Here is a 56,461-nt window from a genome sequence, read left to right as displayed (position 1 = left end):
GCTCCTCGTGAGCCGCGCGACCCCTTGCCCGATTGTTCAACAATCCCTATTCTGCGGGTACTTGACGGCCGCCCGGAGGCACCGCCGTCCGTGGCCAACCCCTGCGAGGCACCCATGCGAGCGCCTTCCCGCCCGTACGCACCGCACGCCGCCACCGCCCCCGCCGACGCCCGCGCGGCCTTCCGCGCCGGGCTGGCGGAACCCACCGCGGGCTGGTCCGAGGGCCGCACCCAGGCCAATCTGATCGCCGTGCCCGAGGACTGGGCGTACGACGTCCTGCTCTTCACCCAGCGCAACCCGCGGCCCTGCCCGGTCCTCGACGTCACCGACCCGGGTGTCACCACGACCCCGCTGGCGCCCGGTGCCGACCTGCGCACCGACCTGCCCCGGTACCGGGTGTGGCGGGACGGACGCCTCGTCGCCGAGCCCACCGACGCCACGGACGTCTGGCGGGACGACCTGGTCGCCTTCCTCATCGGATGCAGCTTCACCTTCGAGGGGGCGCTGCTCGACGCCGGGGTGCCGCTGCGCCACATCGAGCAGGGCCGCAACGTGTCGATGTACGTCACCGACCGCCCGTGCCGGTCCGCCGGGCGGCTGCACGGGCCGCTCGTGGTCTCCATGCGGCCCGTACCCGCGGAACTTGTCGGCACCGCGCGGCGGCTGACCGCCCGGATGCCCGCCGTCCACGGCGCGCCGGTGCACTGCGGCGACCCCGCCGCGCTGGGCATCGGCGACCTGGACGCGCCGGACTTCGGGGACCCGGTGCGCGCGCACCCCGGCGACGTGCCGGTCTTCTGGGCGTGCGGGGTCACCCCGCAGGCCGCCCTGATGGCCTCGGACCCGCCGTTCGCCATCACCCACGCGCCGGGCCACATGTTCGTCACGGACGCCCTCGACAGCGCGTACCGGCTGCCCTGACCCGCCGCCCAAGGAGCGGAACGCGCCCGCCTCTTGGCCGCCCCGCCCCCGTTGTCTAGCGTCGACGCCATGCAGACGATCACTTTGGGCGGAGTGGAGATCACCCGCGTAGTCGAGTGGCACGGGCTGTTCTCCCCCGCCACCGCCATGTTCCCTTCGAGCACCCCCGAGATGTGGCAGGAGAACGAGTCCTGGCTGGCGCCGGACTTCTGGAATCCGCGGCTGGACGAGCTGTACGTCAACGTGCAGACGTGGGTACTGCGCAGCGGGGGCCGGACGGTCCTGGTCGACACCGGGCTCGGCAACGACAAGGACCGGCCGCACATGCCCGGCTGGTCGCACCTGCGGACCGGTTTCCTCGACCGGCTCGCGGCGGCCGGTGTCCGCCCGGAGGACGTCGACGTCGTCGTCAACACCCATCTGCACTCCGACCACGTCGGCTGGAACACCCGGCTCGTGGAGGGTGAGTGGGTGCCGACCTTCCCCCGCGCCACCTATCTCATCGCCAGAACCGACTTCGACTACTGGAACCCGGCCAACGGCCATGTACAGAAGGGGATGCTGGGCGACACCACCGTCGCCGAGGTGGGCGGTGACATGTTCGAGGACAGCGTGGCACCGGTGCACCGGGCGGGCCGGGCACTGCTCTGGGAGGACAGGTACCGCATCGACGAGAACCTGAGCCTGGAGCCCGCTCCCGGGCACACTCCGGGTTCGGCGGTGCTGCGGCTGGAGTCGGGCACGGACCGGGCGCTGTTCATCGGCGATCTGGTGCACAGTCCGCTGCAGTTCGCACGGCCCGGCTGCGACACATGTCTGAGCGAGGACCAGGCACAGGCCACGCGGTCCCGGCAGCGCATCCTGGAGCAGGCCGCCGAGACCCGCGCGCTGGTGTTCCCGGGGCACCTGCCGGGCCACGGCGCGGCCGAAGTGCGCAGGGAGGGCGGCGGGTTCGCCGTCGGGCGCTGGGCGGCCTTCGGTTCTTCGGGGCCGGAGGCCGGATGACAGACGGCCGGCCGGTGGACCGCTCGTCCACCGGCCGGCCGTCGCGCCGTTCCGTTATTTCTTGTCTACTTCTTGTCCCTGATCTCGAAGGGCAGTTCCCGGGAGAGGAAGGGCAGGTCGCCGTTGCCCACCGTGAGCCCCGCGTCCGCGTGCTTGACGTCGCGGGGGGCGGACGGGGCGACGGCCACCCGGAGGCGGTAGACGGCGGTGGCGCCGGGCGCGAGCGGCTTGTTGTCGACGGGGCGGAACGTGGCGCTCATGCCGGGGTCGCAGCCCCCGGCGACGAGCGTGACGCGCTCCCAGCCGTGGCCGGGCCGGTACTGCTGGAGGACCAGGTCCTTGGGGGTGAGGGCATGGCCGCCGCCCTGGCCGTAGGCGAAGTAGGAGGCGTTGAGGGCGGGGTAGGGCCGGTCGGTGGTGTTCTTCACGGCGAGGGTGACCTCGCTCGCGGGGCCGCCGGGGGTGAGGGTGGTGTGCCGCTGCCAGCCGCTGACCGAGACGTCGGGCCGGGTGGCGGAGGCGGTACGGGCGGGGGCCCGGTAGGTGTGGCCCTTGCCGTCGTCGACGGACGCGGTGACGGTGAAGGTGCCGGGCTTGTCGAGGTCCTGGAGGCGCAGGGCGACGGTGTGCGGCTGCCGGTCGCTCGCGGCCGCGGTGACGGGGAAGGTGAAGACGCCGTGCCGCGGCGCGTCCGACGTGCTCGGGCGGGTGTCGAGGTCGACCCAGCGGTGCGCCTCCGGGACGTAGCGCTGGACGTTCAGGGAATCGGTGCCGAAGCCACGGCTGTCGACGTCGAGGCGCACCGTGCCCTTGGTGACGGGTGTGCGGAGGGTGACGCCGGAGCGGGTCCACAGGCCGATGGGGGCCTGGCCGGGCAGGCTGTAGGAGATCTTCTCCTTGGCGGAACCGACCGCGGCCCGCTCGGCGGGGGCGGTGTCCGCGGCGGCCATGGCGGCCTGGGCGGCCGTCGCCTTGGCGTCGCCGCAGCTGTCCGCCGCCGTGGTGCTCCCGGCCGGTATGGTCGTGGCCTGCCCCGCGGACCCTGCGACGAGGGCCAGCCCGGCCGTCAGCGCCATCGCGGAACCCACGGCGGCGCTCCTCGCGCCCAGCCACCGCCGCCGCGCGACTCTCTGTGTCATTTACCGCCCCCTGCGTCCGGGTTTGTACGCACACTCGTACGTCTCTGGTGTCAGAGATTGTCTCCTGTAGCCGATGGTTCCCTCTACCACTGGAAATAGCGCGAATTCCTGGGGACGTGCGGCGTGTTGCCCCCTGAGGGGGAACCGGGGAGCCGGAGGGTGCGCGGCGCCCGCCCCGGCGCGCTGTCGGGCGCGCCGGGGCGGGCGGTGTTCCCGGTGTCCGCGGGGCGGGGCGGGCTCAGCCGCCCTGTGCCTGCAACTGGAGCAGGGCGGCCACCAGTTCGTCCACCTCCTCGGCGGTGTTGTAGAGGGCGAGGGAGGCCCGCGCCGCGCTCTCCAGGCCGTAGTGGCGCAGGGAGGGCTGGGCGCAGTGGTGACCCGCGCGGATGGCGATGCCCGCCTGGTCGAGCCGGCGGGCGATGTCCATCGGGTCGTGGCCCGCGAGGGTGAAGGTCATCACGGCGATCTTGTCGGGCGTGGTACCGAGGATCTCCAGCCCGGGGACCGTGGCGAGGGCCTGCTCGGCGTAGTGGAGCAGCGCGGTCTCGTACGCGGCGACCGCGTTCCGGTCGAAGGAGGTCAGCCAGTCGATGGCGGGCTTGAGGGCGACGACCCCGGAGATGTGCCCGGTGCCCGCCTCGAAGCGGTGCGGCACGGGCGCGTAGGTGACGTGGTCGAAGTCGACCTTGTCGATCATGTTGCCGCCGCCCTGCCACGGGGGCATGGCGGCCAGGACCTCCGGCTTGCCGTAGAGCACGCCGACGCCGGTGGGCCCGTAGAGCTTGTGGGCGGAGAAGGCGTAGAAGTCGGCGTCGAGCTCCTGGACGTCCACCGGGAAGTGGGCGACCGCCTGGGCCCCGTCCACCAGCACCTTGGCGCCGTAGCGGTGGGCGAGCGCCGTCATCTCGCGCACCGGCGGCACGGTGCCCAGCACGTTCGACGCGTGGCTGATCGCGACGAGCTGGGTGCGGCAGGAGAGGAGGTCGGCGTAGGCGTTCTGGTCGATGCTGCCGTCGGGCAGCAGCGGGATGGGGACCACGCGGGCGCGCCGCTCCTTGGCGACCATCTGCCAGGGGACGATGTTCGAGTGGTGCTCCAGGGTGGAGACCAGGATCTCGTCGCCGGGGCCGAGGTTGGCGCGCCCCCAGGTCTGGGCGACGAGGTTGATGGCCTCGGTGGTGCCCCGGGTGAGGACGATCGTGTCCGGGGAGGGGGCGCCCAGGAAGTCCGCGGCCGCGGCCCGGCCTCCCTCGTAGAGGTCGGTGGCCTCGCGTGCCAGGGTGTGGGCGCCGCGGTGGATGTTGGAGTTGGCGGTGGTGTAGTACGAGGCCAGGGTCTCGATGACCTGGCGAGGGGTCTGGGTGGTGGCGCCGTTGTCCAGCCAGACCACGGGGCGGCCGTTGACGGGCCGTTGCAGGATGGGGATGTCCTGGCGGGCCGCCTCGGGCGTGAACTGCCCGCCGCGGGTGGCCGCTCCGGCCAGGGGGACCCCGTTGCCCGTGAAGGCCGCCGGTAACTGCGGGACCGCGTTCGGGAGGGCTCCGGTGGCGCCCGGTAAGGCGCCGGGCAGTTGCGGGGCCATGCCCGTACTGGGGAGCGCGCCCGTGGGCGGGTGCGGGGCGGGGGCCCGCCCGCCCCACGGCACGTCAGGAGTAGTCATGGTACTTCGACACCTCGACGTTCTGGAGCACGGCGACGGCGTCCTCGACCAGCACGGCGGCGCTGAAGTACGCCGTCATGAGGTACGAGGTGATGCCCTTCTGGTCCATGCCCATGTTGCGCATGGCCAGGCCGGGTTCCACCTCGTCCTGCACCTTGCCGGGACGCAGGCCCACCACGCCCTGCTCGGCCTCGCCGACGCGCATCAGCAGGATCTCGGTGGTCTCGGCGCCGGCCGGGCCGGTCATCCGCACCTTGTCGGACGGGAGCAACGGGATCCCGCGCCAGGTCAGCAGCGGGCTGCCGAATCGCGTGTCCATCACCGGGGGCACACCCCGGCGCGTACATTCCCGGCCGAAGGCGGCGATGGCCTTGGGGTGGGCGAGGAAGAAGCCGGGCTGCTTCCAGACCTTGGCGAGCAGCTCGTCCAGGTCGTCGGGGGTGGGCGCGCCGGTGCGGGTCTGGACGCGCTGGCCGGGGGCCACGTTGTGGAAGAGCCCGAACTCCGGGTCGTTGAGCATGGCCCGCTCCTGGCGCTCGCGGAGCGCCTGGACGGTGAGGTTGGCCTGGGCGCGGGTCTGGTCGATGGGCTCGTTGTAGAGGTCCGCGACGCGGGAGTGGACGCGCAGCACGGTCTGGGCGAGGCTCATGTGGTACTCGCGGGGCGTGTCCTCGTAGTCGACGTACGTGCCGGGGAGTTCGGGTTCGCCGAGGTGGCCGGAGGCGAGGTCGACCGGGACCTCGGCGCCCGCCGGCTTCCGGTCCCCGGCGGTGTAGGCGTCGAGTGCCGTGCGCAGCGCCTCGTCACGGCCCGCGGCCTCGGCGAGGCGGGCGCGGTCGAGGCAGAGGGCCACGCCGGGGGTGACGGCTTGGACCCGGTGGGGCAGCTGTCCGCCGGAGGAGAAGGCGTCGAGGTCGAAGAACTGGCCGTCGCCCACGACCTCCGCCAGGGCGTCCTGGCCGTAGCGGCCGGTCACCCGCTTCTCGGCGCGACCCTGGACGAGCACCCACAGCCTGTCGGCGGTGTCGCCCTCCTGGGCGAGCGTGTCGCCCGCCGCGAAGGCGATCTCGGTGAAGGCGGCGGCGAGTTCGCGGAGGAGCCCTTCGTCGGCCTCCCGCAGGTACGGGATCTCCCGCAGGTCCTCGGGGACGATGTGGTGGGTGCCGTTGTCGGTGTAGCTGCTGATGCGGTCGTCGCCGAGGATGAAGGTCCGGCGGCGGTTGACGCGGTAGACGCCGGATTCGATGTCGACCCACGGCAGGGCGCGCAGCAGATAGCGCGGGGTGATGCCGCGCATCTGCGGGGTGGTCTTGGTGGTCGTCGCCAACTGCCGTGCTGCATCGGTACTGAGGCTGAGCCGGTCGTTCATGGGGACCTCCTCGGAGACGGGCGTGGCTCCGGCCCGCGGCCGGGCCACACACGGACGAGGATGATCATCTTCTTGCTAACGCCCGTTCACAAGACGCCATGTTCCTGCAACAGTCCTGAAATAATCGGCCGGTTCGGTGGGCGCCTTCGTGCGGGAGCGGGCTATTTGTCCTCGCCGGATGCCTGACCAGGTCCGGGTGCGCGCCGTCGCTCCCCCGGACGGGCCCCGGCCGCGCAGCCGACGGCCGGGGCGGGGCCACACATTCGACCGAGAATCACCAACCACGCACCCACCAGCAGGAGATGGACGCGCTGCGGGACGCCGTGCCAGCCCGGTCGGCCGAAAAGCGGCCCCACCGTCGCGAGCGCCGACGCCAGCGCGGCGGCCAGCAGCCAGGGCCCCCACCGGCGTGCCAGCGGCCACCGGCCGGGATCCGTCCGGGAGGCCACGACGCACAGTGCCATGGACGCGAACAGGGCCGCGTGGGCGAGCCCGCTGGTGCCCGTGTGCCAGGGATTGACGGCCTCGCAGGCCCGGTTGACGGACGGCGCGCAGCGCATCGGCACGAGCACGTCGGCCACGGACGCGGCGGCGAAGGCCACCAGCGCCCAGCGCCCGCCGGTGACCCACCGGTCCGCGCGCGGCCCGCGCGGCAGCGCTCCCGCCGCCATCAGCAGGGCCGTGAGGATCTCGATCCCGCCGAAGAGCGTGTGGAGGCGCTGGTCGGCGGCGTAGAGCTCGCTGACGTAGGAGTGCCGGGGGTCCAGCCCGGTGGGCAGGAGGAACTCCAGGACCCAGGCGTTGTAGAGGACCGCCGCCGCGAACAGCGGCCACCCGGGTGCCGGGGCTCCCCGTACGGCGGCGGCCGCCGCGGGCGGTCGGGGCACGGGGCTCAGGTCGCCCGCGCCGGGGCGTCGCGGACGGGTCGCGCGGCTCCCGGAGCCGCGGCGGTCATGAGCGCGCTCCCGGCCCGTACGCCGGTCCGGGCGGCTGCGGCTGCTGCGGCGCGGAGGTGTGGGGTGCCGTGGACGGCGAAGGGGCCGTGGACGAGGGCGACTTCGGCGGGGGAGGGCTGCTGGGGGGCTCGCTCGACGACGGCGGTCCGGACGGTGTGCCGGCGCTGGGGCGCGAGGTGGGGCTGTCGTTGTCGCCCCTGCTGCCCACCGGCCGCTGGAACCACCGGCCGGTCTGCGGGTCGTAGACGACCATGACGTCCATGGGCCCGCGGGCCGGCACGACGACGATCACGTCCCCGGGGCGGTAGGCGTGCCACGCCTTCCCCTTGGCCTCGGGGGTGCCCTTGACGGCGACGGGCGGCGAGAGCGGGTTGCCGCAGGCGCAGCGCACGCGGGGCATGCCCCGGTTGTCGACGAGCACGGCCGTGCCGGCCTGGAGCACGGACTGGAAGGCGGTGGCGGAGCCGCTCCGGTAGCCGTGGTTGGTCACCCGGGTGTCGGCGCGCAGTTGCAGGGGGGTGAGCCCGCGCAGGTAGTCGGGGATGTAGCCCGGTTCGATGGAGGCGGCGGAGGCGAAGGCGCGGGCCTTCGTCTGGTCCTCGGTCAGGTAGCCGATCTGGCGCTCGACGTCGCAGCTGGCCACGTCCTGGGTGCCACCGTAGAGGCCGGGCGCGGAGCCCTCGACGCTCCGGGTCCCGGAGGACCCCGTGCCGGCGGGGGCGGAGGGCGAGGCGGTCGCCTGCGCGGCGGGCTCCTTCGCCGTCGACTGGGTGAACGGGTCGGTGCCGTCGGCGGAGGCCGCCTGGAGGAAGACCTCGCCGGAGCCGCCGTTGTCCGAGCGGAGGAAGAAGACGGCGAGCGCGGCGGCCGCGACCAGCACGCCCGCGAGGAGCGCGACCTTCGGCACGGACCGCCACCAGGGTGACCGGTCTCCCCCGCCGGGCCCCTCCTCCGGGGTGCCGTGTCCGCCGGCCGGCGGGGCGGGCGGCACGGGCGGCACCGCCGGCCCGGACGGTCCTCCGGGCGTGGCCGGGGCTCCCGAAGGCCAGTCGGGCCGGGTCGGTTCCGGGGCCCCGGACGCCCCGGAACCGGAGCCCTGCCCGGACCCCTGCCCGGAGGGGCCCTGCCCGGACCCCTGCCCGGACAAGGGGCCGGAGGGCGGGCCGGAGGGACGGTTGCCTGACGGTGGTTCGGACGACACGGGTCCTTCTCCTACGCTGTGGGCTCTTCCTGACTGCCCTGATTTCTTGCGGTTCTCGCCGCGGTTCATTCTGTGTCGCAAACCCGCGCGCCCCGCAAACGGAAGCGGCACCCGGAGGCCCGCCCGACGGGTGGCGCGGCGGCTCCGGACGTACGTTGACCTTCCGGGGCCGCCCTGGCCCCTCCCCCGCCGATGACGTTTCCGGAGGCAGCGTGAGCCAGCCACCGAGGGCCGCCGCGCGGCACCCCGTACGCGCCTGGCCGGCCGCCTTGGCGGCCGTGGCCGCCGGGGTGTCGGCCATGTTCGCCGTCGCCGCGCTGGGGCTGTGGGCCGCCGGGGCCACCGGGCTGCCCGGCGGCGCCTTCCCCGCGGTGGTCGCCGCCACCGTGGTCACGGCCGTCGGCGGTTCGGTGGAGTTGTCGGGCGGCGCCGGCTTCTTCGGCCGTACGGGCGCGCACCTGGATGTCGTACCGCTGTCCGTGACGCTGGCGGGCGCCCTGGCGACGGCCGTGGTCTTCCTGCTGCCGCTGCGCCACCGGGCGGTGGCGAGCGGCGGCGAACTGCTCGGCAGGGTCGCCCGTACGGCCGTACTGTGGCTGCTCGCCCTAGCGCTGATCGCCCTCGCCGCCCGGCACACGTTCCGCATCGACCTGGGGGATTCGCTCCTCGGCGACATCGGCGCGGCCCTGGGCGCGACGCCGACCGTCGGTTTCCGGGCGGCCATGGGGCCCACGCTCGGTCTCGGCCTGCTGTGGCTGCTGGTGCTGCTCGCCGTGGCCGTCGCGGTGTCCCGCAAGACCCCGTTGCCGTCGCGGCTGCTGCGCTTCCAGGACGCGGTCCGGCCCGCCGCGTTCGCGATGCTGGTGGTGCTGCTGGCGTACGTGGCGGTCGGCGTCATCGTCGGCGTGGTGGTCCTGTGCACGCGCGGCCACCCCGCGGAGACGCTCGCCGTACTGCTGTTGGGACTGCCCGACCTCGCGTGGCTCGCGTTCGGTGTCGGGTTGGGCGGCACCTGGGACGGGCGGGTCCCCGACGCCATCGGGCTGCCGGCGCCCGAAGCGCTGGCCGCGGTGCTGCGGGTGAAGCACGGCACGGCCGCCGTGAACGTCTCCTCGCTCGCCGAACAGGACGGGCGCGCCTGGCTGTTGGTGGCCCTGGCGGCGGTCGCGCTGCTCGCCGCGGGCTTCGTCGCGGCCGTGCGCTCCCCGGCCGGAACCCGACCCTGGCGGCACGCCGTGCGGCTCGCGGTGGCCCTGGCGGTCACCCTGCTCGTCGTGGGACTGCTCACCCGGATCTCGGCGCGGTTCGGACTGTCGCTGCTCGGCGTAGGCGACCTGGCCGCGTTCGGAGGCGAGGTCACCCTGCGCCCCCGGCTGTGGCTCCTGCTGGGACTGGGCCTGCTGTGGGGACTCGTCGCGGGCTTCATCGGCGGCCTGCTGGCGCGGCGGGTACACCGCAAGGGCGAGCAAGGGGAGGGAACCGGCCTCCCCCGGGACGGAATCCGGGACCGAATCCGGGGAAGGTAGCCGGGGGAGATATCCGGGGGATTCCGAGGACCCCGGACGACGGGGGTCAGGGCCCCATGACCGTGAGTGCGCGCAGTCTCCCCCGGGGCGGGCACGGAGTGCCGACGGTGGGGCCGACCAGCCAGAGCAGCCAGTCGGCGAGGCTCGCCAGGCGGCGTACCGAGGCGGCGGCATCCAGGAGGGCGGGGTCGGTGCGGGCGAGGTCCGCCAGCGCGTGGGCCGTCACATGCGCGACGACGTCGCAGAACGCGCTCCGGCGCTCGTCCCGCATGCCCAGGAGCCCCAGGACGAGGCTCCGTTGGCGGGCGTCGTGCCGCCAGAGGCCGAGGGCCGCCCGGCGCAGCAGCAGGGACGTGGGGTCGTGTCCGGTCAGTGTGCGGTGGAGTGCGGCGCCGAGGCGCTCGGCGGACCAGGAGCGGGCGGTCCGTTCGGCGGCGTAGGCGGAGAGGTCCGGGCTCCGGCGGGCCAGGCATTCGCCGTCCAGGAGCGCGAGAGTCATGCCCAGCGCGGCCAGCGGGTGTCCGTGCCCGACCGCGTCGCCGACGAGGGCGCAGCGTCCCCGTCCGTAGAAGGAGCGCCTGCGGAAACGGGCGGCCGCCCACTGCACCTTGCCGCCCGACAGCGCCTCGGAGAAGGCCGGGCGCAGGCCGCTGGGGAGCGCGGCCGCGTAGCCGTGCCGCAGGTAGCCGCGGATCTCGGAGGGGCCGGGGCAGGGGAAGGGCACGTCGAGGACGAGACGGACGGCGTCCGGCGCCACCCGGTAGGCGAGGGCCGGGCCCGGGCCGCCGAGGAAGACGTGGCCGTAACCGCCGCATGGCAGCCGGGCACCGGGGAGCAGCAGTCCGGCGATGCGGGACAGCGGCGCGGGCGGCGGTTCGTCGGGGCGGAGCAGGCGGCGCACCGTGGAGGCACGGCCGTCCGCCCCGACGATCAGCCCGGCGCGTATCTCCTCGCGGGTCGTGCGGGCTTGTCCGGCCGTGGTGACGGCGGTGACCCGGTCGCCTTGGCGAAAGGCGACGCCGGGGGTGTCACGGACGGTGCGCAGGAGCAGTGCGGCGAGAACGTGGTGGTACACGCTCAGGGCGATGCCGTCGGGGTAGGGGCAGTTCAGTGGGGGGTTGCCGTCGTCGGTGTGCAGCCGGAAGCCGTGGTTCGCAGTGAAGTCCCGGCCGGCCGGGTCGATCCCCATCCGGCGCAGCGCCGTCACCCCGGCCGGGTGGAGCCACTCCCCGGCCAGTCGCCGGGTGGAGGACGGGCCCGGCTCGACGACCAGGACGGTGGCGCCCTGGCGGGCGAAGGCCAGCGCCGTCATGCAGCCCGCCGGGCCGGCCCCTGCAACCAGTACGTCCACGCTCCGCACGAAATCCCCCCAGGCGCCCCCTCGACCCACTTCTGCTCACGCTTCGAGGTCGCTAAACTACTTTGTGTGATCGTGTGTTCATGATGCCTGGGGAGGGCTCATGGATGGGGGCGGGGTGGTTCTGGTCACGGGCGCCACCGGGCATCTGGGGGCCAATCTGGTACGTGCGCTGCTGGCCGAGGGGCGGAAGGTGCGTGTGCTGCTCAAGGGAGCGTCCGGCCCGGCGCTCGACGGCCTCGACGTGCACCGTGTGCCGGGCGACCTGAGGGATCCGGAGGCCGTGGGGCGCGCTGTCGCCGGCTGTGGGGAGGTCTACCACTGCGCCGCCCGGGTCTCGACGGCGAACGGCGGCGAGCGCGGAATCTACGAGGTGAACGTGGTGGGCACCCACCACCTGCTGGCCTCCGCCCGGCGGGCGGATGTCCGGCGGGTCGTGGTCACCGGGTCGTTGAGCGCGACCGGTTGGCGGCGCGGCGTCCCGAGCACCGAGGAGGATCTCTTCTACCCCTTCGGGCAGCACACTCCGTACACCGTCAGCAAGATGCTGGTGGAGCACGAGTGCGCCAAGGCCGCGGCACAGGGGCTCGATGTCGTCGTCGCGACGTCCACCGCGATCATCGGGCCGCACGACTACCGGCCGTCCCGGATGGGCCGGCTGCTGCTGGATTTCGCGAACGGGCGGCTGCTGGCCTACGTCCCGGGCGGTTTCGAGTTCGTCTCCGTCACGGATCTCGTCGCGGGGCATCTGCTGGCGATGCGCCACGGGGTCGCCGGCCGGAAATATCTGCTGTCCACCCGCTACCACACGGTGGACGAGATGCTCGATCTCTACGGCGCGGTCTGCCGGCGTCCCCGACCGCGGCTGCGGGTGCCGTCGCCGGTGATGGCGGGTGTCGCCAGGGTCGCCGCGCCCGTGGTGTCCCTGCTGGCCCCGTGGCACGAACCCAGGCTGACCCCGGCGGCGGTGGGCTTCCTCCGTTCCCGGCGGCGGGCGGACTGCGCCAGGGCCATCGGGGAGCTGGGCTACCGGCCGACGAGTGTGGCCCGGGCGGTGGAGGAGGCGTACGCCTGCTTCGCCCGGCGCGGGCTGATCGGCGGCCACCGGGGCGCGGCGCCGCCACGGCGCCGGGGCGCGGCGCCCCCGGGGGATGCGGCGGGGCCGTCATGACCGGCCCGCCCGGCTTCGGGGAGGCGCGCGGCAGGCGCCAGAAGGTCCTGGCGGCGGGTATGGATCCCGACCACTGGTATCCCGTCGAGTACGACGGGGCGCTGCGCCCCGGGAAGACCCTGGCCACTTCCTTCTGGGACCGGCGGATCGTGGTCTGGCGCGGCCGGGACGGCTCGCTGCACGCGCTGGAGGACCGCTGTGCGCACCGGCAGCTGCGACTGTCCGCGGGCGTGGTCGACGGCTGCCATCTCACCTGCGAGTACCACGGCTGGACCTACGGCGGGGACGGCCGCGTGGTGCATTACGCCCACGATCTCTTCGGGCGCGCCGAGCCCGAAGTGAGGGTGCGCACCTACCCGGTGACGACCCGTCACGGCCTGATCTGGGTCTTCCCGGGCGACCCCGCCCGCGCGGCCGAGCGGCACGTCCCCGGCATCCCCGAGCTGACCGGCCCCCGGCCCTGGCCCCGGATGGACATCTCCTTCGTCTGGCGCGCCCACCATTCCCTGATCATCGACAACACGAGCGACTTCACCCACGCCTATCTGCACCGCAGGTACCGGCCGTTCTGGGACGCCAAGCTGACCCACCACGGCGTGACGGAGGACGGGGAAAGCGTCGAGATCTCCTACGACGCCTTCATCGGCGGCGGCCGCTTCGTCCGGCACTTCGTCAACCGCAGGCGGGCCGACACCACGTCCATCGACATCACCTACCGCTACCCTTACCAGTTCTCGGACACCGGCGGTTACATCAGGCACTGGCTCTTCCTGCTCCCCATGGACCGCCGGACCACACGGGCCTTCTTCCTCTTCTACTTCAAGGCCGACGGCATCCAGGTCCCCGGCACCGGCCTGACCGTTCCGTACCGGCTGACGGCGCCCCTGATGCGTGCGGTCAGCGCGTTCACCGCACGCCCGACGCTGTCGCAGGACGGCGCGGCGGTGGAGGGCGAACAGCTGGGGTACGAGCGGCACTTCGCCGCCCCCACGGTGGAACTCAACCCGGCCGTCAGGCTCTGCCAGGACCTCACCATCCGCAAATGGGGGGAACACCTTGCCCGTGACGCACACGCCCGACGGTCCCCCGGCGCGCGGCTCCGGCCCGAGCCCGGCCCAGGCGCACCGCAGGGCCCTTGACCGGCTGCTGTCGCTCCAGCACCCGTCGGGCTGCTGGGAAGGGGAGATGGTGTGGAACACCATGATCCTCTCCCAGTACGTCATCGTGTGCCGCATCGTCGGGCGGCCCCTGCCGGAGCCGACCCGCGCGGCGATGACGCGGCACTACCGCGTCACGGTCACCCCGGAGGGCGGTTGGAGGCTGCACCCGGAGTCGGACGGTCCCTCCCCGTACTGCACGGTCCTCGCCCATATCGCGCTCCGGCTGCTCGGCAGCCCGGCGGACGGACCGCTGTGCGCCGACTCGGCGGCCTGGCTCCGCTCGCGGCCGGGGGGAGCGCGGGCGGTGCCCACCTGGGGCAAGATCTGGCTGGCCGTCGCGGGGCTCCACGACTACCGGGCCGTCAACCCGCTGCCCCCGGAGCTCTTTCTGCTGCCGCGCCGGTTGCCCTTCCACCCCGACCGGCTCTACTGCCACACCCGTGCGATCTACCAGGCCATGGCCTACCTCTACGGAATCCGCTTCTCCGGAGACCTCGGCCAGCCACTCACCGCGGAGTTGCGACGGGATCTGCTGGACCGGGGACGGCCCCGGGAGCAGTCGGCCTTCCGCTCGGAACGCCGACTGCTCGGCGCGGACGCCGTGGTCCCCCCGGGCCGCGCGCTGCGGGCCGCGTTCGACATGCTGGCGCTGTACGAGCGCCGTCCCCTGCGCCGGACGCGTGCCCGCGCGCTGACCCGCTGTCTGGCCCGCGTGGTCCATGAGCAGGAGACGACGCACGACCTCGGCCTGTCCCCGGTCAGCTCCCTGCTGAACGTCCTGGTGCTGTACGCCTCGGGGGCGGACCCGGCGGCAGTGGACCGGGCTCTGACGGCCGCCGATCACTGGCGCTGGGCGGACCCTGAGCGTGGCATCCGCTACGCCGGCGCCCGGACGCAGACCTGGGACACCGCGTTCTCCGTCGAGGCCCTGCTGGCCCACCGGCCCGCCGACCGGGACGGCCCCGCCACAGGCCCCGCCCTCCGCCAGGCGTGCGGGTATCTGCGCGACGCCCAGGTCACCGAGGACGTCCCGCGTCCCGAGGTCACCGCCCGCGCCCCGGCCGTCGGCGGCTGGTGCGTCTCGGACAGTGGTCACCGCTGGCCCGTCAGCGACTGCACGGCCGAGGCGGTGGCCGCGCTCCTGCACGCCCGCCGGTTCCTCCCGGACGTGCCCGTGTGCGACGCCGGACGGTTGCGGCAGGCGGTCGCGTTCCTGCTGCACCGGCAGAACCGGGACGGCGGGTTCGGGTCGTACGAGCCGCGCCGGGGCAGCCGTCTGCTGGAGGCGGCCAACCCGTCCGAGATGTTCTCCGCCTGCATGGTGGAGGGCTCCTACACCGAATGCACCGGCTCCGCCCTGGTCGCCCTCGCCGTGCTCGGGCGGCCGGAAGACCGGGCGCGCTCCGAGGCGGTGGAGCGGGCCGTCCGGCGCGGTGCCCGCTTCCTGCTCCGGACACAGTGCCAGGACGGCTCCTGGCGTGCCGCGTGGGGAGTCAACCGCATCTACGGAACGCTCTTCGCCGTCCGGGGGCTGCGCGCCGCCGGGATGTCTCCCGCCCATCCCCGGCTGGCTCGGGCCGCGTGCTGGCTGGAGTCGGTGCAACGGGCCGACGGCGGCTGGGGCGAGCACCACCGCGGATGCACCGAGGACCGTTATGTCGAACACCCCGACAGCCAGCCCGTGATGACCGCCTGGGCGCTGCTCGCGCTGCTGGAGATCACCGGTCCCGCGTCGGCGTCCGTGCGCGATGGCGTCCGCTGGCTGTGCGAGCGGCAGGCGGAGGACGGTTCCTGGCAGCAGGCGGCGGCGACCGGCGTCTTCTTCGGCACGGCCATGCTCGACTACCGCCACTACGCCGACTGCTTCCCCCTCTGGGCCCTCGGCGCCCACCTCACCGCTCTCGACCGGGCCGGCTGACAGCCTCACGGCTTCCGTGCGGCTCCCTCACCCCGCGCGGCCCCGCCGTGCCAGCGCCTCGACCACGTCCGTGGTCTGCTGCCCCGTCGGCGCGGGCAGCGGGAACACCCGGCCCCGGGAAGCCTGCGACCGCAGTGCTCCGGCCAGCTCCCCGGGGGTGCGGGGCCAGGGAACGAGCCCGGCACGGGCGAGAGTTGCGGCATTGCGCCTGCCGTGCCCTGCCAGCACCTGGTAGCTGACCGCCGGCAACCCGGCGACCAGCGCCTCGGTCAGCGACAGACCCCCGGCGTTGTGGACCAGGACGTCGGCCGCGGCCATCAACTGCGGCATGTCGTCGCGCCAGCCGAGCGCCACGACGCCCCGCAGGGCCGTGGCCTTCCGCCGCAGGCGGTCGTTGCGGCCGCACAGGAGGACCGCCGTGGTGCCGGGCACCTCCCGCACCGCCGTGACGCTCGTCATCACCTCGCCGGCCCCCAGCTCCCCCGCCACCAGCAGCGCCATCAGCCGGCCGGCCGGCACCCCCAGCTCCGCGCGCAACGCCCGGCGGGCGGCCTCGTCCACCGGCCTCCGGAACGCGGCGGCCACCAGCGGCCCGCCGACCGACATCGTCACCCCGTAACGCTCCGCGGCCTCCACCACCGTCGCCTGAATAACCGTCAGATATACGTCGAGGCCCGGATGCACCCACAGCCGGTTCGGCGCCGGATCGGTCAGACAGCACACCACGGGCATGCCGAGTCCACCGTCCTGCCGGAGCATGCCCAGGGCCTGTGACGCGAGGGGGAAGGTCGAGACCGCGACATCGAAGCCCCCGGCCGCCCAGCGCGCCACCTCGCGGCGAGCCCTGCCGCACACCCGGAGCGTCAGCCTGCGGAGGGTCGAATCGTGTTCCTCGCAGCGGGCCAGCCACTCGAAGACCCGGGGGGTGTACCGGGCGGTGAACGCGTGCCCGCCCCTCAGCGGAGCCCGGTACGGGCGAGGCAACGCGTCGAGAAAGTCCCGGCGGACGGCATCCACGCCGCGTTCCCGCAACCGACGGACGAGTTCTCCCGTGACACCGTCGTGCCCCGCGCCCATGCTGCCCGAGACCACCAGCACGCGCGGCGGCCTGTCCCGGCCGGCCGTCCCCGTCGGCATCAGGCCGAGCCGTGCTCTGCGAGCAGGGCGACCTCGCGGGCGAAGGCGTCCGCGAGCCGACGGGCGTCACCCGGCGAACGGTGGGTCGTCACGGCGACGAGGGAGGTGTCGGCGTAACTGCTGAGGATGAAGGAGCAGCATCCGACGGGCGGCACCACGGGAGACACCATGATCCGGACCAGCGGCTGCCCGCCGAGAGTCCATCGGGTGCGCCCCCAGGGCAGGCTCGTACAGCTCACGGCCGTATGCGCGGGCCTTGTGGCGCGGGCGAGAACGGCGTCCATCGCGCGTGGCCCCAGGAGTGACACCAGCCGGGCCGACTGCCAGGGCAGGTCCAGGGCACGGCGGCCGAAGGCGTCCACGAGACCGCGGCACGCCAGGAGACGGCCCGTCGGCGTATCGCAGTGGACGGGGAGGGGCAGACGGAACGTGCTCGCCAGATTGCCGAGTTCGTCGGTGTTGTCGACGGTGCGGAGGCTCACCGGGACCCAGGTGAAGACCCGGCCACGGCTTCGGGCACGTGCTCGGGGCCACCCGGCCGGGTCACCGAAGCAGGAGCGCAGGGCGCCGGCCGTTGCCGCCAGCACGGTTTCGGTGGTGGTCGCGGTATGGCCGGGCAGGGCCCTGCGCGCCGCCCGGAACGCGTCGACGTCGACAGGTGCCCAAGTGCAGGCAGGCCGGACACTCTGGCCGGAAGGCAACGGGACGGCCAGACCGGCCCCCAGGAAGCTGTCCAGAACGCGACGAGGATCACTGCGATCGGGAGGCCGACGAGGCTTCGGGACCGAGCCCCCGGAACCGTCCAGGAGCAGACGCGTCAATGTCATCGCCGACTGGCCGTCGGCCACGACATGATGCATGCGCAGCAGGAGCCCGTATCCCCCCTCCTCCGGGCACGCCATGACGCGCAGTTGCCACAGTGGCCGGTCCGGTGGCAGCGGACGCACCAGGAAACCGGACGCCCACGCCTCGAGCGTGGTTCCGGCCGGGTCCTGGACGACATGGTGTTCCGCCACGAAGGCAGGCTGTTCCGTCCAACGGTGCCGGCCGCCGCCGGGCGTCCCGGGCGGCGGCGTCAGCACCCGCCTGAGGCGCGGCAGTTGGCCCCACCTCGCCGACACGTGGCGCCGGAGGTCGCCCACGGCGGGCGGGCTGCCGCGCAGCAGGAACGTCACGCACCAGACGAGAGAACTACAGGTGTGCCGGGCCATGAAGCTGTCCGGCAACGACAAGGGAAAGGAACCGCTCATCGACCTGATACTGCCTGCGCGGCGGGCCCCTGAAACGCGACGAGAGCCACGGGGGCAGTGCCGACCGGGAAGGGGCGTGCGCTCCGGACGCCCCGTGCACCCGCGCGCCGGGTGCCACCCGCAGGGGTACGTGGTGTGCTGGCTCCGGCACGGACCCGTCACGGCGGCGGTGTACAGGTGCCGGGCACACGGAGGAGACCCAGATGGCGATCTTGGTGAAGGCCGAGCTGGCGGGCGTGACGACCGACCAGTACGACACCCTGAACGGCAAGCTCCAGGCACTGCCCGGCAACCCCTTCGAGGGCTGCCTCTCGCACGTCTGCGTCCCGACGGGCTCGGGGCTGATGATCTACAACCTGTGGGAGTCGGAGCAGGCCATGGAGAAGTTCATGGGGATCCTGATGCCGGTGGCCCAGGAGATGGGCCTGCCGCAGGGTTCACAGCCGGAGATCTCGCCGGTCCACGGGTACTGGACGCCATAGCTTTCCCCGTCGATCAGGGCGACAAGGTCCCTCGGCACCCGCCGCACGCCCCGCGTCGACGGGGCCGCGGCGGGGGCGTGGCTACTCGACGACGATCTCGACCGGGATGTTGCCGCGGGTCGCGTTGGAGTACGGGCAGACCTGGTGGGCCTGGTCGACCAGCTTGCGGCCGGTCTCGGCGTCGACGGAGTCGGGCAGTTCCACGCGCAGCGTGACGGCCAGGCCGAAGCCCTCGCCCTGCTTGCCGATGGCGACCTCGCCGGTCACCGCGGCCTCGCTGACGTCGACCTTCGCGTGGCGGCCGACGAGCCCCAGGGCGCTGGCGAAGCAGGCGGCGTAGCCGGCGGCGAACAGCTGCTCCGGGTTGGTGCCCTGGCCGTTGCCGCCCATCTCCGCCGGGATGGCCAGCTGGAGGTCGAGGCGGCCGTCCGAGCTGACGGCGCGGCCCTCGCGGCCGTGGGTCGCGGTGGCGACGGCGGTGTAGAGCGCGTCCATGGAAACCATTCCTCTCACAGTTCCTGCGGGACGGCCTGTCCGACCACCCCGCCCCTTCAGTAGAGCACGCAATTAAGTTGTGCACAACTAAATGGCGTAGGGCTACCCTGAAGGAATGACCGCCACACCGGACCCGCCGGACGAGGACTACCTCCGCCTCGACCAGCAGCTCTGCTTCTCCCTGAACGCCGCGTCACGCGCCTTCGGCAGCCTCTACCGCGTGCTCCTCAAGGATCTTGGGCTCACCTACCCCCAGTACCTGGTGATGATGGTGCTGTGGGAACACGGCGAGCTGCCCGTGAAGCAGGTGGGTGAGCATCTGCGGCTCGACTCCGGGACCCTGTCACCGCTGCTCAAACGGCTGGAGGCGGCCGGCCTGGTACGGCGCGAGCGCAGTTCCCGGGACGAACGGTCGGTGCACATCCACCTCACCGACGACGGCGCCGCCCTGCGTGAGCGCGCGCTCCTCGTGCCGCGCCGGATCGCCGCCGCGACGAGCTTCGGTCTCGACGAGGTCCGCGATCTGCAAGCGCGTCTCGACCGGCTGACGACCGCGCTGGACCAGGCGGCCCTCACGGCCGCACCGGACCGTACCTAAGGGCCTAAGAGGCTAAGGGCCTAAGAGGAGGGGAACACCGGGGCGGCCCAGCGCGGTGGCGGCGGAGGCCGCGAGGCGGCCGTGGCACCCGCCCGCCGCAGGGCCGCGACGAACCGCGAGCAGCTCTCGAACCGGTCGTCGGGCGCCTTCGCCAACGCCCCGCCCAGCACGTCGTTCACACCGGACGGCAGTCCGGGAAGCCGCGGCGGCGGCTCGTACTGATGCGCCCACAGCAACGCGATGTCGTCGTCACGCCGGAACGGCGGCGCGCCCGAGAGCATCTCGAACACCACACAGCCCAGGCTGTACACATCGCAGCGCCCGTCCACCGGCTTCCCGGAGATCTGCTCCGGCGCGACGTAGTCGAGCGTGCCGACGAACTGGCCCACCCGGGTGTAGCCGGTCAGGGACAGCGACTTCTTCGTCAGCCCGAAGTCGGTCAGGTACACGTGCTCGGGGTGCTCGCTGTCGGTGCCCTCCGCCACCAGGATGTTGCCGGGTTTGACGTCCCGGTGCACCAGGTCGTGGGCGTGGGCCGCGTCGAGGGCGGAGGCCACCTGGGCGGCGATCCGGCAGACGGTGTCCAGGGGCAGCGGACCGCCGCGGTCGAGGAGCGCGCGGAGGTCCTGCCCGGCCACGTACCGCATGGCGATGTAGAGCAGGCCGTCGGCCTCACCGGCCTCGAAGACGGGCACGATGTGCGGGTGGTCGATGGCGGCGGCCACCCTCGACTCGTGGCCGAAGCGCTGCCGGAAGGTGTCGTTGCGGGCGAGTTCGGGTGCAAGCAGCTTGAGCGCGACGGTGCGCCCGAGGCGGAGGTCGCGGGCGCGGTAGACGACGGCCATGCCGCCGCGTCCGATCTCGCTCTCCACCCGGTACGAGGCGATCCGGCGCCCGATCAGTTCGGAGGGCCGCTCGACGGGGTCGCGCCCGGGTGCCATCAGCCGTCACCCGGCCCGACGATCCGGGTGGCGGCACCGGGGCCGTCCGGCGGAACCCGCCCCGGCGCCCCGGGCTCCGGCGCGGGGAGAGACGCGGCGAGGACCGACATGGCCGTGCCGTCGCAGTAGCACCAGTGGCCCTCGTCCGGGTCGTAGAGCCAGACGGCGTCCCCGTCGACGACCACCCCGATCCGCAGCCCCTCGGTGCTCCGCCGGAAGGTCTCCCCGTCCAGCTGTCCGGCCGCGAGGCCGGCGACGGCCGTGCGGTAACGCCCCAGCGTCTCCTCGACCCGGGCGAGCAGCCGCTGCGCGTCGGTCGTACGGGTGAGCGGGCCTCCGGCCGCGGGCGGGCGCTGCGGCAGTGCCACCAGCGGCCGGGCGTCGACCCAGGCGGTCCAGCCGTTGGAGCAGAGCACCTGTCCCCAGTCGCCCCGGCGGTCCAGGAGCCGTACGGGCAGCAGCGGGTCGAGCGGCTCGGTGGGCACCGCCCCGTCCGGGGCCGACCAGGTGGGCAGGCCGTCCGGGGGCACGACGTGGGTGGGCCGGAAGTCCGCGGTGGCGTCCAGGACGGTGGCTTGGTTCATGGTGCGGCTCCCGCGGGTCTTACTTCCGCATGACGGTGGGCTCGTGGCGGCGCAGCAGCCGGACGACGACGATGCCGAAGAGGACCGACAGCACGGCCATCATGCTCATGTTGAGCAGCCAGGTGCCCGCGGCGTGGCGCAGGAGGGGGTCGGTGGTCAGCTTGCTGTCGACGGCGATGCGCCGCAGGTCGATCGTCCCGCCCATAGCGCCGAACGCCCAGCGCGAGGGCACCGGCCAGGCCAGTTGCTCCAGCCCCGGCACCCCGTGGAGCTTGACCAGTGCCCCGCAGAAGACGACCTGGACGATGGTGAGGAGGACCAGCAGCGGCATGGTGACCTCCTCCTTGCGCACCAGGGCCGAGATGAGCAGGCCGAGCATCATCGCGGTGAACGACAGCAGGGCCACGGCCGCCGTGATCTCGACGAGGGGCTGTGCGAGCACGCCCCGGCCGTGCGGGGCGCCGAGATCGACGCCGAGCAGGCCGACCAGGGTCAGCACCACCGCCTGGCAGACGGTGATCAGCCCCAGGACCACGACCTTCGACATCAGGTAGGCGGACCGGGACAGGCCGACCGCCCGTTCCCGTTGGTAGATCGCCCGTTCCTTGACCAGTTCGCGGACCGCGTTGGCCGCGCCCGCGAGTACGCCGCCGATGCACAGGATGAGCAGGGCGTTCATGGCGGTCTCGGCGGTGAGCCTGCTGCCCGCCAGGGCGCGGGTCATGGCGCCCATGATGAACGGCAGCGCGATCATGATGACGAGGAAGATGCGGTCGGCGGTCAGCGCCGCCGTGTACCGGCGGACCAGCGTGCGGAGTTGGGCTCCCCAGCTCTGGGCCTTGAGCGGCGCGGTGGCGGGCGCGCGGGCCGGGACCCCGGCCAGGTGGGGCTGTTCGGTGGCGGCGGCGACGTACTGGCGGTACTGCGGGGAGGCCCGGTACTGCTCCGCCCAGTCCCGGTCCGTGTCGTTCTCGAACGCCTCGAAGGCCTGCGGCCATTCGTCGAACCCGAAGAAGGGCAGGGTCTCGCCGGGCGGCCCGTAGAACGCGGTCCGGCCGCCGGGCGCGAGGACGAGCAGGCGGTCGCACAGGTCGAGGCTGAGCACGCTGTGCGTGACGACGATGACCGTGCGGCCGTCGTCGGCGAGGCCGCGCAGCATGGTCATCACCGAGCGGTCCATGCCCGGGTCGAGTCCGGAGGTGGGTTCGTCGAGGAAGAGCAGGGAGGGCTTGGTCAGGAGTTCCAGGGCCACGCTGACGCGTTTGCGCTGGCCGCCGGAGAGGCTGTGGATGGGCTGGTCGACGCGCTGCCCGAGGCCGAGTTCGCCGATCACCTCGTCGACGCGCGCCCGGCGCTCGGCCTTCGCGGTGTCGCCGGGGAAGCGGAGCTCGGCGGCGTAGCCGAGGGCGCGGCGCACGGTCAGCTGGGTGTGCAGGATGTCCTCCTGCGGCACGAGCCCGATGCGCGCCCGGAGTTCGGCGTAGTCGCGGTAGAGGTCGCGGCCGTCGTAGAGGACGGTGCCGCGGTCGGCGGGGCGCAGCCCGGTCAGGGCGTTGAGGAGGGTCGACTTGCCCGCGCCGCTCGGTCCGACGACGGCGAGGAGGGACTTGGCGCGCACGGGGAACGACACGTCGTCGAGCAGCGTCTTGCGGCCGTTGTCCACGCGGACGGAGAGGTCCTGGACGTCGAGGGAGACCTCGCCGGTGTCGAGGTACTCCTGGAGTTCGTCGCCGACGAGGCAGAACGCGGAGTGGCCGATGCCGACGATGTCGCCGGGCAGCACGGGAGCGCGGCGGACGAGGCGTCCGTTGAGGTAGGTGCCGTTGTGGCTGCCGAGGTCGACGATCTCGTAGCCGCCGTCCGGTGCGGTGCGGAATTCGGCGTGGCGGCGGGAGACGACCAGGTCGTCGAGGGCCAGGTCGTTGTCGGCGGCGCGGCCGATGCGGACGGTGCGGGAGGGCAGCGGGCGCACGGAGGTGGGCTGTCGGAACGTCCCGGTGGAGCCGGGCCGGGAGACGGGCGGCAGGGCGACGGGTCTGAGCACGAGGGCCGGGCCGTCGACGGGGTTGCCGAAGCGCAGCACCGTTTCCGGTCCCACGTCCACGGCGTGGACGCGTCTGCCGTCGTGGTAGGTGCCGTTGGTGCTGCCGGTGTCCTCGACCGTCCAGTGGTCCCCGACGGGGCGCAGCACCGCGTGGTGCCACGAGACCCGCGCGTCGCCGAACACGATGTCGCCCGAGGGATCGCGCCCCACGTGGAGGGTCCGGTGCGGACCCGTCGTCCACGAGCCGCTGTCGGACTCGATGACGAGTTCGGGGGCGGAGGGCGCGACCGGCCGCTCTCCCATAGGGGTAGTTTACGGCGGGCCCGCTGCCCCCGCCTTCGGAAGGAGACCGTCGTGACCGACCCCGAGCGGCTGCCCGTCTTTGTATACGGAACGCTGCGCCCCGGGCACGGCAACCACGGGCGGTTCCTGCGCGGCCGGACGGTGGCGGAGGAGCCGGCCCGGATGCGGGGCGTCGTGCTGTTCGAGGGACCGGGGTATCCGTACGCCGTGACGGACCCGGAGGGGGAGGTCCGCGGCGAGGTGGTGTGGCTCGCGCCGGACCGTTACGACGCGGTGCTGGCGTCGCTCGACGTGTTGGAAGGGTATGCGCCGGGCGGTTCCGCCAACCACTACGTCCGGGTGGTGCGCACGGCCGCGCCGGAGCGCGGGGGCACGGTACGGGTCTGGGTGTACCTGGCGTCGGAGGACGTGGCGCGGCGGCTCCGGCTGCGCGGCGGGCGGGTGCCGGGCAACAGCTGGCCTGGCTGACGGAGTTCGGGGACGGGCCGCCGGATCCGCACGCGTCTCACATGGTGAACACTTTCGCCGCGCGGACAACCTGGGCCCCAACAGTACCGTCCTCACCACCGAGTAGACGTCCCATCACCATCTGTTGGTCCTTTGTTAAGACTGGATCAACTGATCGGACATCGCGACTTTTCCTCTTTCATGGGCATGCCAATGCATGCATTGTTTTCCGCGGGACCACAGGGTTCCCGCGGTGCGCCAGTGACAGCACCGCGTGTATGCAGGCGGCCGGGCACGTCCCGAACCGCCCTCACCGCAAAGGGCGCTGAACAGTGCGTACATCCCCCACGACTCACCGGCGAGTGCTGATCACCGCCGTCGCGGTGGTGGCCGCGGCCACCATGGCGGGCACCGCCTCCGCGACCCCGCTCACGGACAAGGCCCGCGAGTCCGCCCACGCCTCCGCCGTCTCGGCGGCCACGGGCGCCGCCAACGCGGAGGTCGTCAAGGCGGCCCGCGCCGCCGCCGTCGGCCACTCCTCGGCGACCGGTGTCGGCAAGGCCGAGACCCTGACGGTCAAGGACACCCTCATCGACCCCGAGGGCAAGCGGCATGTCCGGTTCGCCCGGGTCTACCGCGGTGTGCCCGTGGTCGGCGGCGACCTCGTCGTCCACCTCGACGCCAAGCAGAGCTACCTGGGCGTGACCCGCGCGATACGTCACCAGATATCCCTGCCCAGCGTCACCCCCAAGCTGACGGCGCCGCAGGCGGCCGCCAAGGCCGCGGCCTCCGCCGACGGCAAGGCCGGCAAGACCGAGCTCGTGGTCGACGCCACGGGCGGCAAGTCGGTCCTCGCCTACCGCGTGACCGTCACCGACAGCCGCACCGCCCAGACCGGCGGCGTCCACTCCGTGGTCGTGGACGCGGGCTCGGGCGCGGTGCTCAGCAGCACCCCGCTCACCGACGGCTTCATATCCCCGCAGCTCAAGGCCAAGCTGCGCAGCACGGGTCAGCAGGCCGCCCCCAAGACGGGCGCGAAGACCGCCCCACCCGCCAAGGGCGGCAAGGCGCAGGGCTCCTTCCCCGCGCAGGCGACCGGCTCCGGTGCCTCCCTGTTCGTCGGCACCGTGCCGCTGACGACCACGCAGACCGGGACGAACTCCTTCACCCTCAAGGACCCCAGCCGCGGTGGCGCCGAGACCCGGGACGCCGGCGGCAAGGAGGTCAACTCCTTCAACGAAGGCAAGCCCTTCGTCCACACCAGCAACAGCTGGGGCAACGGCACGTCCTCCGACCCCTCCACCGCCGCGGTGGACGCGCAGTACGGCATCACCAGCACGCTCGACTTCTACAAGAGCACGTTCGGCCGGAACGGCATCAAGAACGACGGCGCGGGCCCGAACGCGGTCGTGCACTTCGGCGACAAGGTCGGCAACGCCTTCTGGTCCCCCGACTGCTCCTGCATGCTCTATGGCGACGGCGATGGAGAAACGTTCAAGCAGGCGCTGGTCGCCCTGGACGTCACCGGTCACGAGCTCACCCACGGCGTGGTCGAGGCGACCGCCGACTTCCAGCCCACCCGGGTGGACGCGCGCCAGAACCAGTTCGGCGAGGCGGGCTCGCTCAACGAGTCGTTCGCCGACATCTTCGGCACGGCCGTCGAGTTCAAGACGAACAACCCGGCCAACCCCCCGAACTACCTGATCGGCGAGAAGCTCGGCCTGGACCAGAAGTTCCTGCGCCGTCTGGACCGGCCGTCCGAGGACAAGCTCGAGGGCACGGTCGACTTCTGGGACTCCGGCTCCTACGACCGTGAGGTCCACGCGGGCTCCGGTGTCTCCTCGCACGCCTTCTACCTGCTCGCCGAGGGCAGCGGCAAGAAGACGATCGGCGGCGTGGACTACGACTCCCCCACGTCCGACGGCTCGACGGTGTCCGGCATCGGCCGGGACAAGGCGGAGCAGATCTTCTACCGGGCACTGACCCGGTACATGGTCTCGACCACCGACTTCCACGAGGCCCGCACCGCGACCCTGCAGGCGGCGGCGGACATCTACGGCGCGAACGGCACCGAGTACAAGACGGTCGACAAGGCGTGGGCCGCGGTGAACGTCACCGAGGCCAACACGCCGAAGGAAGGCCCGGCCGCCAAGCACTGACGGCCGGCGACGGTCACCTGCCTCCGGGGCGCCTCATCGGCGGTGCCCCGGAGGCACATCCGTCTCCGGAACAGCATTGCTCCCGGGCGGGAACAACAGCGATCCTGGGTGCCCAACGCCCGGGTTCCGTCCGAGGACCCGGTCCCGTCGAGAGGACACGATGGATCCGAGTCCCACACCGGCCAGACGCTTCTGGGAAGCCGTCGAGCCGCTGCACTCCCTGGTGTATTTCGCGCCCGAACCCGCCGCGGCGGCCAAGGCGGTCGGGCTGCCGAGCTGGTGGATGGGCTACTTCGCCGGACGGGTCGCGCCGCTCGGGGCGCTGGACGCCCCGCCCGTGGCCGCCATGTTCTTCGGCTTCGCGCCGGCGATGGTGGCCCGTTCGCTGCCCGACGCCTGGGCCTACGCGTCACCGGAGGCGGTGCTCGCCACCCGCCTCGACGCGGTGCGGGCGGCGCTGGAACGCGCGTTGCCACCCGGTTCGGAGGACCGTCTCGAACGCCTCGCGGAACTGCTGGAACGCGCCGTGGCGGCCTGCCGTTACGACGGGCGGCCGCTGGCGGCCGGCTGGTCCGGGGTGCGGCCGCCCCCGGAGGCCGCCGGGCGCGTGTGGCTGGCGGCGACAGTGCTGCGCGAGCACCGCGGCGACGGCCACGTCCTGGCCGCGGTCCACGCCGGGCTGAGCGGTCTGGACGCCACGCACACCCTCGTGGCGACCGGGGCGGCCCCCCTCGACGTCTTCCTGGCCAACAGGGGCTGGAGCGAGGCCGATTGGACGGACAGCCGCCGCAGGCTGGAGGCGCGCGGCCTGCTGGACCGTACGGCACGGCTGACCCGGAAGGGAGACGCGCTGCGGCGGCAACTGGAGGACGCCACGGACCGGCTGGCGGCGGACCCGGTGGCCGCACTGGGCGCATCGGGCGTCGAGGAAGTGATCGCCCTGGCCGGGCCGCTCAGCCGCCACCTCGTCGACACCGGATCGTTCCCGGTCCCCAACCCCATCGGCGCACCGCGCCCTTGAAGGAGCGCGCAGGGCGACTCCCCCACGCGTCCCCTGCGCGCCCCCACGTGTCTCCTACGCGCCGGAACGTGACGCCGACGGCGAGGCATCGGCCGTACCGAGGGTCCAACTGGCCAGCAGGCGCAGCGACTCCGCGGAGGCGGAGCCCGGTTCCGCGTGGTAGGTGACGAGCTGCTGCCCCGCGTCCGCGGGCAGCACCAGCGTCTCGCACGCGAGCGTCAGCTGCCCCACGACGGGGTGCCGCAGCTGTTTGACCCCGGGCCCCTTGTCCTGCACGTCGTGCGTGGCCCACAGCTCCCTGAACTCCTGGCTCTTCACGGAGAGCTCGCCGACCAGCGAGGCCAGCAGCGGGTCGTCGGGGTAGCACCCGGCGTCGAGCCGGAGGAAGGCGACGATGTCGGCGGCCTTCCGGTCCCACTCCACGTAGAGATCCCGGCTCGCGGGGTCGAGGAAGATCTGCCAGGCCATGTTGCGCTGGTGGTCGGGGAACTCGGAGAAGTCACCGAGGAGGGCACAGGCCATCCGGTTCCAGGCGATGATGTCGAGCCGCCGGCCGACGACGTAGGCGGGGACGTTGTCCATGCTGTCGATCAGCTGCTGCACCGCCGGGCGGACGCGCTGCCGCCGCACGACGGGCTTGCGCGTCCGGCACGGCCGGACCAGGTGGTTGAGATGGTCCCGTTCGGCCCCGTTGAGCCGCAGCGCCTCCGCGATGGCGTCGAGCACGGAGCTGGACACATTCTGTCCCCGGCCCTGTTCGAGGCGGGTGTAGTAGGCGACACTGACGCCCGCGAGCTGGGCGAGCTCCTCGCGCCGCAGCCCCGGCACCCGCCGTCGGCCACCGTGCGGTGTCAGGCCGACGTCCTCGGGGCTGAGGCGGGCTCGACGGGAGCGGAGGAATTCGCTCAGTTCGGTGCGCTGGTCCATGACCCCCAGTATGCGGGGCATCCGCGGGGGCCAGGGTGGTCCTGTCAGTGGTAGGCACGGCGAACGTAGGCAGAACGGAGTGCTGGCTACGGCCTCCGGACAGTCGCAGGATCGACACCATGAACCTCACCACTGTCCCCGCATACGCCGCGCCGTCCCCGAAGGCACCGCTGGAGCGGACCACGATCTCGCGCCGCGAGCCGGGCGAGCACGACGTCCTCATCGAGATCAAGTACGCGGGCATCTGTCACTCCGACATCCACACGGCACGCGGCGAGTGGGGCGAGGGCGGCACCTTCCCGGTCGTCCCCGGCCACGAGATCGCGGGCGTGGTGACCGCGGTGGGCTCCGGTGTCACCCGGTACGCGGTGGGCGACCGCGTGGGCGTCGGCTGCTTCGTCGACTCCTGCCGCGAGTGCGCCAACTGCGAGGCCGGTTTCGAGCAGTACTGCACGAACGGCATGGTCGGCACGTACGCGGCGACGGGCCGTGACGGCGAGACCACGTACGGCGGCTACTCCACGCACATCGTCGTGGACGAGAACTACGTGCTGCGCATCCCCGACAGCATCCCGCTGGACGCCGCGGCGCCGCTGCTGTGCGCCGGTGTCACCCTGTACTCGCCGCTCGCCCACTGGCAGGCCGGGCCCGGCAAGAAGGTCGCCATCGTCGGGCTGGGCGGCCTCGGCCACATGGGCGTGAAGATCGCGCACGCGATGGGTGCGGAGGTCACCGTGCTCAGCCAGTCGCTGCGCAAGAAGGACGACGGCGAGCGGCTGGGCGCGGACCACTTCCACGCCACCTCCGACCCGGCGACCTTCGAGACGCTCGCGGGCACCTTCGACCTGATCGTGAACACGGTCTCCGCCGATCTCGACCTCGGCGCCTACCTCTCCCTGCTGAGGACCGACGGCACGCTGGTCCAGGTCGGCGCCCCGGAGAAGCCGCTGCCGGTGTCCGCCTTCGCCCTCATCCAGGGCCGCAGGTCCCTCGCCGGTTCGATGATCGGCGGCATCGCGGAGACCCAGGAGATGCTGGACTTCTGCGGTGAGCACGGCCTCGGCGCCGACATCGAGCTGATCAGTGCCGAGCAGATCAACGAGGCGTACGAGCGGGTGCTCGCCAGCGACGTCCGGTACCGCTTCGTGATCGACACCGCGACGATCTGACCGGCGCCCCGGTGCCCGGCCCCGGCCGCCCCCGCGCGACTCCACGCGCCGGGGGCACCGGCGGCCGGGCATCGCGCGATTGTCAGTGGCCGGTGCCAGACTGAAAGGCGTCCGGGGGACAGGCGTTCTTCGCGATCCGCGGCGAACCGGGCCCCGGCGACGATCAGTCGAAGGAGCGCACCATCATGCTCAGTACCGACTTTGCGACCGGCTCGCCCAACTGGCTCGACCTCGGGAGTCCGGACACCGCGGCCGCGGCAGCCTTCTACGGTGCGGTGTTCGGCTGGGACCTCCAGTCGGCGGGCCCGGACGCCGGCGGCTACGGCTTCTTCCAGAAGGACGGCAAGACCGTCGCGGGCCTCGGGCCCCTCATGGAGGAGGGCGCTTCCCCGGCCTGGACCGTGTACTTCCAGACGCCCGACGCCGACGCGACCGCCAAGGCCGTCGAGCAAGGGGGCGGCACGGTGCGGGTCGCGCCGTTCGACGTCATGGAGGCCGGCCGGATGGCCTGTCTCACCGACCCGGGCGGTGCCGAGTTCTCCGTGTGGCAGCCCGCCGCGGTCAAGGGCGTGGAGGCGGCCTCGGAGAGCAACGCCCTGTGCTGGGCCGAGCTGCACTCCACCGACCCGTCGGCCGCCCTCTCCTTCTACCGCACGCTGTTCGGCTGGCGGAGCCAGGAGATGGCGATGCCGGAGATGACGTACACGGTGCTGTCCACGGCCGAAGGGGCCCAGGAGGACGCGTCCTTCGGCGGCCTCGTGGCCGCCCCCGACCCGGACGAGACGCGCTGGATCCCGTACTTCTCCGTCGACGACGCCGACGAGATCGCCGACAAGGCGCGGGAGAACGGCGGTTCGGTGCTCGTGCCCGCCGCCGACGTGCCGGATGTCGGCCGGATCGGCTGGCTCGCGGACCCCTTCGGCGCGCCGTTCGCGATCATCAAGCCCAACCCGCCGGCGGCCTGACGCACGGACGGTGTGCGGTCCCCCGCCTGCAGGAGACCGCACACCGTCCGTGCCCGCCGGGAGGGGGTCAGCCCTCCTCGGGCGCGGCCTCCGCCTCGGGAGCGGCAGCGGCTTCCTCCGCTTCCTCCTCCTCTTCCTCCTCGGTCGGTTCCTCGGCCTGGGCCGCGACGACCTGGAGCACGGCGGCGTCCTCGTCGATGGCCAGGGAGCTGCCGCGCGGCAGCTTGATGTCCCCGGCCCTGATGGTGTGTCCGGCCTCCAGGCCCTCGATGGACACGGTGAACCCTTCCGGGATGTGGGTGGCCTCCGCCTCCACCGGCAGGGCGTTCAGGATGTGTTCGAGCAGGTTGCCGCCGGGGGCCAGTTCGCCCTCGGTGTGCACCGGCACCTCCACGGTGACCTTCTCGCCCTTCTTGACGGTGAGGAGGTCGACGTGGACGAGGAAGCCGCGGACGGGCTCGCGCTGCACGGCCTTGGGGATGACGAGTTCGCTCTTGCCGTCGACGTCCAGGCTGATCAGCACGTTCGGGGTCTTGAGCGCCATCATCAGCGCATGGCCGTCGATCGATACGTGCTTGGGGTCGGCCCCGTGCCCGTAGACGACCGCCGGGACCTTGTTGGCGTGGCGGATGCGGCGGGCGTAGCCCTTGCCGAACTCGGTACGCATCTCGGCGCTCAGCTTTACCTCGGCCATGACTGCACTCCTCGCGTTCAGACTGTCCGTGTACCGGGTGGCCGTCACCCGGGCCCTGACAGACCTGGTACGAGGGGTGCGCCGATGACGCATCGCCGCACCCCATGAGTACGGCCTCCCTCGCCGAGCAACTCCGGGAGCTTAACCAGCACGGAGGCACGGACGTGCTCCGTCACTGCTCCGTACGGCCCAGGGAGCACTCCGATCGTGGGAGTTCCCCGGTGCGGCCGTAACGGGATCACGGCGCGCCCCGGCGGGCGTTCAGCGGGCGGAGCACCCGCGCGTCCGGTATCGAGCCGGTGCACGGAGCGCACAGCGCGGCGAGGCACCAGACCCGGCCCGCGTCCGTGTGCGTGATCACCTGACGGTCGGCTTCGCGTCCGCAACCGCAGGGCGCGGCGGGCCGTGCCGCCCCCGTGCCGTGCCCGTGGGCGGCGAGGTGGCCCGCGGCCGCGGTCCGCGCGGCGGAGGGCGACGGCAGCGGAACGGGATCCGGCCTGCACCCCGACTCCGAGCAGCGCAACGCCATCGGCCCCGGTGCCGGATACCGGTCGGAAACAATGGTCACTGTCCAGAGCTTCGCCACAACTCGCTCCCGAGGTAGGGGTTTCACGGTCACCCCCAGGGTGCGGTGCGGGTGCGGGCCCGCAACATCCCCCGTCGGCCCGTATACGGAATCGGCCCGCCGTGACGAGGGAGATCGGGCAGAATTTGCGGGCACCGTGCAGACACCGTCGCGCGATCGAGGGGAAGTCCATGAGCGGAATGCGAAGATTCAGCCGTAGGGGCGTGTTACTGGCGGGCCTGGGGGCCGGTGCCACCGCGATGGCTGCGGGGCTGGCGCCTCGGTTCCCCGGCCCGTTCGAGCTGTACGACACCCCGGCGTGGGCGGCGGCCGCCGCCCGTCAGGGGGCTGCCGGGGCCCCCGGGGCCTTCCCGGAGTGGAGCCGCTTCGCGCGGCTGGCCGACGGCACCTTCGACGAGGACGCCGATCCCACGCGCGACATGAAGCCGGTGATCGCCGCGCTGAAGTCGCAGAACGTCAATGTGATCGAGCTCGACACCATCCTGTCGAACTGGATCACCGAGGCCGACTTCGCCACCCATCTCGGCAAGATCAAGAGCTTTGTGGAGCTGGCGCACGCCTCCGGTATCCGCGTGGTCGTGTACTACCCCTCGCTGGAGGTCATCAGCGTCGGCGGCGAGAACGGCCCCTCGTTCTACAAGGACGGCGGCGGAAAGGACTGGGTGCAGAAGGGGCTCGACGGCAAGCCCAACGTGTTCTACGGCAGCCTGGTGGTCTGGGTGGACCCGGGCGACGAGAGCTGCTGGGTGAGCCCCAACTCCCCCTGGCGGGACTTCTACCTGGGCCGGATCAAGCGGCTCGCGGGGACCGGTCTGGACGCGGTCTGGCCGGATGTGCCGATCTACTTCGACGGCGCGATCAGCTGGTGCGACACCTCGGCCTGGGCGGCGGACGCGTTCCGGGCCGACACCGGGCTCGCGCTGCCCGCCAAGGCGGACTTCGGCAGCCTTCCCTTCCGCCGCTACGTCGAGTGGCGGCACCGCAATCTGCTGCAGTGGCAGCTCGACATCGCCGCCGCCGGACGCTCCGTCAACCCGGACCTGGTGACGTTCGTCGAGACGGTGAGCATGGACTACCAGTACGCCACGCTGGTCGGCCTCGACGGGGCGTACCTGCGGAAGGCGGAGGGCGTCAGCCATGTATGGGAGGTGGACATCCTCGGCAACTACGACGGGATGCGCCATGCGACGGCCTCCGACTGGACCTGCCTGATCTCCATGTACAAGTACGCGCGGGCCGCCAGCGGCACCAAGCCCGCCTGGGCGTTCTCGTACGGCTGGCAGGCCGACGACGCGTCGCTGGTGATGGCCGAGCTGCTGGCCGCGGGCTGCAATCCGTACGAGGTGAAGAGCCCGTTCAAGAACGACACCACCGACAAGGCGATGCGCACCCGGATGTACGCCTTCGTGGCGGCCAACCAGGAGAAGCTGTACAACGCGGTCTCCACCGCCACGGTCGGCGTCTACCACTCCTCCGCCTCGCGGGACTTCGTCAGCCCCTCCGTCGGCACGGGCATGTACGTGAACACCAAGAAGCCGTCCGGGGTCAAGGAGTGGTGGAGCTCCGGCAGTACCGAGGAGAGCTGTGTCAACCAGCAGTGGCTGGGCGAGTTCCGCGGCACGGTGAAGGCGCTGGTGCTCGCGCACGTCCCGTTCACCACGGTGCCCAGCCCCGGCCTCACCGCGGCCGACCTGGCGGGCCTGCGCGTGCTGCTGCTGCCGAATCTGCAGGCCGTGTCGGACGCGGAGGCGGGTGTGCTCCGCGACTTCGTGGCGGGCGGCGGCACGGTGGTGATCACCGGCCCGGCGCCCACCGGGCTCGACGAGCTGGGCACGGCGCGGAGCGAGTACGCGCTCGCCGACGTCCTCGGCTTCCGCAAGGCGGACGCGCTGCCCGCGAGCAAGCAGAACCGATTCGGTTCGGGCACCTGCTGGTACGTGCAGAAGCTCGTCGGCAAGAGCTATCTGGCGGCCGGTGACCAGGCGAGTGCCGATCAGCTCCTCGGTCCGGTCACCGCGGCGGCGCCGCAGGACGTGACGCTCGCGGGTGACCGCCGGATCCATCTGGAGGTGAGCAGGCTCGGCGACGACACCGTCGTCCAGTTGGTGAACTTCACCGGCTTCGGTGACACTCCGGCCGCGTTCAGGACGGCGCCGACCAGTTGTACGGTGTCGCTCGCGGTCCCCGCGGGGAAGCGGGTGGCGGCCGCGACGGTGAGTTCGCCGGACGGTGCCTCCCCGGCGCCGCAGCCGGTCGACTTCCGGGTGGTCGGCACGACGGCGACGGTGACACTGACGGTGGCTCAGTACTCGCTGCTGACGGTCACGATGAACTGACCGCTCACCACCACGCCGGGCGGGCAGCACTGTCCCCGGTACCGCGGCACAGGCGCGGGACCGGGGACGGTGGGGGTTGTTCCGGCGTGTTCCGGTCAGTGAGGGTTCACGCGGACCGATGCCTCGCTGTCGGGAACCAGCCTTCCCTGCTCGACATGGTTCGTGAGGGCTTCGCTCACGTCCTTGATCTTGTGAATTCCGTTGGCGGGCAACCGCTTTGCATCACCCAGCCGGGTCAGCTGGGACAGGGGGTCGTCGGCGGCGTGGGCGACAGGGGCGCCGGCCAGTACCGAGGCGGCGAGTACGAGAACGGCAGAAGTGCGCTTCATACCGTGGTAAACGGGCATTCCGCCGGGAAGTCACTACTCCGCCCGCTACTTGGCGATAACTGGGCAGTTCGTTCATGAAAACATATTTTGCGAAACCGGTGGCAGTCCGCCCCGTTCCCTTACCGGGTTTTCGGGGCGGGGATGCGCCAGAGGGAGGTGGGGCGGTCCTCGTCGCCCGGGTGGGACTCGAAGGCGATCCAGCGGCCGTCGGGCGACCAACTCGGGGCGCCGTCGTAGCCGTTGCCGCTCCCGGTCACCCGGGCGGGACGGCCGCCGCCGGCCGGGATCACGAAGATCTGCGGCGTGTCGAGGCCGCCCGCCGTGGAGGAGAAGACGACGGAGCGCCCGTCGGGCGACCAGCTGGGGTCGGTGTGTTCGCCGGGCACGTCGGTGAGCCGGTGGAGGCCGGTGCCGTCGGCGTTCATCACGTACAGCGCCCATTTATCGCTGTCGGCCGAGCGCCGCTGGAAGACCAGCCGGTCGCCCTTGGGCGACCAGTTGGGCTGACGGTTGTCCGTGCGGGTGCCGGGGCCGTCCAGGAGTCGGGTGCGGGCGCTGCCGTCGCGCCTGACCTTCCAGAGGGAGCCGAGGGCGGACGGGTCGTCCTCGCTCTCCCGCCCGTCCCCCTTCTCCACGATCTCCTGGAAGACGATCCAGGCGCCGTCCGGGGAGAAGCTGGGCTCCAAGTAGCCGGTGTCACCGTCGTGTTCGGTCACTCTGGTGGGCCGCTTCCCGCCCGGCGGCAGCACCCACACCTCGTCCCGGCCCGCCCGGTCGGAGGCGAAGGCGACCCCCGCGGAGGGGTGCCAGCTGGAGCCCGGGAGGTTGACCGCGGCCCGGTCGGTCTCGTCGAGCAGCGTGCCGGGCCGTTCCGGGGCGCCGTCCCGGAACGGAAGCACCCGCAGGGCGGCGGCGCCCTCGTTGTAGCCGTCGTGGAAGAGGGTGAAGAGGACGGACTTCCCGTCGGGCGAGAACGCGGGGTTCTGCGCGCTGGTCTTCCCCTGCCCCTGGAAGAGCAGTTGGGCGCCGTCGCCGCGGGCCGTACGGCCTTCGGACGGCGTGGGCGGCCGCGGCGACTCCTCCCCGGAGCCGCACGCGGTGAGCACGAAGGCGGTCAGGAACACCGCGGCGACCAGCAGACGACTGCGCACCGGACCGACCCTAGTGGACCCCAACCTCCTGTAGAGGCCCTTCTGTTCGAATCATCCGAGAAGCTTGCGCCTTCCCCAGCCGCGCCACGTAGGCGCGCAGTCCCGCGCCGCCGGAGCCCGCCCAGCCGACGTATCCGTCCGGTCGCACGAGGAAGAGGCCGCGGGAGGCGTACGCTTCGTGGGCCGGGCGGTCCTCCGGGTGCACTCGGTACGTCACGACGGGGAAGCCGTCGAGCGGCGGTGGCTCCACCGCGCCGAAGGCCAGCAGCGTGAAGTGCGGGCCGCGGAAGAGGTCGAGGATCCGGGCGTGTCCGCACGGCGCGTCGGGCGCCCTGTCGCCCGCGCGCAGCGCGCCCGGCGGCAGGCGGCGTCTGGTGTCGACGGCCAGGGAGGTGCCACGGTGGCCCGTGTCCGGCGGGAGAGGGCGGCGGGCCGGTTCGTCAGCGGTCAGCAGGAAGTCCCGGTGCAGCCGGGCCCCTTCGGCGATCGCCGCGGCCGCGGCCGGCCGGCGTTCCTCCTCGTACGAGTCCAGCAGCGCGGGATCGGCACCGTGCCGCAGCACCATGCCGAGCTTCCAGCCGAGGTTGTGCGCGTCCTGCACACCGGTGTCGAGCCCCAGCCCGCCGAAGGGCGGATGGACGTGCGCGGCGTCACCGGCGAGGAGGACGCGCCCGGACCGATAGGAGTCGGCCAGGGCGGCCGCCTCCCGGAAGGCCGTCGCCCACCGCACCCCGCGGACGTCGACCACCGACAGGTGGGTGCGTTCGGCGATCAGGTGGCGGATGCCCTCCTCGGAGAGGTCGGGCCGGGCGTCCTCGTCCTCGTACCGGGCCAGCAGGTGGAAGGTGTCCGCGCACGCGAGCGGGCTCAGCGCCAGGGCGCCGCCCTTCGCCCCGGGCCAGATGTGCCGGTGGTTCCTGTCGAGTCCGTCGGCCAGGATGTCCGCGACGAGCACCGGCCGCCCGTCGAACGCCTCGGCGGATCCGGCGATACCGAGCGCGGACCGGACCGTTCCGGCGCCACCGCCCGTGCCACCGTCCGTGCCGCCGTCCGTGTCGACGACGTAGGCGGCGCGCACGGTCCGGGCGCGGCCCTGGCACACCAGCCGGACCTCGACGCCGTCGGCCGCCGGGGTCGGTCCGGTGAGGGCGGCGCCGAACACCACGTCACCGCCGAGCTCCCGCAGCCGCGCGTGGAGGATCTCCCGGGTGCGCCACTGCGGGACCGCCCACACCTCGGGGTACGGCACGGATCCGCCGCGTTCGAACAGGTCCCGGTCGGCGCGCGGCTCGCCGTCCTCCCAGTACCGCAGCGCCGGATGCGGCGCGCCGACCGCCCGTACCGTGCCGAGGACGCCGAGGTCGTCGAGGACTTCCTGCGCGCGCGGCCGGAGTTCCTGCTCCCGCGACCCGGGGGCGAGCCTGCTCCCCCGCTCGACGAGCAGCGCGCGCACCCCGCGGCGCGCCAGGTCACAGGCCAGGGTCAGGCCGGTCGGGCCCGCGCCCGTGACGACGACCTCGACGTCGCCGCCGTCCACGCTGCCGAAGTCCATCGCGAGGTCTCCACCCGTTCTTCGCCGTACCGCTGTTCCGACTCGGCGGAGTGTGGCTCATGGGAAAGCCGAGGGCCATGGGTTCGCCCGCGCTCCCACTCGAATGGCCGTGCCCGGCCACGCGGCGACCCGGCCACCGCCGCCTCTCCCCATACACCGTCGCCATGTGTAATCGACCGGACACCCTGGGTAGGATTCCGGGGCATCGCGCCACCCCGTCGCCCCTCAACTCCCATCGCAGCCAGGGTCGTCCAGCGCACCAAGCCATGCTCCTCGGCACCGAGAGCCCGCCCATGGCGCCTGTCCACCCCTGTCCGAGGAGGCTCGCTGTGCCAACCGACCGGACCGCCGCCCCGCCCGGGATCTTCACCCCGGCCTTCTTCCAGGACGCACACCCCGTCTTCGACACCCTGCGCGACCGGGCGCCCGCCACGCTGGTGACCGGCGTGAGCGGTACGCGCCTGTGGCTGATTCCCCGTTACGAGGAGGCCCGCGGGCTCCTCACCTCGTCCTCGGTGCGCAAGGACGACTGGAAGCGCCCGGATCTGAGGGAGCAGCACCTCGCCCGTTCGGAACGGCGCCGCGAGATGACCACCCGCATCCGGGCCAACATGATCAACAGCGATCCGCCGGAGCACCAGCGGCTGCGGCAGGGCACCCAGCAGGCGCTGAGCCGGGGCCGGATCGAGGCGCTGCGGCCGCGCATCGAGATGTTCGCGGACGAGATCCTCGGCGCCCTCGCGGCCACGCGGGGCCACAAGCCCGTGGAGTTCCGCGCCCGGGTCGCGTACCCCTTCTCCGTGGCCGTGGTCTCCGAGCTCCTCGGGCTGCGGGAGGGTGAACAGCCGGGATTTCCGGCCTGGTTCGACACCCTGATGTGCCGGCGCGGCTCCGAGAACGTACGGAAGACGTCCCTGATCCTCGCCGACTTCAGCGAGCGCCTCACCGACCGGAGGCGTACGCATCCCGCCCGGGGTCTGCTGTCCACGCTGGGGTCCAGGCCCGAGGGGCGGCGCCCGCTCACCCGTCACGAGCTGGCCTCCACCGCGTTCCTGCTGCTGATCGCGGGCATCGAGACGGCGAACGCCATCGCGAACGGGATGTTCGCGCTGCTGAGCCACCCCGAGCAGTACGCGGCGCTGCGCGCGGACCGCTCGCTGCTGACCGGCGCCATCGAGGAGTGCCTGCGGCACGACGGGCCGTTCCGCGCGGTGGGTCCGCGCTACACGGCGGAGCGCGTCGACCTGGGCGAGGGGGTGTCCATTCCGGCCGGGGAGTTCCTGTTGATCGCCGTCTCGGCGGCCAATCGCGATCCGCGCCGCTTCCCCGATCCGCACCGCTTCGACATCACGCGCACCGACCACGCGCATCTGGCGATGGGGCACGGCGCGCACCGGTGCGTCGGCGCGATGCTCGCGCATGCGGAGATGGAGATCCTCTTCGGCAAGTTGCTGGACCGGTTCCCGCGGTTGCGGCTGGCCGTGCCGGCGGAGGAGGTCCGGCGGCGGCCCAGCATGACGATGAACTGGTTGCAGGACCTTCCGGTTCTGCTGCGCTGAAGCTGCGTCAAGTCATCCGTGGAGCAAAGCCGTTGGGTGGTTCCGTGCGGCCTCCGGGCGGCCGCACGGAACCGGTCGGTGAGGTTCAGTACGGGGGGCGCCCGTCAGTGGTCGCTGTCGACCAGCCACGAGCGGGGGCCGCCGTGCTTGAGGCGCAGGAGGAAGTCGAGGACGCCGGCCAGCCCGACGTGGTAGCTCGCGGAGGTCCCGCGCAGGGTGTCGTCGGGGACCACCAGCCGGCCGTCGCGCTCCGCCGCCCGCAGGTACAGGCCGGTGGCGGCTTCCGCCGCCCAGTCGCGGTAGCGCTCCTCCCCCGTCGCGTCGGCCAGGTCCAGCAGCAGTTCGGCGTTGCTCGCGACGCCGTGGCAGGCGCCGGGCCCGAGCCGCCAGCGGTCCCGGTACGCGGCGCGCGCCGCGCGCTCGGCGTACGCGAGGAACCGTTCGTCCTTGGTCAGTTGCCACAGCCGGATCAGGAAGGTCCCGACGCCGGAGGTGCCGTCGCACCGGAAGTCGGGGCCGAGGCGCTCGGTGCGGCCCGGTCCCTTGGGCCAGTGGGCCGCGTCGCCGTGCCGTTCGGCGACGGCGCAGAGCGCGTGCCCGGCGCCGATGGCGATGTCGACGAACTCCGGGCTGCCGAGGTCCCGGCCCGCGGCGAGCAGGAAGGCGGCGTTCCCGGCGACGCCGTGTCCGAAGCCGTAGGAGGCGGAGCCGGCGAGTTCGGCGCGGTCCGTGGCGCCGGTGGGCCAGTCGACGCCCCGGTCCGCCCGGGTGGTGAGGCGGAGCAGGCCGTCCGCGCACGCCGTCGTCCGCTCGGCGAACCGCCGGTCGCGGGTGGTGTGCCACAGGTGCAGCTGGGCGAGGCCCGCGCCCGCGAGGCCATGGCAGATGTCCGGGTTGTGCCAGTCGAGGGGGATGCGGAGGGCGTACTCCCGCGCGCGCCGGGCGAGCGCGAGGTCGCCGAGGGTGCGGGCGGCGTCGTGGAGGGCCCAGACGGCGCCGGAGCGGCCGGAGCAGAGGCCGGGCAGGATCCGGCTGGGCAGGGTCAGGCGTTCGTCGAGCCACTGGGCGGTGGCGCGCAGCAGGGGTTCGGCGGAGGTGTCCCCGGTGCGGACCGCGCGGTCGAGGACGGCGAGCACTCCGGCGGCGCCGAGCCGGACGTTGCAGGGGTCGCCGTGCGGCAGGGAGCGCGGTCCCGGCCAGAGGTACTCCCCGGCGGGGTCGGCGGTGGCCGCCAGGTGGCCGAGGCCGTCGGCGAGCAGCCGGTCGAGCCGGTGGCGGGGCAGGGCGGGGCCCGGGGCGGCGGGCCGTGCGACGGGGTCCGCGCGGAGGAAGGCCGCGGCCTTCTCCAGCGGCCAGCGGGAGGGACCGTCCGCGGTGAGCCCGAGGACGAGGGGGGCGAGCGCCCGGAGCGCGGGGAAGGCCGGTGCGGCGGCGTCGACGAGGGCCGCGAGCCGGTCGCCCGCGCCGCGGCCGGGTGGTGAGTCGGGGGCGAGGACGGGGCTGATGCCGGTGGTGACGTGGAGGAGGGTGGCGCCCAGGCTGTAGCAGTCCGCTTCGGGACCGGGGGCGGGCGGCGGGATGCCGTCGTCCGGGCCGGGGCCGTCGAGGTGGTCGAGGTATTCGGGTGCGGTGAAGCCGTGGGTGCCCGCGACGTGGGCGGTGCCGTCGGAGCGGACCGCGTGTTCCAGGTCGACGAGGACGGGGGTGCCGTCGGGCCGGACGACGACATTGCCCGGTTCGAAGTCGCGCAGGACGTAGCCCGCGGAGTGCACTTCGCCGATCAGCCGGGTGAGCCGCCGTGCGAGCCGCCATGCCGTGGTCACGGGTATCCGGCCGCTGTCGCGCCAGGCGTGTTCCGCGGCCCATCGCCGGAGGCTCCGGCCGTCGACGAGGTCCTCGACGAGGAAGACGTGGTCCGCGGCCTCGAAGACCTCGCGTACGGCGGGGGTGACGCGGTGCGGTGCGAGCCGGGCCAGGACGGCGGCCTCGTGCCGCAGCCGGTCCCGCGCGTCCTCGCCGCCGGGGTCGGCGCCGATGTGCGGGCGGGCCTCCTTGAGCAGGACGTCGTCCCCGGTCCGCAGGTCGTGCGCCCGGTGGACGCCGCCGCGGTTGGAGCGCCGGATCGTCTCCTCGACGAGGTAGCGGCCCGCGAGGAGGACGGGGTCGCCGTGCCCGCGGCCGGGGGCGGCGGGCGGGGGCGGGCCGAAGGGCGGCACAGCCCAAGGGGGCGGCGAGAACCAGGGGTTGCGTTCGTCGGGGACGTAGGTGCCGTCGGGGGCGCGCAGCCGCCCTTGGTAGAAGCCCTCGTCGTCGAGCTCGTGGGGACGGGCGAAGCAGCCGAAGCGGTAGTGGACGAGGCTGCCGGGGCGGTAGCGCCGGTCGGAGAGGATCGCGGGCCCGGCGAGCCCGAGGGTGGCCCGGTGGAGTTCCTCGGCGAGGGCGCGCAGGTGGTCGTCGTCATCGGGGTAGGCGGTGAGGAACTTGCCCGACCGGGCGCGGGGGGCGTGGACGGAGGTGAGCTCGGCGGTACGCCGGGGCGAGGCGGCGAACTTGAAGGCGCAGTCGCGCGCCACCAGGACCGCGGCCGCCCGCTCCAGCACCTGGTGCGAGGAGGCGGGGGTCGCCGACACGTGCAGTTTCCAGCCCTGTTGGCGGCGGACGTGGCCCGGCGGGGTGGCCACGCACCAGGACTCGTCGTCGCGGAGGGACCAGTCCGGGCACCTGTCCCCCAACACCCGCTCGGCGATCGCCCGATAGCTCAGTGCCACGACTCGATGATGGCATCACCGGAGGACGGGGACGAGGGTTTTACCGGCCGGTCGGCCAGGCCGTGCGCCGGGGGACGGCGAGGGGCCGATGCTTCGCTTCCGAGGGCAACCATGCTGTCGGGACCGCTCGGTCGGCTGTCCGCCGTCGCCCTCGCCTCCGCCGTCCCCGTGGGCGCGGCGGCCCCTTCCCCGGCCTCGGCGGCCGCCCCCGTCGGATCCATGACCGGGCGCGGCGGATCCGACGCCCCGGCGGCCGGAGTTCAGCCGCGGTCCACGAGGTCGCCGGGGTCGGTGTTCGCCCCGCACAGCACCACGGCGACCTTCTCGCCCTCGGCGGGCGCGTAGGCGGGCACGGGGCCGGTGAGCGCCGCGAGGGCGGTGGCGGCGGCGTGCTCGACCGCGATGCGCCGGTCGTCCCACAGGGCGCGGCGGGCACCGACGATCCCGGCGTCCGGCACCAGGACGGAGGTGACGCCGTCCTCCTGGGCGGCGGCGAGCGCGGCCGCGGAGACGCGCCGGGCGCCGAGGGCGTCGGCGGCGACGGAGTCGACCGGCACGTCGGTGACGTGACCGGCCTCCAGGGCGGCGTGCAGCGCGCGGCAGTTCTCGGGCTCGACCGCGACGGTGCGCACGCCGTGGTGCCGGGCGGCCGTGGCGACCCCGGCGAAGAGCCCGCCGCCGCCCACCGCGACGACGACGGTGTCGAGGCCGGGCACCCGTTCCAGGATCTCCTCCAGCAGGGTGCCCGCACCGGCGGCGATCAGCGGGTGGTCGTAGGCGTGGCTCGCCAGGGCGCCGGTGGTGGCCGCGAACTCCTCGCAGGCGGCGAGGGCTTCGGCGTACTCGGTGCCGACGAGGCGGACGTCCGCGCCGTAGCCGCGGAGCCGGTCGACCTTGACCCGCGGGGCGGTGGCGGGGAGGAAGACCGTGGCCGGGACGCCCTGCCCGCGGGCGGCCCAGGCGCAGGCCAGCCCGGCGTTGCCGCCGGAGGCGATGGTGACGCCCGCCGCGGGCAGCGTGCCCGCCTCGCGGTGCGCGGCGAGGAAGTTGTGGGCGCCGCGCGCCTTGAAGGAGCCGGTGTGCTGCATGAACTCCAGGGCCAGCCACGCCTCGTACGGCCCGGGGGCGGTCTCCATGGGGGTGAGGGTGACCGGGCGGACGTGGCCGGTGGTCCGCTCGGCTGCCTGCTTGATGTCGCCGTGGGTGAGACGGTGCACGGGAGGGGCCTCCTTGATCGGATCCCGGTCTCGGCCGTCGGGCCGTACCGTTTCGATACAGCGTACGATACGGTGTCTCACATGCCGAGGCAATCCCCTTCCCTGAGCCGGGCGACGCCCGAACGCATCGCCCGCACCGCCCTGTCGATCCTCGACGAGGAGGGCCCCGCGGCCCTGAGCTTCCGCTCGCTCGCGGACCGGCTCGGTGTCTCCCACGCGACCATCCACCGCCGCTGCACGGACCTGGGCGGCCTGCTCGACCTGTGCACCGACCACCTCGCCGCCGAGCTGCCGGACATTCCCCCGGGCACCGCGTGGGAGGAGGCCACCGAGGCCCGCTTCACCGCCCTCTACGAGCTGCTCACCGCCCACCCGGGCCTGGTCGCGCTGCGCGGCTCCCGGCCCTGGCTCGGCCCTCAGCTGCTCGCCCGGCTGGTGGAGCCCGCGCTCGCCGACAGCATCGCGGCCGGGATGACGCCCGAGCAGGCGTTCCACGCCTACCGGCGGATGTATCTGCTGACGCTGGGCAGCGCCACGTTCGTGGACCACCGGCACCCCGAGGACACCGTCGTCACCACCCGCACCGCCCTGGCCGCGCTTGACCCCGAGCGGTTCCCCGTCCTGACCGGCCACATGGATGTCGTCCTGCCCGCCATGACCGATCACGAGGTCTACCTCGGCGCCCTGCGCCAGCTCATCCGGGCCGCCCGGCCCTGAGGCCGGGAGGGCGGCCGGATTCACCACGGTCACAAGAGGGTTGGGGATCCAAATCGGGCTGCTTTACGATGAGGGGCATGACGACAGCGCGCCCTTGTTCGATCGCCGACGCCCTCGGCGTGGTCGGCGAGAAGTACTCCCTGCTGGTACTGCGCGAGGTCTTCTTCGGCGTCCGGCGCTTCGACGCGATCCAGCGCAACACGGGAGCCCCCCGCGACATCCTCTCCGCGCGGCTGCGCCGCCTGGTCGAGGCGGGGGTCCTGGAGAAGGTCCCGTATCAGGAGCGCCCCGCCCGCTTCGAGTACTGCCCCACCGCCTCCGGCGAGGACCTGCGCCCCGTCCTGCTGATGCTGATGCGCTGGGGCGACCGGCACCTCGCGGAGGTGCCGCCGACCGTCCTGGAGCACTCCTGCGGTGCCGACCTGGAGTCCGTGGTCATCTGCCGGTGCTGCGGCGAAGAGGTCGACAGCGCCGACCTCACGCACCGTTTCCAGGTCGAGGGGTGGACCACCGACGGCGCCGTCTGAGCCGCGGCCGGCCACCGGCCGGCCACCCGGTGCTCCTTGAGGCGCACGCCCGACAGGGGGTCGCCCGCCTCGCCGCGGACGATGGGGTCGCGGATCCGGGCCGCGCCGTCCACGACGTCCGGCGGTCGGGCACGGGTACGGCGGTCGAAGGCGCGCTGAACCGCCGGTGACGGCCGCCGGGCCGGGCGGGCACCGGCGCAGCCGGGCGGGGGCGGGGCAGGGGAAAAGCCGGGGATTGGGCCTAGACTTGAGGAATCCTTCCCACCGTTCCCCCTGGGGGCGCCGTGAGCGTGTTCGCCGAAGCGATGCGGCAGCGGGTGCGCGACGCGCGGGCCGCGCTGGCGGCGGCGCGGGCGACGGCCGACGCCTACGAGACGGCCGTCGCGGAGGACGAGCTGGACGACGCGCTGCGGCTGGCCCGCGCGCACGGCATCGACCCGGACGACGAGCCGGAGCTGGATCCCGGCCTGTGACGAACCGGGATCCGGGTCCGGCCCGTCACAGGTCGTTGCCCGCGTAGGACAGGTTGAAGCTCTTGTTGGTCAGCGGGAAGTCCGGGACGATCGTGTCGGCCAGCGCGACCGGCAGCGCAGGCCAGTTGAAGAAGGACGGGTCGGCGATCTTCACCCGGGTCAGGGTGTGGTCGCGGCCGCGCAGCTCGACGCGGGTCGTGATGGTGCCGCGCCAGCCCTCGACGATGCCGCTGCCCGCCCCCGCGGCCCGGCCGTGCGGCACGGGTGTCACCCAGCGGCCGGTCGTGAGCCGTGCCGCCAGTTCCTCGACGAGGGCCAGCGAGACGTCGATCTCCTCCGCCCGCACCAGGAAGCGGGCCAGCACGTCCCCGGTGGTGTGGACGGGCACGGCGAGCGCCCTGCCGTGGTCGTGGAACGGGTGGCCGACCCGGGCGTCGACGGCGAGTCCGCTGGCCCTGGCGACATAGCCCAGGCAGCCCAGGTCACGGGCGGCGGCCGTGTCGAGCCGGGCGGTGCCGGTGAAGCGGTCGCGGACGGTGGTGTGTCCGAGGGCGAGGGTGACGAGGTCGCCGATCTCCCGCGCGAGCACCCGCATCCGCGCCGTGCCGGGCACCGAGCCCAGGGCCGCGCCGCCCGGGACGACGGCGCCCCGCAGCAGCCGGTGGCCGGTGATCTCGAGGTTCAGGCGCAGCAGTTGCTCGCGGACGTGCTGGGCGCGGGCGTTGAGGATGCCGTGGCCCACGTCGTTGCACAGGGCACCGAGGTCGGCGACGTGGTTGTGGAGGCGTTCGAGTTCGAGGAGCAGGGCGCGGGCGCGGCGGGCGTCCTCGGGCACCCGGGTGCCGGTGGCCTCCTCGACGGCCAGGCAGTAGGCGAGGGCGTGGCCGACGGCGGTGTCGCCGCTGACGCGCTCCGCGAGCGGCAGGCCGCGGTCGGGGGTGCGGCCCTCCATGAGTTTCTCGATGCCCTTGTGGACGAACCACAGACGGGCCTTGAGCTTGATGATGGTCTCGCCGACGACGGAGAACCGGAAGTGCCCGGGTTCGATGAGCCCGGCGTGCACGGGCCCGACGGGGATCTCGTAGACCCCCTCGCCCTCGACCTCCAGGAAGGGGTACGGGCCCTCGGGTTCGGCGAACGGCGGCGGGGGCCCGGCCTCGGGGTGCATCGGGTACCAGCCGCGGGGCCAGTGGAAGTGGCGGACGAGGCGGTGCGGCAGCGGGTGGCCGAGGGGGACGATGCCGTGCAGGTCGCGCATCTCCCGCTCGAACCGTCCGGCGGGGAAGGAGAGATGGGCCAGGGTGGGCAGTTCGGGGGCCTTGGGGTCGAGGCGTACGTGCAGTTCGGCGCGGGTGTCGGGCGGGCCGGAGACGAAGAGGTAGACCACGCGGACGGCGCGGCCGCCGGGTGCGGACGGGCCGTCGTGGTGGGCGGCGACCAGGGCGAGGCGGTGGCCGTCGACGAGCAGGTCCGCGGCGCGCGCGGGCAGTTCGTCGGGGCCGATGTCGGTCACGGTCGGGGACGCGGTCTGCCGTCCGGTGGTCATGGTCAGTGCCTTCCGACGATCTCGCCGGCGGCGGAGAGCAGCCGGGTGAGCGGTCCGGTGGCCACGCCCAGGGCCGCGGCCGCGACCAGTCCGGTGACCAGGGGTGCCGCCGCGGCCGCCCCGAGCCGTACGGGGCCGTCGGCGGACTCCGGTTCCGGCGGGGGGCCGAGGAGCATCCGGGCGGTGCGGGAGACGAGGGCGGCGAAGGACACCAGGGTGAGGGCCAGGGCGAGGGCGACGACCGCGCCGTGCCCGGCGGTGAACCCGGCGCGGGCGAGCCCGAGTTCGGAGGCGAAGAGGCTGAACGGCGGCAGCCCGAGCAGGGCGACCACGGCCAGCCCGAAGGTGGTGCCGAGGGTGGGTGCCTCGGCGAGCAGCCCACGGACCCGGCCGATCCGCGCGGTGTTGCGGATGCGCAGGATGTGGCCGGAGGCACAGAACGCGACGGTCTTCGCGAGCCCGTGGCCCGCGATGTGCAGCAGGGCGGCGGAGACGGCGAGCGGGGTGCCGATGGCCGTGCCGAGGGCGATCAGGCTCATGTGCTCCATGCTCGAATAGGCCAGCATCCGCTTGTAGTCGCGCTGGGCGAGCAGCAGGGCCGCGGCCAGGGCCAGGGTGAGGAGCGCGGCTCCGGCGAGCAGGGTGCGGGTGTAGCCCGCGCCGAGGGCCGCGTCGGCGACGGCCTTGTAGCGCAGCAGCCCGGCGAAGGCGACCGAGAGCAGGACCCCGGACATCAGGGCGGACACCGGTGCGGGCGCCTGGCTGTGGGCGTCGGGCAGCCAGGCGTGCAGCGGCGCGAGCCCGGCCTTGGCGCCGAAGCCGAGCACGATGAGGCTCATGGCGAGCCGGGTGACGGACGGGTCGAGGCGGTCGGCGTGCGCGGCGAGGGTCGGCCAGTCCAGGGCGGACGCCTCGGAGATGCCAGCCTGCCGGGCGGCGTAGTAGATCAGCACGGTGCCGAGGAAGGCGAGGGCGATCCCGGCGGAGCAGATCACCACGTACTTCCAGGCGGCCTCGACGGAGGCGCGGGTGCGCCGGTGGCCGACGAGGAAGGCGGTGACGATGGTGGTGGCCTCGATGGCGACCCACAGGACACCGAGGTTCGCGGCCAGCACGGCCGCGCTCATGGCGGCGAGGAAGGCGTGGATGAGCAGGTTGTAGCGGCGGGCGGTGGTGGCGTCGGCCCGTTCGTGGGCGAGGTGGGCGGGGTTGGCGGCGCAGGCGAGCGCGGCCACCGCGCCGACGGCGAGCAGCAGCCACACCGTCAGGGCGTCGGCGCGCAGCAGCCGCCCGTACGCCGTCACCGGTCCGCGGTCGGGGACGGTGGTGGCGAGGGTGGCTCCGCAGAACAGGATCGTGGCCGGGGAGACGAGACCGAGCCAGGCGCCGATCGGGCGGGCCACGGCGGCCGGGCCGGTGCCGAAGGGCTGTGCCGCGGAGGGGCCGTCGGGGGTGCGGGGGGACGGGCCGGGGGGTGCGGCGGGCGGGCCGCCGGTGAGGGTGGCGGGTCCGCCGGTGGCCGGTCCGGTGACCTGGGCGGGTTCGGCCGGGGCCCGCTGGGGCGGGGGCCGGTGGGCGAGGGCGGCGGCGTGCCGCGGCAGGGCGTGGGCCGCCCGGCGGTGCGGACGGATGCCGCGCAGGCCGGTGGCAGCGTGGGCCGCCGAGGCGGCCAGTGGCACCGCGATGGGCGCGGTCAGCAGCAGTGCGGTGGTGGCGTGCGTCATCAGTCGCGTAGCTCCCGCAGGTCGTCGATGCCGGTGCCGCCGAAGGCGGCCCGCATCCGGGTGGTGAGGATCTGCAGGACGAGAACGGCCAGCAGGACGTCGAAGGAGACGCCGAGTTCGACGATCAGCGGCACGCCGGAGGCGGCCAGGAAGGCCGTGGCGGTGATGCCGTTGTCCAGGAGCAGGAAGCCGACCACCTGCGCCAGGGCGCGGCGCCGGGTGACCAGGGTGAAGAAGCCGATCAGGACGACGGCGAGGGCGACCGGCAGGGCGCTCGTCGCGGGGGTGGGGTCGAGTTCGACGAGGGGCCGGGCGACGGCGTAGGCGAGCAGGGTGAGGAGCGCGGCGCTCAGCAGCGAGGCCGCGACGTTGACCAGGGGCTGGGTCTCGCGGGTCTCGCTGACGTCCTCCTCGTAGTGGCGGACGGAGGGCGGGGTGCCCGCCGCGAGGGCGCGGCGCATGAGGTGGGGCAGTGCTCCGGCGCGGAGCAGGCCGATGCCGACGGCGATGGCGAGCAGGTCCCAGCGGCCTTCGTGCAGGCCCAGCAGGGCGGCGACGGCGGCCAGGGCGACGCCCTGGAGGGCGAAGGCCCGGACGATCGAGGACAGTTGGCGCAGCCACAGGACCACGACGGCCGCGAGCAGGAACGCGCCGCACGCCAGGTCGAGCAGCTGGGTGTAGACGCTGTCGTTCATGTGTCCCTCACTCACTCTCCTGTGAGGAAGTACGAGGCGGTGACCGCGAGCAGGGCCAGCAGGAAGGATCCGGCGAGCAGCTCGGGGATGCGGAACAGCCGCAGTTTCGCCCAGAACACCTCGGCGGCCGCGAGGGCGGTGCCGAGGAGGGCGACCTTGGCGGTGAGCAGCACCAGGGCGAGGGCGAGGGCGGCCGGGGAGGCGGTGGTCGCGATGCCCCAGGGGGCGGACAGGGAGGCCAGCAGCCCGAGGAGGACGGCGAGCCGCATCTGGGTGCCGAGTTCGACCAGGGCGAGGTCGGGTCCCGCGTACTCCAGGACCATCGCCTCGTGGACCATCGTCAGTTCCAGGTGGGTGGACGGGTTGTCCACCGGCAGCCGCCCGGTCTCGGCGAGGACGGCGACGGCCAGGGCGGCGGTGGCGAGGAGCCCGGCCGGGGAGGCCAGCCGTACGGGGTCGTGGATGCCGCCCTTGACGATCGCGGACAGGTTGGTGGAACCGGTCGGTATCGACAGGGCGAACACCGCGAGGAGGATGGTCGGTTCGACGAGGGCGGCGACGGTCATCTCGCGGGAGGCGCCCATGCCGCCGAAGGCGGTGCCGGTGTCCAGGCCCGCGAGGGCGAGGGCGACCGTGCCGAGGGCCAGCAGTGCCACCACCAGGATCAGGTCGGCGCTGCCGCTGACGGGGGTGGCGGTGGAGGCCAGGGGGACGAGGGCGGCGACGACGACGGTGGTCGAGACGAGGAGGAGGGGGGCCAGGCGGAAGGCGGGACCGGTGCCGATGGGGGTGATGGCCTCCTTGCGGAGGAGTTTGCGCAGGTCCCGCCAGGGCTGGGCGATGCCGGGCCCGGCCCGGCCCTCCATGCGGGCCCGTACCTGCCGCATGGTGCCGGCGAGCAGCGGGGCCCCGGTGACGACCAGGACGACCTGGGCGGTCACGGCCGCCGTGCCGATGGCTTTCACGGTGACTCCTCCTGGGCCGCTCCCGGCCGGCCCTCTTCCTGGTCGATGCCGTTCACCAGCCCACCGCCAGGGCCAGCAGGACGGCGACGAGACCGAAGAATCCGTAGCCGAGGTAGAGGTGCACGCTGCCGGTGGCCAGTCGGCGGGCGTTCTGTCCGAGCCGGGCGAAGGCGGCGAGGACGGGGCGGTAGACACGGTGCTCGATGCGGTCGGGGACGGTGCGCTGGAAGCGCACCCGTTCGACCAGATAGGCGGATTCGCGTACGGGGGTGACGTTGACGTCCTGTTCGGGTGCGAGGACGTCGTCGAAGACCCGCTGGAGGGGTTCGGCGAAGGAGGTCGCGGTGTAGGACATGCGGGGGGTGGGGGCGCCGCCGCCGCAGTCCCACAGCTTGACGTTGGCGCGGCGGCCGCGGCGGGCGGTGAGCCGGATGAGGGCGGCGGCCGCGAGCAGTCCGGCGGTCAGCGCGGCGGCCACCCACAGGGGGGACATGGAGGCCGCGAGCCGGTCCAGGCGGAGTTCGAAGGCGTCGCCGGACAGCGGCGGTCCGCCTCTGAGTCCGGCCACGGCGACGGCTCGTGACAGTCCGTTGCCCAGCATGCCGGGCACCAGGGCGAGGCCGGTGCAGCCCACGGCGAGCAGGCCCATGCCGATGAGCATGGCCGGCGGGCTCTCGGTGGCCGCGGCGGCCTCGGCGCTGCGCGGCCGGGCGAAGAAGCCCACGCCGAGGGCCTTGACGAAGACGGCGGCGGCGAGTCCGGCGGACAGGGCGATGACGGCGACGGCGAGCGGCAGCACGATCGCGGTGGTGATGCCAGGCACCGTCAGGCCGTTGATCAGCGACTGGAGGAGCAGCCATTCGCTGAGGAAGCCGTTGCCGGGCGGCAGGGCGATCGCGCCGAGGGCGGCCACGGTGAAGAAGCCCGCGGTGGCGGGCATCCGGGCGCGCAGGCCGCCCATCCGGTCGAGGTCGCGGAGGCCGGTGGCGCGGACGACGGAGCCCGCGGCGCAGAACAACAGGGCCTTGAACACGGCGTGGTTGGCGACGTGCAGCAGCGCCGCCGCCAGGGCGAGCGCGGCGGGTACGGGGTATCCGGTGGAGGAGAAGAGCCCGGCCGCGCCGACGCCGATGAGGACGAGTCCGAGGTTCTCGGAGGTCGAGTAGGCGAGCAGCCGTTTGAGGTCGGAGGCCATGGCGGCCTGGAGGATGCCGTAGACGGCGGAGAGGGCGCCCGCGGCGAGGACCAGCAGCCAGCCCCAGCGGGGCGCGCCGCCCAGCAGGTCGAAGGCGACGCGGATGATGCCGTAGGCGCCGAGGTTGACCATCGCGGCGCTCATCAGGGCGGAGACGTTGCTGGGGGCCTCGGGGTGGGCCCTGGGCAGCCAGGGGTGCAGGGGGACCATGCCCGCCTTGGACGCGAAGGCCGCGGCGACCAGGACGAAGACCGTGCCGCGGGCGGTGGGCGACATGCCGCTCGCGCCCGCCCGCAGCGCGGTGAAGGTCTCGCCTCCGGCGCAGGCGGCGAAGAGCGCCATCCCGGCAAGCAGCAGGACGAGCCCGAGGTGGGTCATGACGGCGTACCAGATGCCGGCCTCGCGGACGGAGGCGCGCTCGCGCTGGTCGGCCAGGACGAGCAGCAGCGAGGTGAGCGCCATGACCTCCCACAGCAGGAGGAGCGTGGAGACGGAGGCGGCCGCGGGCACCATCACCAGGGTGAGCGCGAACAGGGGCAGGGCGGCCTGCACTCCGCGCGAGGCGACGCCGCGCGAGTGGTGGCCCCGGGCGTAGCCGGTGCCGTAGACGGCGACGGCGAGGACCACCGCCCCGGCCACCGCCATGAACAGCCCGGAGAGGGCGTCGACGGCCAGGTACACGCCGGCCATCGGCAGCAGGCCGGGGAGGTGGGCGGACCAGTGGCCGCCGCCCGACGCCATCAGTCCGGCGGCCAGCCCGGCGCCGCCCAGTCCGGCGGTGCACAGCCCGACGGCTATGACGCGCACGCGCCTGGGCAGCAGCGCCCCGGCCAGCGCTCCGGCACCGGCGAGCCCGGCCGCGACGGCCGCCGCGGATTCGGCGGCGCTCATGTGCGGGCCCTCACCGGCCGGTCACGGCGCGCAGCGCCGCCACGATCCGCTCGGGCCGGGGCGGGCAGCCCTCGACCTGGAGGTCGACGGGGACCACATCGGCCACGGCGCCCTCGACCCCGTGACCCCCGGCGAACTCGCCGCAGTTGAGGGCGCAGTCGCCGACCGCCACGACGAGCCTGGGGCGGGGCATCGCGGCGACCGTGCGGCGGAGCGGTTCGGCCATGTTGCGGGTGACCGGTCCGGTGACGAGTGCGACGTCCGCGTGGCGGGGCGAGGCGACGAGGCGGGCTCCGTAGCGCTCGGCGTCGTGGACCGGTCCGAAGGCCGCCGCGATCTCGATCTCGCAGCCGTTGCACGATCCGGCGTCGACGCAGCGCACCTGGACCGAGCCGCCCAGTTGCCGGGCCGCGGGGGACGCGGCGGGGGCCGGGCGCGGTGGCGCGTCCTCCGCCACCCGTCCGGTCTCGCGGATCTTGCGCAACAGGCTCATACGGGCTCCCTCGGGTCGGCGTCGATGTGCCTCACGAAGGTGCGGCGGCCGTCTCCCACCGTCACAGCGCGATGCCCGCGCCGGGAGACGGCCGCCGGTCAGGAGGGGCCGGGGAAGGCTGCGCCGCTGCGGCTCCCCGCCCGGGTGCGGCGCCTCGCGGGTCCCGCGGGCGGCCGGGCCCGGGTCGTACCGGTCGTGCGGCCTTCGGTCGCCCCGTTGCATGAGGACTGATCCGACCCGTGAAACGGCCTGCTGGGCCAGTGGGTTACGAGGGGGTCCGGCGACTGTGACAGTGCGGACTGCTGTGACGGGTGGTTCGAAACGGCTTGCCGGGTGCGGCAGTATCTGCGAGGGCGCGGGGCGCCCCGGCAGTGCGGCGAAACCCGGTGGCCCCCACACCGGTCCATACGTCAGGCTGATGCCCGTACGCCAGGCTGAATCCGGCCATCAGTTGAGGAGTGGGACCGCTGGAACTGTACGAATACGCGCATCTGGACGCGGTGGGCCTCCGGGCGCTGCTGCGGGCGCGTGAGGTGAGCACGGCCGAGGTCGAGTCGGTGGCGCGGCGCGCGCTCGCGCGGGCCGGTGCCGAACTGGGGGCGCTGACCGGGCCGCTGTTCGAGCCCGCGCTCGACCACGCGCCGGACGGGCCGTTCGCGGGTGTGCCGTTCGTGATCAAGGACAGCGGGCCGTTCGCGCGGGGTGTGCCGTTCACACTCGGCAGCCGCGCCGTCCGGGGCGCCGTCGCGCAGGACGACCACGGTCTGATGGCGCGCTTCCGGGCCGCCGGGCTGCTGGCGCTCGGCCAGAGCACCGCCCCTGAGCTGGGGCTCAGCTTCTCGACGGAGCCGGTGCGGTACGGGCCGACCCACAATCCGTGGGCGCCGGAGCGGGGGGTCGGCGGGTCGAGCGGCGGGGCGGCGGCGCTGGTGGCCGCGGGCGCGGTGCCGTTCGCGCACGGCAACGACGGCGCGGGGTCGCTGCGGGTGCCCGCGTCGTGCTGCGGCCTGGTCGGGCTGAAGCCGAGCCGCGGGCGCACCCCGAGCGGGCCGCTCGCCGGTGAGGCCGGGTTCGGGCAGACGGTGGAGTTCGGGCTCACCCGCACGGTGCGCGACGCGGCGCACCTGCTGGACGCGGTCGCCGCGCCGCTGATCGGCGAGAAGTACGCGGCGCCGCCGCCCGCCCGGCCGTACGCCGAGGAGCTGCGGGCCGACCCGGGCCGGCTGCGGGTGGCGGTGACGACCGGCGCGTGGTCGGGCGTGGCGGTCGACCCGCAGGTGGCCGCGGCGGCGGAGGCGGCGGGCCAGGTGCTGGAGTGGATCGGGCACACGGTGTCCGCGGCGGGCCCGGCCGTCGACGCGGAGGCGGTCGTCGAGGCGTTGATGCTCAGTGTGTACGCGACGGGCGCGGCGATGCTCAGGGCGCCCCGGCGGCCGGATCCGTCGCTGCTCGAAGCCGTGTCACGTGCGGTGCTCGGCGAGACGGAGGCGGCCACGGCGCTCGACGTGATGGCGGCGGTCGACGCCCAGCACCGGGTGACGCGCCCGGTCGGCGCGTTCTTCACCCGCTACGACCTGCTGGTGACGCCGACGCTCGGGCAGCTCCCGGCACCGCACGGCACGCTCGACTACGACGGCCCCGGGCAGACGGCGCGCTCCTGGCTGCGGCGCATCCTCGCGTACGGGCCGTTCACCGCCGTCTTCAACGTCTCGGGGAACCCGGCGATCAGCCTGCCGCTCGGGCAGAGCCGCGAGGGGCTGCCGATCGGGGTGCAGCTCGTCGCCGCCCACGGCAGGGAGGATCTCCTGCTGCGGGTGGCCGCGCAGTTGGAGCAGGCGGTGCCGTGGGAGGAGCGGCGGCCCGTGTTCTTCGCGGAGGGGGACGCGTACCGGGCCTGAAGTCCCGGAGGCGTAGTGGCGCCTGACGTTGTGTCAGGTGCCGACGGCGAGTCCTCGCGGACGGTAGTCGCCGGACGCCGTGCGCAGGGCGAGTTCCGCGAGCGCCTCGGGGGCGCCCCGCTGGCCGCGGATGCCGGGGAAGGCGTTGACGTCGACGGCCACGGGGCCGTCCGCGGTGTCGAGGAGGTCGACGCCGTAGACGTCCAGGGCGAAGACCTCTCCGGCGCGCCGCACCACGTCGAGCCAGTCCGCCGGGAGGCCGGAGACCGCGACCGGCTCGGTCGCGCGGGGGCCGGACGTGGCGAGCTCCGAGCGGCGGAGCGCGGCGAAGACCTCGTCTCCGACGACCCACAGCTTGTGGTCCCAGCCGTTGTTCGGGGTGTAGTCCTGGACCACCACCGGCTCGTCCGGCCACTGCGCGGCGAGTGCGCGTAGTTGTTCCGCGTCGTCCACCTTGGCCACGAGGTCGTGTCTCCGGCTGTGGCGGCTCTTGACGACCAGGGGGTACGTCACGCCGTCCCAGGCGGCCAGGCGCGGGAGGGTGGTGGTGGCGCCGGTGGCCGCGAAGGGCAGGCCCGCGGCCAGCGCGACGTCGGCCATGGCGGTGCGGTCCTGGCACAGCTCGGTCGCGTCGGCGGAGTTCAGCACGGGGGCGCCGTGCGATTCGAGGTAGCGGGCGAAGGCCAGGGCCCGGGGGGTGCGGGTCTTCAGCAGGTAGACGTCGGCGAGGGACCCGGGGGCGCGGGCCGGGGACGGCAGCGTGGCGTGCACCGGGTCCAGCGCCTCCACCTGGTGATGGGGCGTCAGCAGCGCGGTGGCGGCGGCCAGCAGCGGGTGGTCCGGGGCGGGCGTCAGCAGACAGATCCTCACGCGCCGCTCCCGACCCGCGCGGGGACCTGCGCCGGCAGCAGCGGTGCGGGCCGGTGCCGGTCGGGCCCGGCCTCGGCGAGGCGCAGGACGGCCCACGCCACCTTGGCCACCGCGTCGGGCACTTGACGGAAGCTCGGGAAGTCGTTGACGTCGACGACCACGGGGCCGTCCGGTCCGAGGACCACGTCCACCCCGTACAGGTCGAGGCCGTAGACGTCCCCGACCTCCGAGACGATGGCCGCCACCTCGGGGGTGAGCGGCACATGGCGCTCCCGGGCGGGCCGGTCGGGGTGCAGCGGCGAGCGGCGCTCGGTCGCGTAGAGCTCGCCGTCGACGCAGTACACCTTGAGGTCGATGCCCGAATTGGGCACGTACGGCTGGGCGATGAGCAGGCCCTCGGCCGCGCTTCCGGCGGCGGGCAGCCGGTCCGGGGACGGCACGAGACGCACGGCCCGGCCCGAGCTGCCGTCGGCGGGCTTGACCACCAGGGGGTACGCGGCCGCGGGGATCGCCGCGAACTCCTCGGGCCTGGCGGCCGCGTAGGTGGTGGGGACGGGCAGGCCGCGGCTCTCGGCGAGGACGGCGGCGAGGGCCTTGTCCCGTACCCCCCGTATCGCGCGGGCGTCGTTGACGGTGGTCAGGCCGACGGCCGCGGCGCCCTCCAGGAGGGTCAGGCCCGGCCCGCCGGACACGGTCTTGAGCACCCAGGCGTCGTGGTCTCCCGCGCGCACCGTCCTGGAGAGCTCGAGGAGGGAACCACCCGGCCGCAACACGTCCACGTGGTGGCCCCAGGCGGTGAGTTGGCGGATCACGTCCACCGGCATGCCGTCGCGACGGTACTGCTCCTCCACCAGGAAGCAGAGTCTCATGTGGTGCATCCTCGTAATCCCCGGACGTCCGCCGATCCCGTCCGGCAGACTGTGACGGCTCAGGATGTCATGGGCGTACCGGTGGGAACGCCAGGGGCTGTCTCAATTCCGTAGCAACTGGATCGCATGATGCCGGAATTACTCCGAATCCGACCGACTGGTACCGGTGTCGGGCGATCCAGGGACGGCCGATTCGCGGCCGGCCCACAAGGGCCACCAGGGCCGCGCACCCCTCCCCGGGCCGGGGGCAGGGCGCCTGTCGGTCTGTCAGGAATCGGCAGCTCCGCAGGCGGATCCGGGGGCGGACGGTCCGGCTCCGCACGGAAAAGGCGATCCGGCGCGAACCGTGGGGCACTTACCCCTCGCGGTCGGGTGCACACGGTGCGTACGGGACGTTCGGCAAGGCTTGAGCACCGGGTCGCGTGGGAAGGCTAGAGGGAGACGAGGCGGCAGCACGCCGCGCCCGCGATCGCGCGGGGCGCGAGAATCCGGCTGCAGCGCCCATCGATCGCGTCACGCGTCGAGAAGTCGAGAACGAGATGAAACGCCTATGGACGCCGATATCTTTCCCGATCCGGCGGCGGTTCCCGTCGCCGCCGTCGACGGACACGGCACCGTCACCCTGTGGAGCCCCCTGGCCCGGCGGCTGCTCGGGCACTCCCCCGACGAGATCGTCGGGCGCCCGGCCACGGACCTGCTCGCCGCTCCCCTCCCCGCCTCCGCCGGACAGGCCCTGGCCGCGTCCGCACGCTGGGACGGGCCGGTCCGCGCACGCCACCGGAACGGCACCGCCGTCGACGTGCCCATCAGGGCCTGCCCGTGTCCGGACGGCGACGGCGGGGTCGAGTGGCTCGTCCTGACGGCCGCCCGGGACGGACCCGGATCCTGGCAGGACGACGAGCCGGCGGCCGGGTCGCTCAACGAGTGGGCCTATCTCCAGTCCCCCATCGCCACGTCCGTCTACGACGGTGAACTGCGGCTGGCGAGCCTCAATCAGGAGATGCTCGCCCTCACCGGCCAGCCGGTGGTGGAGATGCTGGGCCTGCCGCTCGCGGAGATCCATCCCGGTCCGCCGTTCGACGCGTTCGGCCGCATGATGGAGGAGGCGCTGCACACCGGCGATCCCATCCGCTCGGATCTGTATTTCCGCGCGCCCGGCGAGACCGGTGAGCGCGCGTGGGCCACCTTCCTGACCCCGCTGAAGGACACCGGCGGCCGGGTGCGGGGGGTCTCCCTCGCGGCGGTCGACCATACCGAGGAGTACCGCGCCCGGCAGCGGCTGGCGCTGGTGAACGACGCGGGCGCCCGGATCGGCACGACCCTCGACATGACCCGCACCGCCGAGGAACTCGCGGAGGTCACCGCCGGGCCGTTCGCCGATTTCGTCGCTGTCGACCTCTTCGACTCCGTCCTGCGGGGCGAGGAGCTCCGGACCGCGCCCGCGGCCGACGTCCCCACCCCCGCCCTGCGCCGCGTCGCCGCCCGCCCCGCGCCCGGCGGC

General features: G+C 73.6%; 49 protein-coding genes (1 of these 49 cut by a window edge). 21 read left to right on the top strand and 28 right to left on the bottom strand.

The features are described 5' to 3' along the window. The 3 genes from ACWD4A_RS20355 to ACWD4A_RS20345 form a co-directional block, all read left to right on the top strand. Positions 1-11 carry the end of a chorismate mutase gene (locus ACWD4A_RS20355; RefSeq protein ID WP_451195697.1) on the top strand. 607 nt of this gene lie to the left of the window's left edge, so only the last 11 of its 618 coding nucleotides appear in the window; the start codon falls outside the window, past its left edge; its stop codon occupies positions 9-11. A gap of 103 nt (positions 12-114) precedes the next feature. Next, positions 115-921 carry a putative hydro-lyase gene (locus ACWD4A_RS20350; protein ID WP_451195695.1) on the top strand — a complete coding sequence of 269 codons (807 nt, stop codon included), beginning with the start codon at positions 115-117 and terminating at the stop codon, positions 919-921. Positions 922-990: 69 nt separating this feature from the next. Continuing rightward, positions 991-1,926, top strand: a complete 936-nt coding sequence (locus ACWD4A_RS20345) for an MBL fold metallo-hydrolase (protein WP_451195693.1) — start codon at positions 991-993, stop codon at positions 1,924-1,926. Positions 1,927-1,991: 65 nt separating this feature from the next. On the opposite strand, the gene ACWD4A_RS20340 is transcribed toward ACWD4A_RS20345, so the two are convergent. From ACWD4A_RS20340 to ACWD4A_RS20320, 5 genes are all read right to left on the bottom strand, one after another. After that, entirely contained in the window at positions 1,992-3,065 is a 1,074-nt protein-coding gene (locus tag ACWD4A_RS20340) for a hypothetical protein (protein WP_451195691.1), read from the bottom strand. A gap of 238 nt (positions 3,066-3,303) precedes the next feature. Next, complete coding sequence (locus ACWD4A_RS20335) at positions 3,304-4,725, bottom strand: SufS family cysteine desulfurase (protein ID WP_451195689.1); 1,422 nt, start codon at positions 4,723-4,725, stop codon at positions 3,304-3,306. After that, positions 4,712-6,094, bottom strand: a complete 1,383-nt coding sequence (locus ACWD4A_RS20330) for a family 2B encapsulin nanocompartment shell protein (protein WP_451195687.1) — start codon at positions 6,092-6,094, stop codon at positions 4,712-4,714. The genes ACWD4A_RS20335 and ACWD4A_RS20330 overlap by 14 nt, the downstream gene beginning before the upstream one ends. A gap of 161 nt (positions 6,095-6,255) precedes the next feature. After that, positions 6,256-6,981, bottom strand: a complete 726-nt coding sequence (locus ACWD4A_RS20325) for a DUF998 domain-containing protein (protein WP_451195685.1) — start codon at positions 6,979-6,981, stop codon at positions 6,256-6,258. A 64-nt stretch (positions 6,982-7,045) separates the two neighbouring features. Further along, entirely contained in the window at positions 7,046-7,957 is a 912-nt protein-coding gene (locus ACWD4A_RS20320; protein ID WP_451195684.1) for a DUF6777 domain-containing protein, read from the bottom strand. A gap of 506 nt (positions 7,958-8,463) precedes the next feature. Here ACWD4A_RS20320 and ACWD4A_RS20315 point away from each other — a divergent pair. Then, positions 8,464-9,777 carry a streptophobe family protein gene (locus tag ACWD4A_RS20315; RefSeq protein ID WP_451195683.1) on the top strand — a complete coding sequence of 438 codons (1,314 nt, stop codon included), beginning with the start codon at positions 8,464-8,466 and terminating at the stop codon, positions 9,775-9,777. A 46-nt stretch (positions 9,778-9,823) separates the two neighbouring features. Here the strand turns inward: ACWD4A_RS20315 and ACWD4A_RS20310 are convergent, their stop codons facing one another. Next, the gene (locus ACWD4A_RS20310; RefSeq protein WP_451195681.1) at positions 9,824-11,128 is read right to left on the bottom strand and encodes an FAD-dependent monooxygenase; all 1,305 of its coding nucleotides are present in this window, start codon (positions 11,126-11,128) and stop codon (positions 9,824-9,826) included. Between the two features lie 109 nt (positions 11,129-11,237). On the opposite strand from ACWD4A_RS20310, the gene ACWD4A_RS20305 reads away from it, so the two are divergent. The 3 genes from ACWD4A_RS20305 to ACWD4A_RS20295 are packed head-to-tail and all read left to right on the top strand — an operon-like array spanning position 11,238 to position 15,383. Next, positions 11,238-12,305 carry an NAD-dependent epimerase/dehydratase family protein gene (locus tag ACWD4A_RS20305; protein WP_451195679.1) on the top strand — a complete coding sequence of 356 codons (1,068 nt, stop codon included), beginning with the start codon at positions 11,238-11,240 and terminating at the stop codon, positions 12,303-12,305. Next, positions 12,302-13,444 carry a Rieske 2Fe-2S domain-containing protein gene (locus tag ACWD4A_RS20300; protein ID WP_451195678.1) on the top strand — a complete coding sequence of 381 codons (1,143 nt, stop codon included), beginning with the start codon at positions 12,302-12,304 and terminating at the stop codon, positions 13,442-13,444. The genes ACWD4A_RS20305 and ACWD4A_RS20300 overlap by 4 nt, the downstream gene beginning before the upstream one ends. Further along, a complete protein-coding gene (locus ACWD4A_RS20295; protein ID WP_451195676.1) occupies positions 13,368-15,383 on the top strand; it encodes a prenyltransferase/squalene oxidase repeat-containing protein in 2,016 nt (671 codons plus the stop codon). Before ACWD4A_RS20300 ends, ACWD4A_RS20295 begins: the two co-directional genes overlap by 77 nt. Positions 15,384-15,410: 27 nt before the next feature. Here the strand turns inward: ACWD4A_RS20295 and ACWD4A_RS20290 are convergent, their stop codons facing one another. Together ACWD4A_RS20290 and ACWD4A_RS20285 are read right to left on the bottom strand one after the other, a co-directional pair. Further along, complete coding sequence (locus ACWD4A_RS20290) at positions 15,411-16,520, bottom strand: glycosyltransferase (RefSeq protein ID WP_451195675.1); 1,110 nt, start codon at positions 16,518-16,520, stop codon at positions 15,411-15,413. Further along, positions 16,520-17,770, bottom strand: coding sequence for a wax ester/triacylglycerol synthase domain-containing protein (locus ACWD4A_RS20285; RefSeq protein ID WP_451195673.1), 1,251 nt, complete (start codon positions 17,768-17,770; stop codon positions 16,520-16,522). The genes ACWD4A_RS20290 and ACWD4A_RS20285 overlap by 1 nt, the downstream gene beginning before the upstream one ends. Positions 17,771-17,973: 203 nt before the next feature. Between ACWD4A_RS20285 and ACWD4A_RS20280 the strand changes: the two genes are divergently transcribed. After that, positions 17,974-18,252 carry a hypothetical protein gene (locus ACWD4A_RS20280; protein ID WP_451195671.1) on the top strand — a complete coding sequence of 93 codons (279 nt, stop codon included), beginning with the start codon at positions 17,974-17,976 and terminating at the stop codon, positions 18,250-18,252. A gap of 81 nt (positions 18,253-18,333) precedes the next feature. Here ACWD4A_RS20280 and ACWD4A_RS20275 read toward each other — a convergent pair whose 3' ends face one another. After that, a complete protein-coding gene (locus tag ACWD4A_RS20275) occupies positions 18,334-18,747 on the bottom strand; it encodes an organic hydroperoxide resistance protein (RefSeq protein WP_451195669.1) in 414 nt (137 codons plus the stop codon). Positions 18,748-18,862: 115 nt separating this feature from the next. Here ACWD4A_RS20275 and ACWD4A_RS20270 point away from each other — a divergent pair, with 115 nt between their 5' ends. Continuing rightward, complete coding sequence (locus ACWD4A_RS20270) at positions 18,863-19,345, top strand: MarR family winged helix-turn-helix transcriptional regulator (RefSeq protein WP_451195668.1); 483 nt, start codon at positions 18,863-18,865, stop codon at positions 19,343-19,345. A 20-nt stretch (positions 19,346-19,365) separates the two neighbouring features. On the opposite strand, the gene ACWD4A_RS20265 is transcribed toward ACWD4A_RS20270, so the two are convergent. The 3 genes from ACWD4A_RS20265 to ACWD4A_RS20255 are packed head-to-tail and all read right to left on the bottom strand — an operon-like array spanning position 19,366 to position 23,217. Continuing rightward, a complete protein-coding gene (locus tag ACWD4A_RS20265; RefSeq protein WP_451195666.1) occupies positions 19,366-20,286 on the bottom strand; it encodes a serine/threonine-protein kinase in 921 nt (306 codons plus the stop codon). Next, a complete protein-coding gene (locus ACWD4A_RS20260) occupies positions 20,286-20,870 on the bottom strand; it encodes a hypothetical protein (RefSeq protein WP_451195664.1) in 585 nt (194 codons plus the stop codon). Before ACWD4A_RS20260 ends, ACWD4A_RS20265 begins: the two co-directional genes overlap by 1 nt. Before the next feature lie 19 nt (positions 20,871-20,889). Further along, entirely contained in the window at positions 20,890-23,217 is a 2,328-nt protein-coding gene (locus ACWD4A_RS20255; RefSeq protein WP_451195662.1) for an FHA domain-containing protein, read from the bottom strand. Positions 23,218-23,268: 51 nt separating this feature from the next. Here ACWD4A_RS20255 and ACWD4A_RS20250 point away from each other — a divergent pair, with 51 nt between their 5' ends. The 3 genes from ACWD4A_RS20250 to ACWD4A_RS20240 all read left to right on the top strand — a co-directional run bounded on the left by ACWD4A_RS20250 (position 23,269) and on the right by ACWD4A_RS20240 (position 26,844). Further along, positions 23,269-23,685 carry a gamma-glutamylcyclotransferase family protein gene (locus ACWD4A_RS20250; RefSeq protein WP_451195660.1) on the top strand — a complete coding sequence of 139 codons (417 nt, stop codon included), beginning with the start codon at positions 23,269-23,271 and terminating at the stop codon, positions 23,683-23,685. A 380-nt stretch (positions 23,686-24,065) separates the two neighbouring features. Further along, positions 24,066-25,823 carry a M4 family metallopeptidase gene (locus ACWD4A_RS20245; protein WP_451195710.1) on the top strand — a complete coding sequence of 586 codons (1,758 nt, stop codon included), beginning with the start codon at positions 24,066-24,068 and terminating at the stop codon, positions 25,821-25,823. Between the two features lie 160 nt (positions 25,824-25,983). Beyond that, positions 25,984-26,844, top strand: a complete 861-nt coding sequence (locus ACWD4A_RS20240; protein WP_451195659.1) for an SCO6745 family protein — start codon at positions 25,984-25,986, stop codon at positions 26,842-26,844. Positions 26,845-26,898: 54 nt separating this feature from the next. Here the strand turns inward: ACWD4A_RS20240 and ACWD4A_RS20235 are convergent, their stop codons facing one another. Beyond that, positions 26,899-27,771: a helix-turn-helix transcriptional regulator gene (locus ACWD4A_RS20235; protein ID WP_451195657.1), complete on the bottom strand. Its 873-nt coding sequence runs from the start codon at positions 27,769-27,771 to the stop codon at positions 26,899-26,901. 119 nt (positions 27,772-27,890) lie between these two features. Here ACWD4A_RS20235 and ACWD4A_RS20230 point away from each other — a divergent pair, with 119 nt between their 5' ends. Beyond that, entirely contained in the window at positions 27,891-28,940 is a 1,050-nt protein-coding gene (locus tag ACWD4A_RS20230; RefSeq protein ID WP_451195655.1) for an NAD(P)-dependent alcohol dehydrogenase, read from the top strand. A 185-nt stretch (positions 28,941-29,125) separates the two neighbouring features. Further along, complete coding sequence (locus ACWD4A_RS20225; RefSeq protein ID WP_451195653.1) at positions 29,126-29,905, top strand: VOC family protein; 780 nt, start codon at positions 29,126-29,128, stop codon at positions 29,903-29,905. A 67-nt stretch (positions 29,906-29,972) separates the two neighbouring features. Here the strand turns inward: ACWD4A_RS20225 and ACWD4A_RS20220 are convergent, their stop codons facing one another. After that, positions 29,973-30,599, bottom strand: a complete 627-nt coding sequence (locus tag ACWD4A_RS20220) for a 50S ribosomal protein L25/general stress protein Ctc (protein ID WP_451195651.1) — start codon at positions 30,597-30,599, stop codon at positions 29,973-29,975. A 238-nt stretch (positions 30,600-30,837) separates the two neighbouring features. Then, on the bottom strand, positions 30,838-31,167 hold the full coding sequence (locus ACWD4A_RS20215; RefSeq protein ID WP_451195649.1) for a hypothetical protein: 330 nt from the start codon (positions 31,165-31,167) through the stop codon (positions 30,838-30,840). Positions 31,168-31,355: 188 nt separating this feature from the next. Here ACWD4A_RS20215 and ACWD4A_RS20210 point away from each other — a divergent pair, with 188 nt between their 5' ends. Next, positions 31,356-33,521, top strand: coding sequence for a hypothetical protein (locus tag ACWD4A_RS20210; protein ID WP_451195647.1), 2,166 nt, complete (start codon positions 31,356-31,358; stop codon positions 33,519-33,521). 95 nt (positions 33,522-33,616) lie between these two features. Here the strand turns inward: ACWD4A_RS20210 and ACWD4A_RS20205 are convergent, their stop codons facing one another. The 3 genes from ACWD4A_RS20205 to ACWD4A_RS20195 form a co-directional block, all read right to left on the bottom strand. Further along, the gene (locus ACWD4A_RS20205; RefSeq protein WP_451195645.1) at positions 33,617-33,850 is read right to left on the bottom strand and encodes a hypothetical protein; all 234 of its coding nucleotides are present in this window, start codon (positions 33,848-33,850) and stop codon (positions 33,617-33,619) included. Between the two features lie 119 nt (positions 33,851-33,969). After that, a complete protein-coding gene (locus ACWD4A_RS20200) occupies positions 33,970-35,001 on the bottom strand; it encodes a TolB family protein (protein ID WP_451195643.1) in 1,032 nt (343 codons plus the stop codon). Positions 35,002-35,011: 10 nt separating this feature from the next. Beyond that, positions 35,012-36,553 (bottom strand): FAD-dependent monooxygenase, encoded by a 1,542-nt coding sequence (locus tag ACWD4A_RS20195; RefSeq protein ID WP_451195641.1) that lies wholly within the window; start codon positions 36,551-36,553, stop codon positions 35,012-35,014. A gap of 329 nt (positions 36,554-36,882) precedes the next feature. Between ACWD4A_RS20195 and ACWD4A_RS20190 the strand changes: the two genes are divergently transcribed. Beyond that, positions 36,883-38,112: a cytochrome P450 gene (locus ACWD4A_RS20190; RefSeq protein WP_451195639.1), complete on the top strand. Its 1,230-nt coding sequence runs from the start codon at positions 36,883-36,885 to the stop codon at positions 38,110-38,112. A gap of 104 nt (positions 38,113-38,216) precedes the next feature. Here ACWD4A_RS20190 and lanL read toward each other — a convergent pair whose 3' ends face one another. Then, a complete protein-coding gene (gene lanL / locus ACWD4A_RS20185; RefSeq protein ID WP_451195637.1) occupies positions 38,217-40,880 on the bottom strand; it encodes a class IV lanthionine synthetase LanL in 2,664 nt (887 codons plus the stop codon). Between the two features lie 260 nt (positions 40,881-41,140). Beyond that, positions 41,141-42,097, bottom strand: coding sequence for a threonine/serine dehydratase (locus tag ACWD4A_RS20180; protein ID WP_451195635.1), 957 nt, complete (start codon positions 42,095-42,097; stop codon positions 41,141-41,143). A gap of 81 nt (positions 42,098-42,178) precedes the next feature. Here ACWD4A_RS20180 and ACWD4A_RS20175 point away from each other — a divergent pair, with 81 nt between their 5' ends. The 3 genes from ACWD4A_RS20175 to ACWD4A_RS20165 all read left to right on the top strand — a co-directional run bounded on the left by ACWD4A_RS20175 (position 42,179) and on the right by ACWD4A_RS20165 (position 43,814). Further along, a complete protein-coding gene (locus ACWD4A_RS20175; protein ID WP_451195633.1) occupies positions 42,179-42,814 on the top strand; it encodes a TetR/AcrR family transcriptional regulator in 636 nt (211 codons plus the stop codon). A 77-nt stretch (positions 42,815-42,891) separates the two neighbouring features. After that, positions 42,892-43,341 (top strand): winged helix-turn-helix transcriptional regulator, encoded by a 450-nt coding sequence (locus ACWD4A_RS20170; protein ID WP_451195631.1) that lies wholly within the window; start codon positions 42,892-42,894, stop codon positions 43,339-43,341. Positions 43,342-43,625: 284 nt separating this feature from the next. Next, positions 43,626-43,814, top strand: coding sequence for a hypothetical protein (locus ACWD4A_RS20165; protein WP_451195629.1), 189 nt, complete (start codon positions 43,626-43,628; stop codon positions 43,812-43,814). 25 nt (positions 43,815-43,839) lie between these two features. Here ACWD4A_RS20165 and ACWD4A_RS20160 read toward each other — a convergent pair whose 3' ends face one another. From ACWD4A_RS20160 to ACWD4A_RS20135, 6 genes are read right to left on the bottom strand one after another with little or no spacing between them, the layout of a single operon-like run. Further along, complete coding sequence (locus ACWD4A_RS20160; RefSeq protein WP_451195627.1) at positions 43,840-45,360, bottom strand: hydrogenase large subunit; 1,521 nt, start codon at positions 45,358-45,360, stop codon at positions 43,840-43,842. A gap of 2 nt (positions 45,361-45,362) precedes the next feature. Continuing rightward, a complete protein-coding gene (locus ACWD4A_RS20155) occupies positions 45,363-47,084 on the bottom strand; it encodes a proton-conducting transporter transmembrane domain-containing protein (protein ID WP_451195625.1) in 1,722 nt (573 codons plus the stop codon). Beyond that, complete coding sequence (locus ACWD4A_RS20150) at positions 47,084-47,779, bottom strand: hypothetical protein (protein WP_451195623.1); 696 nt, start codon at positions 47,777-47,779, stop codon at positions 47,084-47,086. The genes ACWD4A_RS20155 and ACWD4A_RS20150 overlap by 1 nt, the downstream gene beginning before the upstream one ends. 11 nt (positions 47,780-47,790) lie before the next feature. Beyond that, positions 47,791-48,744, bottom strand: coding sequence for a respiratory chain complex I subunit 1 family protein (locus ACWD4A_RS20145; protein ID WP_451195621.1), 954 nt, complete (start codon positions 48,742-48,744; stop codon positions 47,791-47,793). 52 nt (positions 48,745-48,796) lie between these two features. Then, positions 48,797-50,830: a proton-conducting transporter transmembrane domain-containing protein gene (locus ACWD4A_RS20140; protein ID WP_451195619.1), complete on the bottom strand. Its 2,034-nt coding sequence runs from the start codon at positions 50,828-50,830 to the stop codon at positions 48,797-48,799. 10 nt (positions 50,831-50,840) lie between these two features. Then, positions 50,841-51,323, bottom strand: coding sequence for an NADH-quinone oxidoreductase subunit B family protein (locus ACWD4A_RS20135; protein WP_451195617.1), 483 nt, complete (start codon positions 51,321-51,323; stop codon positions 50,841-50,843). A 458-nt stretch (positions 51,324-51,781) separates the two neighbouring features. Between ACWD4A_RS20135 and ACWD4A_RS20130 the strand changes: the two genes are divergently transcribed. Continuing rightward, positions 51,782-53,221: an amidase gene (locus ACWD4A_RS20130; RefSeq protein ID WP_451195616.1), complete on the top strand. Its 1,440-nt coding sequence runs from the start codon at positions 51,782-51,784 to the stop codon at positions 53,219-53,221. A gap of 33 nt (positions 53,222-53,254) precedes the next feature. On the opposite strand, the gene ACWD4A_RS20125 is transcribed toward ACWD4A_RS20130, so the two are convergent. Next, on the bottom strand, positions 53,255-54,091 hold the full coding sequence (locus tag ACWD4A_RS20125) for an ATP-grasp domain-containing protein (RefSeq protein WP_451195614.1): 837 nt from the start codon (positions 54,089-54,091) through the stop codon (positions 53,255-53,257). Then, on the bottom strand, positions 54,088-54,960 hold the full coding sequence (locus ACWD4A_RS20120; protein WP_451195612.1) for an ATP-grasp domain-containing protein: 873 nt from the start codon (positions 54,958-54,960) through the stop codon (positions 54,088-54,090). Before ACWD4A_RS20120 ends, ACWD4A_RS20125 begins: the two co-directional genes overlap by 4 nt. Before the next feature lie 550 nt (positions 54,961-55,510). Here ACWD4A_RS20120 and ACWD4A_RS20115 point away from each other — a divergent pair. Further along, positions 55,511-56,461, top strand: a 951-nt coding sequence (locus tag ACWD4A_RS20115) for a PAS domain-containing protein (RefSeq protein ID WP_451195610.1), incomplete at its 3' end; no start/stop codon positions are given.

This window comes from Streptomyces sp. NPDC002537 (assembly GCF_053594975.1).
This window is presented reverse-complemented; position numbering and strand designations above follow the sequence as displayed.

Excerpts from the sequence above, each read along its gene's own strand:
- ACWD4A_RS20205 (WP_451195645.1), bottom strand. The coding sequence starts at position 33,850 with ATGAAGCGCACTTCTGCCGTTCTCGTACTCGCCGCCTCGGTACTGGCC.
- ACWD4A_RS20345 (WP_451195693.1), top strand. The coding sequence starts at position 991 with ATGCAGACGATCACTTTGGGCGGAGTGGAGATCACCCGCGTAGTCGAG.
- ACWD4A_RS20225 (WP_451195653.1), top strand. The coding sequence starts at position 29,126 with ATGCTCAGTACCGACTTTGCGACCGGCTCGCCCAACTGGCTCGACCTC.
- ACWD4A_RS20195 (WP_451195641.1), bottom strand. The coding sequence starts at position 36,553 with ATGGACTTCGGCAGCGTGGACGGCGGCGACGTCGAGGTCGTCGTCACG.
- ACWD4A_RS20140 (WP_451195619.1), bottom strand. The coding sequence starts at position 50,830 with ATGAGCGCCGCCGAATCCGCGGCGGCCGTCGCGGCCGGGCTCGCCGGT.
- ACWD4A_RS20120 (WP_451195612.1), bottom strand. The coding sequence starts at position 54,960 with ATGAGACTCTGCTTCCTGGTGGAGGAGCAGTACCGTCGCGACGGCATG.
- ACWD4A_RS20245 (WP_451195710.1), top strand. The coding sequence starts at position 24,066 with ATGGCGGGCACCGCCTCCGCGACCCCGCTCACGGACAAGGCCCGCGAG.
- ACWD4A_RS20135 (WP_451195617.1), bottom strand. The coding sequence starts at position 51,323 with ATGAGCCTGTTGCGCAAGATCCGCGAGACCGGACGGGTGGCGGAGGAC.
- ACWD4A_RS20160 (WP_451195627.1), bottom strand. The coding sequence starts at position 45,360 with ATGACCACCGGACGGCAGACCGCGTCCCCGACCGTGACCGACATCGGC.
- ACWD4A_RS20230 (WP_451195655.1), top strand. The coding sequence starts at position 27,891 with ATGAACCTCACCACTGTCCCCGCATACGCCGCGCCGTCCCCGAAGGCA.
- ACWD4A_RS20175 (WP_451195633.1), top strand. The coding sequence starts at position 42,179 with ATGCCGAGGCAATCCCCTTCCCTGAGCCGGGCGACGCCCGAACGCATC.
- ACWD4A_RS20335 (WP_451195689.1), bottom strand. The coding sequence starts at position 4,725 with ATGACTACTCCTGACGTGCCGTGGGGCGGGCGGGCCCCCGCCCCGCAC.
- ACWD4A_RS20350 (WP_451195695.1), top strand. The coding sequence starts at position 115 with ATGCGAGCGCCTTCCCGCCCGTACGCACCGCACGCCGCCACCGCCCCC.
- ACWD4A_RS20235 (WP_451195657.1), bottom strand. The coding sequence starts at position 27,771 with ATGGACCAGCGCACCGAACTGAGCGAATTCCTCCGCTCCCGTCGAGCC.
- ACWD4A_RS20170 (WP_451195631.1), top strand. The coding sequence starts at position 42,892 with ATGACGACAGCGCGCCCTTGTTCGATCGCCGACGCCCTCGGCGTGGTC.
- ACWD4A_RS20300 (WP_451195678.1), top strand. The coding sequence starts at position 12,302 with ATGACCGGCCCGCCCGGCTTCGGGGAGGCGCGCGGCAGGCGCCAGAAG.
- ACWD4A_RS20330 (WP_451195687.1), bottom strand. The coding sequence starts at position 6,094 with ATGAACGACCGGCTCAGCCTCAGTACCGATGCAGCACGGCAGTTGGCG.
- ACWD4A_RS20255 (WP_451195662.1), bottom strand. The coding sequence starts at position 23,217 with ATGGGAGAGCGGCCGGTCGCGCCCTCCGCCCCCGAACTCGTCATCGAG.
- ACWD4A_RS20305 (WP_451195679.1), top strand. The coding sequence starts at position 11,238 with ATGGATGGGGGCGGGGTGGTTCTGGTCACGGGCGCCACCGGGCATCTG.
- ACWD4A_RS20150 (WP_451195623.1), bottom strand. The coding sequence starts at position 47,779 with ATGAACGACAGCGTCTACACCCAGCTGCTCGACCTGGCGTGCGGCGCG.
- ACWD4A_RS20155 (WP_451195625.1), bottom strand. The coding sequence starts at position 47,084 with ATGACGCACGCCACCACCGCACTGCTGCTGACCGCGCCCATCGCGGTG.
- ACWD4A_RS20285 (WP_451195673.1), bottom strand. The coding sequence starts at position 17,770 with ATGAGCGGTTCCTTTCCCTTGTCGTTGCCGGACAGCTTCATGGCCCGG.
- ACWD4A_RS20290 (WP_451195675.1), bottom strand. The coding sequence starts at position 16,520 with ATGCCGACGGGGACGGCCGGCCGGGACAGGCCGCCGCGCGTGCTGGTG.
- ACWD4A_RS20265 (WP_451195666.1), bottom strand. The coding sequence starts at position 20,286 with ATGGCACCCGGGCGCGACCCCGTCGAGCGGCCCTCCGAACTGATCGGG.
- ACWD4A_RS20280 (WP_451195671.1), top strand. The coding sequence starts at position 17,974 with ATGGCGATCTTGGTGAAGGCCGAGCTGGCGGGCGTGACGACCGACCAG.
- ACWD4A_RS20240 (WP_451195659.1), top strand. The coding sequence starts at position 25,984 with ATGGATCCGAGTCCCACACCGGCCAGACGCTTCTGGGAAGCCGTCGAG.
- ACWD4A_RS20340 (WP_451195691.1), bottom strand. The coding sequence starts at position 3,065 with ATGACACAGAGAGTCGCGCGGCGGCGGTGGCTGGGCGCGAGGAGCGCC.
- ACWD4A_RS20260 (WP_451195664.1), bottom strand. The coding sequence starts at position 20,870 with ATGAACCAAGCCACCGTCCTGGACGCCACCGCGGACTTCCGGCCCACC.
- ACWD4A_RS20270 (WP_451195668.1), top strand. The coding sequence starts at position 18,863 with ATGACCGCCACACCGGACCCGCCGGACGAGGACTACCTCCGCCTCGAC.
- ACWD4A_RS20220 (WP_451195651.1), bottom strand. The coding sequence starts at position 30,599 with ATGGCCGAGGTAAAGCTGAGCGCCGAGATGCGTACCGAGTTCGGCAAG.
- ACWD4A_RS20210 (WP_451195647.1), top strand. The coding sequence starts at position 31,356 with ATGAGCGGAATGCGAAGATTCAGCCGTAGGGGCGTGTTACTGGCGGGC.
- ACWD4A_RS20275 (WP_451195669.1), bottom strand. The coding sequence starts at position 18,747 with ATGGACGCGCTCTACACCGCCGTCGCCACCGCGACCCACGGCCGCGAG.